General features: G+C 62.1%; 44 protein-coding genes (1 of these 44 only partly in view). 30 read left to right on the top strand and 14 right to left on the bottom strand.

Annotated elements, in window-relative coordinates; genetic code table 11:
- Nucleotides 1-63: 63 nt before the first annotated feature.
- On the bottom strand, nucleotides 64-840 hold the full coding sequence (locus M0D64_RS24535) for an enoyl-CoA hydratase (RefSeq protein WP_266259578.1): 777 nt from the start codon (nucleotides 838-840) through the stop codon (nucleotides 64-66).
- Nucleotides 841-973: 133 nt separating this feature from the next.
- Between M0D64_RS24535 and paaN the strand changes: the two genes are divergently transcribed.
- The 5 genes from paaN (at nucleotide 974) to paaK (ending at nucleotide 6,767) form a co-directional block, all read left to right on the top strand.
- The gene (gene paaN / locus M0D64_RS24530; RefSeq protein ID WP_266259577.1) at nucleotides 974-2,674 is read left to right on the top strand and encodes a phenylacetic acid degradation protein PaaN; all 1,701 of its coding nucleotides are present in this window, start codon (nucleotides 974-976) and stop codon (nucleotides 2,672-2,674) included.
- A 126-nt stretch (nucleotides 2,675-2,800) separates the two neighbouring features.
- Nucleotides 2,801-4,003, top strand: coding sequence for a 3-oxoadipyl-CoA thiolase (gene pcaF / locus M0D64_RS24525; protein WP_266259576.1), 1,203 nt, complete (start codon nucleotides 2,801-2,803; stop codon nucleotides 4,001-4,003).
- 58 nt (nucleotides 4,004-4,061) lie between these two features.
- Nucleotides 4,062-4,853, top strand: coding sequence for a 2-(1,2-epoxy-1,2-dihydrophenyl)acetyl-CoA isomerase PaaG (gene paaG, locus M0D64_RS24520; RefSeq protein WP_266259575.1), 792 nt, complete (start codon nucleotides 4,062-4,064; stop codon nucleotides 4,851-4,853).
- A 1-nt stretch (nucleotide 4,854) separates the two neighbouring features.
- Nucleotides 4,855-5,316 carry a hydroxyphenylacetyl-CoA thioesterase PaaI gene (gene paaI / locus M0D64_RS24515; RefSeq protein WP_054036751.1) on the top strand — a complete coding sequence of 154 codons (462 nt, stop codon included), beginning with the start codon at nucleotides 4,855-4,857 and terminating at the stop codon, nucleotides 5,314-5,316.
- Between the two features lie 146 nt (nucleotides 5,317-5,462).
- Complete coding sequence (paaK, locus tag M0D64_RS24510) at nucleotides 5,463-6,767, top strand: phenylacetate--CoA ligase PaaK (RefSeq protein ID WP_154566625.1); 1,305 nt, start codon at nucleotides 5,463-5,465, stop codon at nucleotides 6,765-6,767.
- Nucleotides 6,768-7,053: 286 nt separating this feature from the next.
- Here paaK and M0D64_RS24505 read toward each other — a convergent pair whose 3' ends face one another.
- Nucleotides 7,054-8,178 carry a murein transglycosylase A gene (locus M0D64_RS24505; protein WP_154566626.1) on the bottom strand — a complete coding sequence of 375 codons (1,125 nt, stop codon included), beginning with the start codon at nucleotides 8,176-8,178 and terminating at the stop codon, nucleotides 7,054-7,056.
- 28 nt (nucleotides 8,179-8,206) lie between these two features.
- Between M0D64_RS24505 and M0D64_RS24500 the strand changes: the two genes are divergently transcribed.
- Nucleotides 8,207-8,368, top strand: a complete 162-nt coding sequence (locus M0D64_RS24500) for a hypothetical protein (RefSeq protein ID WP_171926345.1) — start codon at nucleotides 8,207-8,209, stop codon at nucleotides 8,366-8,368.
- 46 nt (nucleotides 8,369-8,414) lie between these two features.
- Here the strand turns inward: M0D64_RS24500 and apaG are convergent, their stop codons facing one another.
- Complete coding sequence (apaG, locus tag M0D64_RS24495; RefSeq protein ID WP_266259574.1) at nucleotides 8,415-8,789, bottom strand: Co2+/Mg2+ efflux protein ApaG; 375 nt, start codon at nucleotides 8,787-8,789, stop codon at nucleotides 8,415-8,417.
- A gap of 277 nt (nucleotides 8,790-9,066) precedes the next feature.
- Between apaG and rpe the strand changes: the two genes are divergently transcribed.
- The 8 genes from rpe (at nucleotide 9,067) to M0D64_RS24455 (ending at nucleotide 16,421) form a co-directional block, all read left to right on the top strand.
- The gene (gene rpe, locus M0D64_RS24490) at nucleotides 9,067-9,750 is read left to right on the top strand and encodes a ribulose-phosphate 3-epimerase (RefSeq protein WP_266259573.1); all 684 of its coding nucleotides are present in this window, start codon (nucleotides 9,067-9,069) and stop codon (nucleotides 9,748-9,750) included.
- A 37-nt stretch (nucleotides 9,751-9,787) separates the two neighbouring features.
- Entirely contained in the window at nucleotides 9,788-10,504 is a 717-nt protein-coding gene (locus M0D64_RS24485; protein ID WP_266259572.1) for a phosphoglycolate phosphatase, read from the top strand.
- Nucleotides 10,505-10,874: 370 nt separating this feature from the next.
- The gene (trpE, locus tag M0D64_RS24480; protein WP_154566628.1) at nucleotides 10,875-12,368 is read left to right on the top strand and encodes an anthranilate synthase component I; all 1,494 of its coding nucleotides are present in this window, start codon (nucleotides 10,875-10,877) and stop codon (nucleotides 12,366-12,368) included.
- A gap of 13 nt (nucleotides 12,369-12,381) precedes the next feature.
- Nucleotides 12,382-12,969: an aminodeoxychorismate/anthranilate synthase component II gene (locus M0D64_RS24475; protein WP_266259571.1), complete on the top strand. Its 588-nt coding sequence runs from the start codon at nucleotides 12,382-12,384 to the stop codon at nucleotides 12,967-12,969.
- 17 nt (nucleotides 12,970-12,986) lie between these two features.
- Nucleotides 12,987-14,018 (top strand): anthranilate phosphoribosyltransferase, encoded by a 1,032-nt coding sequence (gene trpD / locus M0D64_RS24470; RefSeq protein ID WP_054036695.1) that lies wholly within the window; start codon nucleotides 12,987-12,989, stop codon nucleotides 14,016-14,018.
- 18 nt (nucleotides 14,019-14,036) lie between these two features.
- On the top strand, nucleotides 14,037-14,822 hold the full coding sequence (gene trpC / locus M0D64_RS24465) for an indole-3-glycerol phosphate synthase TrpC (RefSeq protein ID WP_097390495.1): 786 nt from the start codon (nucleotides 14,037-14,039) through the stop codon (nucleotides 14,820-14,822).
- A 39-nt stretch (nucleotides 14,823-14,861) separates the two neighbouring features.
- Entirely contained in the window at nucleotides 14,862-15,488 is a 627-nt protein-coding gene (locus M0D64_RS24460) for a CYTH domain-containing protein (RefSeq protein WP_266259570.1), read from the top strand.
- Between the two features lie 90 nt (nucleotides 15,489-15,578).
- A complete protein-coding gene (locus tag M0D64_RS24455; RefSeq protein WP_266259569.1) occupies nucleotides 15,579-16,421 on the top strand; it encodes a uracil-DNA glycosylase in 843 nt (280 codons plus the stop codon).
- Nucleotides 16,422-16,558: 137 nt separating this feature from the next.
- On the opposite strand, the gene M0D64_RS24450 is transcribed toward M0D64_RS24455, so the two are convergent.
- The 4 genes from M0D64_RS24450 to M0D64_RS24435 form a co-directional block, all read right to left on the bottom strand.
- Entirely contained in the window at nucleotides 16,559-17,155 is a 597-nt protein-coding gene (locus tag M0D64_RS24450; RefSeq protein WP_154566633.1) for an FMN-dependent NADH-azoreductase, read from the bottom strand.
- A 154-nt stretch (nucleotides 17,156-17,309) separates the two neighbouring features.
- Entirely contained in the window at nucleotides 17,310-19,100 is a 1,791-nt protein-coding gene (locus M0D64_RS24445) for a M61 family metallopeptidase (RefSeq protein WP_266259568.1), read from the bottom strand.
- Between the two features lie 94 nt (nucleotides 19,101-19,194).
- Nucleotides 19,195-19,920, bottom strand: coding sequence for a DsbC family protein (locus tag M0D64_RS24440; protein ID WP_154566635.1), 726 nt, complete (start codon nucleotides 19,918-19,920; stop codon nucleotides 19,195-19,197).
- Nucleotides 19,921-20,044: 124 nt separating this feature from the next.
- Nucleotides 20,045-21,217, bottom strand: a complete 1,173-nt coding sequence (locus tag M0D64_RS24435) for a UbiH/UbiF family hydroxylase (RefSeq protein ID WP_266259567.1) — start codon at nucleotides 21,215-21,217, stop codon at nucleotides 20,045-20,047.
- A gap of 262 nt (nucleotides 21,218-21,479) precedes the next feature.
- Here M0D64_RS24435 and ychF point away from each other — a divergent pair, with 262 nt between their 5' ends.
- A complete protein-coding gene (gene ychF, locus M0D64_RS24430) occupies nucleotides 21,480-22,574 on the top strand; it encodes a redox-regulated ATPase YchF (RefSeq protein WP_154566637.1) in 1,095 nt (364 codons plus the stop codon).
- 86 nt (nucleotides 22,575-22,660) lie between these two features.
- On the opposite strand, the gene M0D64_RS24425 is transcribed toward ychF, so the two are convergent.
- Nucleotides 22,661-23,641 (bottom strand): glycerophosphodiester phosphodiesterase family protein, encoded by a 981-nt coding sequence (locus M0D64_RS24425; protein WP_266259566.1) that lies wholly within the window; start codon nucleotides 23,639-23,641, stop codon nucleotides 22,661-22,663.
- 248 nt (nucleotides 23,642-23,889) lie between these two features.
- On the opposite strand from M0D64_RS24425, the gene ugpB reads away from it, so the two are divergent.
- From ugpB to ettA, 5 genes are all read left to right on the top strand, one after another.
- Nucleotides 23,890-25,215 (top strand): sn-glycerol-3-phosphate ABC transporter substrate-binding protein UgpB, encoded by a 1,326-nt coding sequence (ugpB, locus tag M0D64_RS24420; RefSeq protein ID WP_266259565.1) that lies wholly within the window; start codon nucleotides 23,890-23,892, stop codon nucleotides 25,213-25,215.
- A 74-nt stretch (nucleotides 25,216-25,289) separates the two neighbouring features.
- On the top strand, nucleotides 25,290-26,174 hold the full coding sequence (gene ugpA / locus M0D64_RS24415; RefSeq protein ID WP_054036671.1) for a sn-glycerol-3-phosphate ABC transporter permease UgpA: 885 nt from the start codon (nucleotides 25,290-25,292) through the stop codon (nucleotides 26,172-26,174).
- Nucleotides 26,171-27,016 carry a sn-glycerol-3-phosphate ABC transporter permease UgpE gene (gene ugpE / locus M0D64_RS24410; RefSeq protein ID WP_266259564.1) on the top strand — a complete coding sequence of 282 codons (846 nt, stop codon included), beginning with the start codon at nucleotides 26,171-26,173 and terminating at the stop codon, nucleotides 27,014-27,016. The genes ugpA and ugpE overlap by 4 nt, the downstream gene beginning before the upstream one ends.
- A 94-nt stretch (nucleotides 27,017-27,110) precedes the next feature.
- Nucleotides 27,111-28,199, top strand: coding sequence for a sn-glycerol-3-phosphate import ATP-binding protein UgpC (locus M0D64_RS24405; RefSeq protein ID WP_266259562.1), 1,089 nt, complete (start codon nucleotides 27,111-27,113; stop codon nucleotides 28,197-28,199).
- A gap of 217 nt (nucleotides 28,200-28,416) precedes the next feature.
- Complete coding sequence (gene ettA / locus M0D64_RS24400) at nucleotides 28,417-30,081, top strand: energy-dependent translational throttle protein EttA (protein ID WP_154561052.1); 1,665 nt, start codon at nucleotides 28,417-28,419, stop codon at nucleotides 30,079-30,081.
- Here ettA and M0D64_RS24395 read toward each other — a convergent pair.
- Nucleotides 30,060-30,221: a hypothetical protein gene (locus M0D64_RS24395; RefSeq protein WP_154561050.1), complete on the bottom strand. Its 162-nt coding sequence runs from the start codon at nucleotides 30,219-30,221 to the stop codon at nucleotides 30,060-30,062. The two genes, ettA and M0D64_RS24395, sit on opposite strands and share 22 nt — an antisense overlap.
- A gap of 193 nt (nucleotides 30,222-30,414) precedes the next feature.
- On the opposite strand from M0D64_RS24395, the gene M0D64_RS24390 reads away from it, so the two are divergent.
- A complete protein-coding gene (locus tag M0D64_RS24390) occupies nucleotides 30,415-31,551 on the top strand; it encodes a DUF748 domain-containing protein (RefSeq protein ID WP_266259561.1) in 1,137 nt (378 codons plus the stop codon).
- Nucleotides 31,552-31,645: 94 nt separating this feature from the next.
- On the opposite strand, the gene M0D64_RS24385 is transcribed toward M0D64_RS24390, so the two are convergent.
- The 3 genes from M0D64_RS24385 to M0D64_RS24375 are packed head-to-tail and all read right to left on the bottom strand — an operon-like array spanning nucleotide 31,646 to nucleotide 34,391.
- The gene (locus M0D64_RS24385; RefSeq protein ID WP_266259560.1) at nucleotides 31,646-32,269 is read right to left on the bottom strand and encodes an HAD family hydrolase; all 624 of its coding nucleotides are present in this window, start codon (nucleotides 32,267-32,269) and stop codon (nucleotides 31,646-31,648) included.
- Nucleotides 32,270-32,302: 33 nt separating this feature from the next.
- Nucleotides 32,303-34,117, bottom strand: coding sequence for an aminopeptidase P family protein (locus M0D64_RS24380; RefSeq protein ID WP_154561044.1), 1,815 nt, complete (start codon nucleotides 34,115-34,117; stop codon nucleotides 32,303-32,305).
- A 19-nt stretch (nucleotides 34,118-34,136) separates the two neighbouring features.
- Nucleotides 34,137-34,391, bottom strand: coding sequence for a hypothetical protein (locus M0D64_RS24375; RefSeq protein WP_154561042.1), 255 nt, complete (start codon nucleotides 34,389-34,391; stop codon nucleotides 34,137-34,139).
- 203 nt (nucleotides 34,392-34,594) lie between these two features.
- On the opposite strand from M0D64_RS24375, the gene M0D64_RS24370 reads away from it, so the two are divergent.
- The 7 genes from M0D64_RS24370 to M0D64_RS24340 all read left to right on the top strand — a co-directional run bounded on the left by M0D64_RS24370 (nucleotide 34,595) and on the right by M0D64_RS24340 (nucleotide 40,784).
- Complete coding sequence (locus M0D64_RS24370; RefSeq protein WP_266259559.1) at nucleotides 34,595-35,305, top strand: response regulator transcription factor; 711 nt, start codon at nucleotides 34,595-34,597, stop codon at nucleotides 35,303-35,305.
- A 62-nt stretch (nucleotides 35,306-35,367) separates the two neighbouring features.
- Nucleotides 35,368-36,654, top strand: a complete 1,287-nt coding sequence (hemA, locus tag M0D64_RS24365) for a glutamyl-tRNA reductase (RefSeq protein ID WP_266259558.1) — start codon at nucleotides 35,368-35,370, stop codon at nucleotides 36,652-36,654.
- A gap of 122 nt (nucleotides 36,655-36,776) precedes the next feature.
- Nucleotides 36,777-37,859 (top strand): peptide chain release factor 1, encoded by a 1,083-nt coding sequence (prfA, locus tag M0D64_RS24360; RefSeq protein ID WP_093643504.1) that lies wholly within the window; start codon nucleotides 36,777-36,779, stop codon nucleotides 37,857-37,859.
- A 6-nt stretch (nucleotides 37,860-37,865) separates the two neighbouring features.
- Nucleotides 37,866-38,708: a peptide chain release factor N(5)-glutamine methyltransferase gene (prmC, locus tag M0D64_RS24355; protein ID WP_266259557.1), complete on the top strand. Its 843-nt coding sequence runs from the start codon at nucleotides 37,866-37,868 to the stop codon at nucleotides 38,706-38,708.
- 114 nt (nucleotides 38,709-38,822) lie between these two features.
- Complete coding sequence (gene grxD / locus M0D64_RS24350; RefSeq protein ID WP_012434475.1) at nucleotides 38,823-39,134, top strand: Grx4 family monothiol glutaredoxin; 312 nt, start codon at nucleotides 38,823-38,825, stop codon at nucleotides 39,132-39,134.
- Nucleotides 39,135-39,183: 49 nt separating this feature from the next.
- Nucleotides 39,184-39,783, top strand: a complete 600-nt coding sequence (locus M0D64_RS24345) for a UbiX family flavin prenyltransferase (RefSeq protein WP_266259556.1) — start codon at nucleotides 39,184-39,186, stop codon at nucleotides 39,781-39,783.
- A gap of 215 nt (nucleotides 39,784-39,998) precedes the next feature.
- The gene (locus M0D64_RS24340) at nucleotides 39,999-40,784 is read left to right on the top strand and encodes a class III extradiol ring-cleavage dioxygenase (RefSeq protein ID WP_154561032.1); all 786 of its coding nucleotides are present in this window, start codon (nucleotides 39,999-40,001) and stop codon (nucleotides 40,782-40,784) included.
- Between the two features lie 139 nt (nucleotides 40,785-40,923).
- Here M0D64_RS24340 and M0D64_RS24335 read toward each other — a convergent pair whose 3' ends face one another.
- Nucleotides 40,924-42,519: an APC family permease gene (locus tag M0D64_RS24335; protein ID WP_168435728.1), complete on the bottom strand. Its 1,596-nt coding sequence runs from the start codon at nucleotides 42,517-42,519 to the stop codon at nucleotides 40,924-40,926.
- 481 nt (nucleotides 42,520-43,000) lie between these two features.
- On the opposite strand from M0D64_RS24335, the gene M0D64_RS24330 reads away from it, so the two are divergent.
- Nucleotides 43,001-43,204: a cold-shock protein gene (locus M0D64_RS24330; RefSeq protein WP_007180251.1), complete on the top strand. Its 204-nt coding sequence runs from the start codon at nucleotides 43,001-43,003 to the stop codon at nucleotides 43,202-43,204.
- Between the two features lie 111 nt (nucleotides 43,205-43,315).
- On the opposite strand, the gene M0D64_RS24325 is transcribed toward M0D64_RS24330, so the two are convergent.
- Complete coding sequence (locus M0D64_RS24325) at nucleotides 43,316-44,566, bottom strand: Hsp70 family protein (protein WP_171926371.1); 1,251 nt, start codon at nucleotides 44,564-44,566, stop codon at nucleotides 43,316-43,318.
- A 190-nt stretch (nucleotides 44,567-44,756) separates the two neighbouring features.
- Between M0D64_RS24325 and M0D64_RS24320 the strand changes: the two genes are divergently transcribed.
- Nucleotides 44,757-45,233: the 5' end (the start) of an MFS transporter gene (locus tag M0D64_RS24320; RefSeq protein WP_266259555.1), read on the top strand. Its footprint extends 999 nt past the window's final position; the window shows 477 of its 1,476 coding nt (coding positions 1-477); it begins with the start codon at nucleotides 44,757-44,759; the stop codon falls past the right edge of the window.

Below are 45,233 nucleotides of genomic sequence, written 5' to 3'. Positions count from 1 at the left end.
CACGAAAGAGCGAGATTCTAGCGAGCCGGACGGCCCCTTGCAAGCGTTATTTTGACAAGCGTATTACCGATGCTTGAAAACCGGTTTGCGCTTCTCAACGAACGCGGCCATCCCCTCCTTCTGATCTTCCGTAGCGAAGAGCGAATGGAAGAGGCGGCGCTCGAAATGCACGCCCTCTGCAAGCGTCGTTTCGTATGCGCGGTTGACCGATTCCTTGATCATCATCACCGCCGGCAACGGGAATTCGGCGATGGTCGCGGCCGCAGCCACCGCCTCGTCAAGCAGCGAAGCCGCGGGAATCACCCGCGAGACCAATCCGGCACGCTCGGCCTCAGCAGCGTCCATGAAGCGGGCGGTCAGGCAGAGATCCATTGCCTTCGCCTTGGAGACCGCACGCGGGAGCCGTTGCGTGCCGCCAGCACCCGGCATGATGCCCAGCTTGATTTCCGGCTGGCCGAACTTCGCAGTGTCGGCGGCGAGAATGATGTCGCACATCATCGCCAGCTCGCAACCGCCGCCAAGCGCAAAGCCCGCCACTGCAGCAATAATCGGCTTGCGGATGGAGCGCACCGTTTCCCAGTTGCGGGTGATGTAGTCGCCTTTGTAGACGTCCATATAGCTATAGGTTGCCATCATGCCGATGTCGGCTCCAGCGGCGAACGCTTTTTCGCTGCCCGTCACCACGATCGCACCAATCGCGTCGTCGGCATCGAACTCTCGCAGCGCTGCGCCCAGTTCGTCCATCAACGCGTCGTTCAGTGCGTTCAACGCCTTCGGGCGATTCAATGTGACCAAACCGACCCGTCCACGCGTCTCAACAAGAATGTTTTCGTAAGCCATGCCGCCTCCTAATAGTTAATGGCGCGCAAAAAACGCTTCGCGCGGCTGTCTCAGTAATGCTACCATTCACCAACCAACCGGTCGGTCAATTATTCGACAGGCTTTTCCCAACGTACAGCCAAGCCCCACTGCCATGACACATCCGCTATTCACCAAGCACGAAGACACGCTGCAAAAGGCACTCACCGCGGTCGAAACGCGCGGCTACTGGAGTCCGTTCGTCGAGATGCCCAGTCCGAAAGTGTACGGGGAAACAGCTAGCGCAGACGGCGAAGCCGCATTCAAAGCGCTTCTGAACAAGACGTTCGAACTGGACCAGCCGTCGACCGGAGAAACCGTCGGCGCTGAAGTCTCGCCGTTCGGCTTCCCGCTCGGCGTGCGCTATCCAAAGGCCGATCCTGACACGTTGATCTCCGCAGCCGCCGCCGCACAGCGCGATTGGCGCGCGGCCGGCCCGCAGGCGTGGATCGGCGTGTGCCTCGAAATCCTCGCGCGCGTGAATCGCGCCAGCTTCGAAATCGGCTACAGCGTGATGCACACGACCGGCCAGGCTTTCATGATGGCCTTTCAGGCCGGCGGCCCGCATGCGCAAGACCGTGCGCTCGAAGCGGTCGTGTACGCGTGGGACCAATTGCGCCGTATTCCCGCAGACGCCCACTGGGAAAAACCGCAAGGCAAAAATCCGCCGCTTGCGATGCACAAGCGCTACACAGTCGTGCCGCGCGGCACCGGCCTCGTGCTCGGCTGCTGCACCTTCCCGACATGGAACGGCTATCCGGGCCTCTTCGCTGATCTGGCCACCGGCAACACTGTCATCGTCAAGCCGCACCCGGGCGCGATTCTGCCGCTCGCGCTGACCGTGCGCATCGCGCGCGATGTATTGCGCGAAGCCGGATTCGACCCGAACGTTGTTACGCTGCTAGCCACCGAACCGAACGATGGCGCGCTGGTTCAGGACCTGGCTCTGCGCCCTGAAATCAAATTGATCGATTTCACGGGCAGCACTCAAAACGGCACCTGGCTCGAGCGCAATGCGCATCAGGCTCAGGTCTACACCGAAAAAGCCGGCGTCAATCAGATCGTGATCGACTCGGTTGACGACATCAAAGCCGCCGCTCGCAATATCGCCTTCTCGCTCGCGCTGTACTCGGGACAAATGTGCACCGCGCCGCAGAACATCTACGTGCCGCGCAACGGCATCCGCACGGCTGAAGGCACACTCGGCTTCGACGAAGTCGCTCAGGCTATCGCCGGCGCCGTGCAGAAACTGGTCGCCGACCCGGCTCGCGCCGTTGAGCTGCTCGGTGCGATCCAGAACGAAGGTGTCACCCAGCGCATCGAGGAAGCCAGCAAGCTCGGCCGAGTTCTAGTAGAGAGCCAATCGCTGGAACATCCGGCTTTTGCCGGCGCCCGTGTGCGCACACCGCTCGTGCTCCAACTGGACGCCGCCACCGACCACGCGCAGTTCACCAAAGAATGGTTCGGCCCGATCTCATTCGTGATCGCGACGGAGTCGACCGCGCAGTCGCTCGACCTTGCCGGCGCAATCGCTGCTGAGCATGGCGCACTGACGCTGTCGGTCTACAGTACGGACGAAGCCGTGCTCGACGAAGCGCACGAAGCATCGATCCGCGGCGGCGTAGCACTCTCGATCAATTTGACGGGCGGCGTATTCGTCAATCAGTCGGCGGCCTTCTCCGACTTCCACGGCACGGGCGCAAACCCGGCGGCAAATGCCGCGCTGGCCGACGCAGCCTTCGTCGCAAACCGCTTCCGCGTCGTACAAAGTCGCGTTCATGTTGAACCGAAAGCGGCGCCAGCGGTAGCTGGCTGAATGGCATAAGACAAAAGCACGGCTTTCGTCCTATGCCGTTTGGCCGAATGGACCGAGCCGTGCACCCTAACTAACATGAGACATCGGGTTGGCAAGTCCCGCCGATCCGTTCCAGCAGGAACCCACATGAACGATGCCTTCATTTGCGACGCGATTCGCACCCCAATCGGCCGCTACGGCGGCGCCCTGAAGGATGTCCGCGCCGACGACCTCGGCGCGGTACCGATCAGGGCGTTGATCGAACGCAATGCCAGTGTCGACTGGCAAGCCCTCGACGACGTGATCTATGGCTGTGCCAATCAGGCTGGTGACGACAACCGCAACGTGGCTCGCATGGCTGCTTTGTTGGCCGGCTTGCCCACGGCTGCGTCAGGCACAACCATCAACCGTCTGTGCGGCTCGGGTATGGACGCGGTCGGCACTGCGGCGCGCGCCATCAAGGCCGGCGAAGCGCGGCTGATGATTGCAGGCGGCGTCGAAAGCATGACGAGCGCGCCATTCGTGATGGGTAAGGCCACCAGTGCATTTTCACGGCAGGCCGATATTTACGACACGACTATCGGCTGGCGTTTCATCAATCCGCTGATGAAGCGTCAATACGGCGTCGATTCGATGCCGGAGACCGCGGAAAACGTGGCCGTCGAGTTCGGCATAAGCCGTGCGGATCAGGACGCCTTCGCTCTGGCGAGTCAGCAAAAAGCGGCTCGCGCGCAGCGCGACGGCACGCTCGCCCAGGAAATCGTCGGCGTTGAAATTGCGCAGAAGAAAGGCGACCCCGTACGCGTGACGCTCGACGAGCATCCGCGTGAAACGTCGCTCGAAAGTCTGGGCAAGCTCAAGGGCGTGGTCCGTCCCGACGGCAGCGTGACCGCAGGCAATGCATCGGGTGTGAACGACGGTGCGTGTGCGCTGTTGCTCGCAAATCAGGAAGCTGCCGATCAATACGGATTGCGTCGCCGCGCGCGCGTGGTGGGCATGGCAACGGCGGGCGTGGAGCCGCGCATTATGGGCATCGGCCCGGCGCCGGCCACACAAAAGCTGTTGAAGCAGTTGAACATGACACTCGAGCAATTCGACGTGATCGAGCTGAACGAAGCCTTCGCGTCGCAGGGACTGGCGGTCTTGCGCACGCTCGGCCTGCGCGACGACGACCCGCGTGTCAATCCGAACGGCGGAGCGATTGCGCTCGGCCACCCGCTCGGCGCTTCCGGCGCGCGTTTGATCACTACCGCGCTTTATCAGTTGGAACGAATCAACGGCCGCTTTGCGCTTTGCACGATGTGTATCGGTGTAGGCCAAGGCATTGCATTGGTAATCGAGCGGCTCTAACACTAACGCCGCTTCGCCCATTGCGCCGCCGATCAAAGAGACTTTGAGGAGACACCCAATGTCATATGAAGCGATTCGCCTCGACATCGATACATCGAGCCGCGTAGCGACCATCACACTGAACCGCCCGGACAAGCTCAACAGCTTTACCCGCGCGATGCACCAGGAATTGAGCGACGCACTCGGCCAGGTCGAAGCGTCCGGCGCACGCGCGCTCGTGCTGACCGGCGCTGGCCGCGGCTTCTGCGCGGGGCAGGATCTCGCGGATCTCGACTTCACCCCAGGCGCAATGACCGATCTGGGCGAACTGATCAATGCGCATTTCAATCCGCTGATTCGCCGCCTGCAAGCACTGCCGTTACCCGTGATTGCCGCGGTCAACGGCACGGCCGCCGGTGCCGGCGCCAATCTCGCACTGGCTTGCGATCTCGTGCTTGCCGCTCGTTCGGCCAACTTCATTCAGGCGTTCGTGAAGATCGGTCTCGTGCCGGACTCGGGCGGCACGTGGTTCCTGCCGCAACGCGTCGGCATGGCCCGCGCCTTGGGTCTCGCCATCACTGGCGACAAACTGAGCGCGGAGAAAGCCGAAAGCTGGGGGCTGATCTGGCAAGCAGTTGACGACACCGAGCTAGCCGCCACGGCAAGCAAGCTCGCGGCCCAACTGGCGCAGCAGCCCACGCGCGCTATCGCTGCGATCAAGCAGGCAATGCGCGCTAGCGCGACGCAAACGCTGGATCAGCAGCTCGATCTCGAACGCGATCTGCAATGCGAACTCGGTGCTTCGCACGATTACGCGGAAGGCGTGCAGGCGTTCGTGGAAAAACGCCCGCCGCGCTTCGAAGGTCGCTGATATGTCCGCGCAACCGAACCACCCCGCCCAAATGACACCCGACGAACTCGCTCGCGCAACCGCCGCCGCCATGTACGAAAACGACGCGTGCAGCCGGGCGCTCGGCCTCGAAATCGTAGAAGTGCGCCCAGGATACGCGCGCCTGCGCATGGCCGTGCGCGACGACTTCCTCAACGGCCATCAGATTTGCCACGGTGGCCTGATTTTCACGCTCGCTGATTCGACATTCGCTTTCGCCTGCAACACGTACAACATCAACACCGTCGCAGCGGGCTGCTCGATCGAGTTCCTGCGGCCGGTAAAAGGCGGCGACGTGTTGACTGCCGAAGCGGTCGAGCAAACCCTGAGCGGCCGCACTGGCATTTACGATATTCGCGTCACGAATCGCGCAGAGGAGACCGTGGCGATGTTTCGCGGCAAATCGGCACAGATCAAAGGCAACCTGATTCCTACCGGCGATTGAACAGCAGATTGAACGGCAGAGCCGCGACATGTTCGCGACCGACTGCCAGCACCCATATAGATAGTAGATAGCAGCGAGTCCCCGGTTTTTGCGCGCAAGCGCACCGCACCCCAGACCCAAGCATTGAGGCAGCAAGGAGACATTCGATGACCACCGCCCTTCCGCTCGATCCCATCGAGACAGCTAGCCGCGACGAACTCGCCGCGCTCCAACTCGAACGGCTCAAATGGTCGCTGAACCACGCTTATGAGAATTCGCCTGTGTATCGGCAAAAATTCGATGAAGCCGGCGTTCACCCGAGCGAAGTGAAGACTCTCGCGGACCTGGCGCGCTTCCCGTTCACCACCAAGAAGGATCTGCGCGACAGCTACCCGTTCGGCATGTTCGCGGTGCCGCAGGAACAGATTTCGCGGATCCACGCATCGTCCGGGACAACGGGCAAGCCGACGGTCGTTGGCTACACGGCGCGCGATATCGATACGTGGGCGAATCTCGTCGCACGTTCGATCCGTGCCGCGGGCGCGAAGCGCGGCGACAAGGTTCACGTGAGTTACGGCTACGGTCTGTTCACAGGCGGCCTGGGCGCGCACTACGGCGCCGAGCGCGCCGGGCTGACGGTGATCCCGTTCGGCGGCGGTCAGACTGAAAAGCAGGTGCAACTGATTCAGGACTTCCGGCCCGACATCATCATGGTGACGCCGAGCTATATGTTGTCGATCGCCGACGAACTCGAACGGCAAGGCGTCGATCCGGCGAATTGCTCGCTGCGCCTCGGCATCTTCGGTGCGGAACCGTGGACCAATGACATGCGCCAGGCGATCGAAAAGCGCATGGGCATCGACGCTGTGGATATCTACGGTCTGTCTGAAGTGATGGGACCTGGTGTCGCCTCGGAATGCGTCGAGACCAAAGATGGCCCGACCATCTGGGAAGACCATTTCTACCCCGAAATCATCGATCCCGAAACCGGCGAAGTGCTGCCGGACGGCGAGCTCGGCGAACTGGTATTCACCTCGTTGACCAAGGAAGCGCTGCCGATCGTCCGATACCGAACGCGCGATCTGACCCGCCTCCTGCCGGGCAGCGCACGCACCATGCGTCGGATGGAAAAGATCACGGGCCGCTCGGACGACATGATGATCGTGCGCGGCGTCAACGTGTTCCCGACGCAGATCGAAGAATTGCTACTCAAGCAACACGCCCTCGCGCCGCACTATCAAATCGTGCTGACGAAGGAAGGCCCGCTCGATGTATTGACGTTGAACGTCGAGCCCTGCCCGGAATCAGCGCCGGATACTGCTGCACTGACCACGGCGAAGCAGGCGTTGACCTATGACATCAAGGCGTTGATCGGTGTGAGCGCAGTTGTAAACGTGCTGGCTGTAAATGGGATCGAGCGTTCGGTGGGCAAAGCACGGAGGGTGGTGGACAAGCGGAAGTCGGGGCTTTAAGCAATGCGCCGAAACGCCGAAGGTTGATGCTTGACGGCGGGGCTGATCGGCGTCAGCGCCGTTATCAAATGTGCTGGTCGTGAACCGGGATTAACCGTGCCGTGAGCAAAGCACAGCACGTGGCTAACGAGCGAACGCTGGGATAGCCAACGCCAACGGCAGAGTCCGTATCTGGAAGCTTTGTCGCGAACAGATACCGCAACATGCCAAGCGAATTAGCCAAGCGGCGGTTTTCAGCTATTCAACTAAGAACCTGGAAACCCGCCGCAGCCCCGCCGCCAAACCTTCACGAATTCGGCAGCAACAACCACATCCGGCCGCCCTGCTTCATCTTGCCGGCCAGATCGCCGGCATCGTCGCCGAGGCCCCAGAAGTAATCCGCGCGCACGCCGCCTTTGATCGCGGAACCCGTGTCCTGAGCAAAGACGAGGCGATTCATCGGCGAGTTTGTCAACGGACGCGTGGTCTGCAAGAACACCGGCGTCCCGAGCGGAATCGAAGTGGGATCCACCGCGATCGACCGCTCCGGCGTCAACGGCACACCCAACGCACCGATCGGCCCATCCGCACCGCCGCTCGGCGCACTCTCGCCGGACGGCATCTCGCGGAAGAACACGAAACGCGGATTGGTATCGAGCAGCGCGTCAACCCGCGTCGGATTCGCGCGCGCCCATGCCTTGATGCCTTGCATGGTCGCCTGCGCCGGCGTCAGTTCACCGCGATCGAGCAGCCACCGCCCAATCGACTTGTACGGTTGATTGTTCGTGCCGCCAAATCCGACCCGCATCACGCTGCCGTCTTCCATCACGACGCGCCCGGAGCCTTGCACCTGCAGGAAGAACGCTTCGATCGGATCGTCGACCCACACGAGTTCATTGCCGTTGAGCACACCCGCACGCTCGAGTTGCGCGCGCGCCGGCAGCGGTGCACCCGCGCGATAACTTGATGGCCAGCGGTACAGCGCCGTCTGATACACACCATGCCGCGTGCGCGAACCGCGCAGCAACGGCTCGTAGTAGCCGGTGACGAGACCATCGAGCGTGCCGTCGTTATTGGCTAACTGGAACGGCGTGAAATACGCCTCGAAAAATGCTCTCGCACTGGTAACGTCCAGATCGTCGATCTGCGAGGCCGCCGCGCATGCGCGGGCCCAATTCGGTTGCCGCGCAAGCCTCAGACAGTTTTGCCGCAACGCGGCCGTTGCGCCGATCAGCGAATCGTCCTGCCACCCCGGCACCTGCTGCCAGGCCACGGCTGTCAGCCGCGTCGCGGCGATCTGCCCGGGTATGATCGCGGCACCCGTGGGCGGCGAAACCGAAGGCCGGACTGCGCCGCCGCCACCGCAGGAAGCCAGCATTACCGCCACCGAAAGCGCGCCGAGCCATGCTCCGGCCGTGCGGACAAAACGCATACAATGTTCGTTCTTGATGGAAACCGCCATGTCTGATCTGTTCGACGAATACCCGATGCTCATCTTCGCGCTGGAATCGCTCCTCGCGCTCTTCCTGCTCGTCTTTATCGTTGTCTGGACGTCGTCCGGCAAGAAGAAGGCCGCCCGCGCCGCCACCGATGAACAGCAAAAGCAGCAAAAATCCCTGTAAAGCTGCGCCGTAAAGCTTTTTAAAGACCGCGAGCCGCGCCCTCGGTTCAATGCAAAGTACGCGGCATCCGCAGAATGAACTCGGGTACGGGTGCGTCGAAGCGCTCGCCGTCCTCCGCCACGCAGAAATAGTCGCCACGCATAGTGCCGACGGGCGTGGCGATCACGGCCCAACTCGTATATTCGAAGTGCTCGCCCGGTTTGAGCAGCGGCTGATGCCCGACCACGCCCAGGCCTTTCACTTCCTGCACATTGTTTTCGCTGTCGGTGATCACCCAGTGACGCGCAATCAACTGCGCGGGCACCTGACCGCTGTTACGGATGGTCAGCGTGTATGCAAACGCATACTGGCGGCGCTCCGGGTCCGACTCTTCGGGCAGAAACTGCGCCTGCGCCGAGACGCTGAATTCGTACTGGCTCATCCTGATTCCGGTCTGGTGAAACGGAGTGTGAAAAATCGCGGGAAGCCCCGAACGCCAATGGTTTGCGGGCACATTGGCGAAGCGGCGCCTATGGTTTGGCATTCTGCTTGATGCGGGGCATGCCCGCAACCGGACAAATCCCTCTGGCCAAGGGCCGTTAAGGCGTTTTGTCACTTTTGCCGTGCGTTTTCGGTGTCGGCCTCAACTCGCCCGCAAGCCGGTTCCGAAGCGTACAAACCGGTAAAATGGCGTTTTCCCGCTTGCATCCGCCCCCGCCATGACGCAATTCCGCATCGCCCCCAGCATTCTGTCCGCCGATTTCGCCCGCCTCGGCGAAGAAGTCCGCAACGTTGTCGTCGCTGGCGCCGACTGGATTCACTTCGACGTAATGGACAACCATTACGTGCCGAACCTGACAATCGGCCCGCTCGTCTGCGAAGCAATCCGCCCGCACGTGGACGTGCCGATTGACGTACACCTGATGGTGCGCCCGGTCGACCGCATCGTGCCGGACTTCGCCAAGGCCGGCGCGAATCTGATCAGCTTTCACCCGGAAGGCTCGGACCATATCGACCGCACGCTGTCGCTGATTCGCGACCACGGTTGCAAGGCCGGCCTCGTGTTCAACCCGGCCACATCGCTGAACCATCTGGACTACGTGATGGACAAGGTCGATCTGGTGTTGATCATGTCGGTGAATCCGGGCTTCGGCGGTCAATCGTTCATTCCTGAGGCGCTCATCAAGCTGCGCGAAGCGCGCAAGCGGATCGATGCCTACAAGGAAAAGACCGGCCGCGAGATTCATCTCGAAGTGGACGGCGGCGTGAAGGTCGACAACATCGCCGAAATCGCGGCGGCTGGCGCGGACACGTTCGTGGCAGGCTCGGCGATCTTCGGTGCGCCGGATCACAAGGCGGTGATCGACAAGATGCGCGCCGCGCTCGCCAACATCGAGCACTGATCGCGCACCGATCGAGTACTGATATCCCGCACTAAAGATGACAACTCCGTTCCCTGCCCCGACCTTCACCGGCCCGCGCCTGCAAGCCGCGATCATCGACCTCGACGGCACGATGATCGATACCGCAGACGATTTCACCGCCGGCCTGAACGGCATGCTTGCGCAATTCGATGCGGCGGAAACCTCGCGCGAGGAAGTGGTCGGCTACATCGGCAAGGGCTCGGAGAATCTGATTCGCCGTGTGCTGGCCGAGCGCTTCGAAACGGACCACGCACAGGACCGTTTCGACGAAGCGCTCGCGATCTATCAGGAGGAGTACGCAAAGATCAACGGCGTGCACACACGGCTGTACCCCGAGGTCGAAGCCGGCCTCAGCGCCATGCGCGACGCCGGCCTCAAACTCGCGTGCGTCACCAACAAGCCGCACCGGTTCGCCGTCGAATTGCTGGAGCAATACCGGCTCAGCCAGTATTTCAGCGTCGTGCTCGGCGGCGACAGCCTGCCGAAAAAGAAGCCTGATCCGCTGCCGATGATCACCGCCGCAGCGCAACTAGGCGTCACACCGGAAACCACGGTCGCCATCGGCGATTCGGAAAACGATGCGCTGGCAGGCCGCGCGGCAGGCATGGCGACGCTGACGCTGCCGTACGGCTACAACCACGGCCGGTCTGTACAAGAAATAAAATCCGATGGTATAGTTGCCTCGCTGCTCGATGCCGCCAAGGCTATCGCAGCGCACCATTCCACGACCTGAAAAGTCCCTCATCCTCATGTTTCTGAATAAAAAACGGAGTCTGATTAGCATCGACCGGGGAGCCTGGCCCTGGCGTCGCTGGTCGCGCTAACCTCGCCTGAGGTACGCTGAAGCTCGTCTTCGGCAACCGTTTTTTACTTCGCTGCGCTCACGCGTTTTTTCCATCACCTTGTTTCGCTGCATCGGTTGATTTGGCGTTCGTGTACCCGCAAAGTACATCTGTGCGCTGAAATCCCTTGCATGCGTCGATGGGAAACTCGCGCCGGTCGGTATCATCGTGTCGAAACGTCGAACGAACGCCTGACCGGCTGCGTAACGCCCCGCTTTGTCCGACGCATAGTGCCGTCTGACGTACGTACAGGATCGGAACATGACCGAACTCGAATTCCAGTCCCTCGCCAACGAGGGTTTCAACCGCATTCCGCTAATCGCCGAAGCGCTCGCAGACCTAGAAACGCCGCTCTCGCTGTACCTGAAGCTTGCGCAAAGCGAACGCAACGGCGCCAACTCATTCCTGCTGGAATCGGTAGTGGGCGGCGAACGCTTCGGCCGCTATTCGTTCATCGGACTGCCGGCGCGCACGCTGCTGCGCACCCGCAACGGCGTATCGGAAGTGGTGCGGGACGGCAAAGTCGTCGAAACGCACGAGGGCGATCCACTCGAGTTCATCCAGCAATTCCAGGGCCGCTTCAAAGTGGCGCAGCGCCCCGGTCTGCCGCGTTTCGCGGGCGGTCTGGCGGGCTACTTCGGCTATGACGCAGTGCGTTACATCGAGAAAAAGCTCGCGCACACCGCACCGAAAGACGATCTGAACCTGCCTGATATTCAGTTGCTGCTCACCGAAGAAGTCGCCGTGATCGACAACCTCGCGGGCAAGCTCTACCTGGTGGTTTACTCCGATCCGACGCAACCCGAGGCGTACACAAAAGCCAAGCAGCGTCTGCGTGAATTGCGTCAGCGTTTGCGCACGACCGTGCAGCCGCCGGTCACGTCGGCCAGCGTGCGCACCGAGACCTACCGCGAGTTCGCCAAAGACGATTATCTCGCCGCCGTGCGCCAGGCGAAGGAATACATCGCCGCTGGCGAGTTGATGCAAGTGCAGGTCGGCCAGCGTCTGATCAAGCCGTACCGCGACAATCCGCTGTCGCTGTATCGCGCGCTGCGCTCGCTGAATCCGTCGCCGTACATGTACTACTACAACTTCGGCGACTTCTACGTGGTCGGCGCATCGCCGGAAATTCTGGTACGCCAGGAAAAGCGCGGCGAAGATCGCATCGTGACGATCCGGCCGCTCGCCGGCACCCGTCCGCGCGGCAACACGCCGGAACGCGATGCCGAGCTCGCCACCGAACTGCTGAACGATCCGAAGGAAATCGCCGAACACGTGATGCTGATCGACCTCGCGCGTAACGACGTGGGCCGTATTTCGCAGATCGGTTCGGTGGTCGTCACCGATCAGATGGTGATCGAAAAGTACTCGCACGTGCAGCACATCGTGAGTTCGGTCGAAGGCAAGCTAAAGCCCGGCACCACTAATTTCGACGTGCTGCGCGCCACCTTCCCGGCCGGCACGTTGTCCGGCGCGCCGAAGGTTCGCGCGATGGAATTGATCGACGAACTGGAACCGGTCAAGCGTGGCCTCTACGGCGGCGCTGTCGGTTATCTGTCGTTCACCGGCGAAATGGATCTGGCGATCACGATCCGCACCGGCGTGATCGCAAACGGCAATCTGTACGTGCAGGCGGCAGCGGGTGTAGTCGCGGATTCGGTGCCGGAATCCGAATGGCAAGAGACCGAGAACAAGGCGCGCGCTGTCTTGCGCGCCGCCGAGCAGGTTCAAGACGGCCTCGATAGCGACTTCTGACCGGAGACACACCATGCTGCTTATGATCGACAACTACGACTCGTTCACCTACAACCTGGTGCAGTACTTCGGCGAACTCGGCGAAGACGTGCGCACCTATCGGAACGACGAAATCACGCTGGACGAAATTGCCAAGCTCAACCCGGAGCGCATTTGCCTGTCGCCCGGCCCGAGCAACCCGCAACACGCCGGCATCACGCTCGACGTGCTGCGCAAATTCGCCGGCAAAACGCCGATTCTGGGCGTATGCCTCGGCCATCAGGCGATCGGCGAAGCATTCGGCGGCCGCGTGGTGCGCGCGCAAACCATCATGCACGGCAAGGTAAGCACGATCGAAACCGACTGCAAAGGCGTATTCGCCGATCTGCCGAAGCACTTCGTCGTGACCCGCTACCACTCGCTCGCAATCGAACGCGAATCGCTGCCGGATTGCCTCGAAGTGTCGGCATGGACCGAAGACGGCGAAATCATGGGCGTGCGTCACAAGGAACTGGCCGTCGAAGGCGTGCAGTTCCATCCGGAATCGATCCTGTCCGAACACGGCCACGCCTTGCTCGAAAACTTCGTGAAGCAGTCGAAGACAGCCCACCGCACCGCTTGATAAAGAGAGACGAAATCATGTCGATTACGCCCCAGGAAGCGCTGCAACGCACGATCGAGCATCGCGAAATTTTTCACGACGAAATGCTGCACCTGATGCGGCTCATCATGCGCGGCGAACTGTCGCCCGTGATGTCGGCGGCGATCATCACCGGCTTACGCGTCAAAAAAGAGACCATCGGCGAAATCACCGCCGCCGCCACGGTGATGCGTGAATTTGCCCGGCACGTAGAGGTGCAGGACAACTCGAACTTCGTCGATATCGTCGGCACCGGCGGCGACGGATCGCACACCTTCAATATTTCCACGGCGACGATGTTCGTCTCAGCCGCGGCGGGCGCCAAAGTCGCGAAGCACGGTGGCCGCGGCGTGTCGAGCAAGTCGGGCAGCGCGGACGTGCTCGAAGCGCTCGGCGTGAACATCGATCTGCAACCGGAACAGGTGGCGGCGTCGATTGCGGAAACCGGCATGGGCTTCATGTTCGCGCCGAACCATCATCCGGCCATGAAGAACATCGCGCCGGTGCGCCGCGAACTCGGCGTGCGGACCATCTTCAATATTCTTGGGCCACTGACCAATCCGGCCGGCGCGCCTAATCAACTGATGGGCGTGTTCCACGGGGACCTCGTCGGTATTCAGGTGCGCGTGATGCAGCGCCTCGGCGCGAAGCACGTGCTGGTGGTGTACGGAATGGACGGCATGGACGAGGTCTCGCTCGGCGCGGCGACGCAAGTCGGCGAGCTGCGCGACGGCCAGATCCACGAGTACGAAATCCACCCGGAAGACTTCGGCATGCAGATGGTGTCGAACCGCACGCTGAAAGTGGCCGACGCGGCCGAATCCAAACTGATGCTGCTGGAAGCGCTCGACAACAAGCCGGGCGTCGCGCGTGAAATCGTCACGCTGAACGCGGGCACGGCGCTCTATTCGGCGAACGTGGCGGCCTCGATTGCGGACGGCATCCAGTTGGCGCGCGAAGCGATCGCGAGCGGCAAGGCGCGCGCGAAGGTCGACGACCTGGTCCGCTTCACCCAGCAATTCAAGCAGTAATTACGTAGCGAGACACTCATGAGCGACATCCTCGACCGCATCATCGCGGTCAAACGCGAAGAAGTCCGCGCGGCTGAACAGAGCGCGCCGCTCGAAGAGCTGCGCCTCGAAGCATCGTCGCGCGACATCCGCGATTTCGTCGGCGCATTGCGCGCGAAACACGCGGCCGGTCTGGCCGCGGTGATCTCCGAAGTGAAGAAGGCAAGCCCGTCGAAAGGCGTGCTGCGCGAAAACTTCGTCCCCGCCGAGATCGCGCGTTCGTATGAAAAGCACGGTGCGGCGTGCTTGTCCGTCCTCACCGACGTCCAGTTCTTCCAGGGTAGCGTTGCGTATCTCGAAGAGGCGCGCGCCGCCTGCAGTTTGCCGGTGCTGCGCAAAGACTTCATCGTCGATCCGTACCAGATCGTCGAAGCCCGCGCGATGGGTGCCGACGCGATCCTGCTGATCGCTGCCGCGCTGGAAACCTCGCAGATGCAGGACCTCGAAGCGCTCGCGCATTCGCTGGGCCTCGCGGTGCTGGTCGAAGTGCATGACCACAATGAACTGATGGAATCGCTGAAGTTGAAGACGCCGCTGATCGGCATCAACAACCGCAATCTGCGCACCTTCGAAACATCGATCGAGACGACCATCGGCATGCTCGAATCGATTCCGGACGACCGTATCGTCGTCACGGAGTCGGGCATTCTGTCGCGCCAGGATGTCGAACGTCTGCGGGCGATGGACGTGCATACGTTCCTCGTCGGCGAGGCGTTCATGCGCGCGGAAGAGCCGGGTGTGGAACTTGCGCGGATGTTTTTCTAAGCACAGGTTCAACACGCAGGCTACGTAGCGGAGCAGGTCATGGGCATGGAACGTGAAATCAAGCTGGCACTACCGGCGAGCCAGGTGAAAGCGGCGACGCAGTGGTTCGTCGCACGCACCGGCGACGAGGGTCGCCCGATCGAGCTGGCGAATATCTACTTCGATACGCCCAGGCTTGCGCTGGCTACGTCGAAAAGCGCGCTGCGGCTGCGGCATACGCCAGACGGCTGGCTGCAAACGTTCAAGACCGTGGGTAACGCGAAGGACGGGCTGCATAGCCGGCACGAGTGGGAAATGCCGGTGGCGGGCGAGAAACTCGAAATCGACGCCTTGCTGCACGCATGCGACGAACCCGCTGCCGCTGAGGCCTTGCGTCAGGCGGCGCCGGAGTTGATCGAACTGTTCCGCACGAATTTCACGCGCACGTTGTGGAATGTCTCGCTGGACGGTTCGCAAGTCGAAGCCGCGATCGACCAGGGCGACGTGCTCGCCGAAGTGAACGGTGAAACCCGCCGCGCGCCGATCTCCGAAGTCGAACTCGAACTGAAATCCGGCGACGAAGCCGCACTCAACACGCTCGCGAGCGAACTCGGCAAACAGGTCGCCGGCCTTGCACCGGACAACATTAGCAAGGCACAACGCGGGTATCAGTTGCTGGCGGCTTAAGCCCTCGGCGTATGTGATCAAGAGGTACACAGCGCCCGAGCAGCACCTACACCTTGAGCCAGCCCGCATTTGCTGCGACACTTCCCCGCCATGACCTCAGCTTCCCGCACCCGCTCCAATTCGTCGCAAGCCTCGTTGTTCGGCGACGCCTCTGCCACGCCGGCCGGCGCAACCGCGCAGCCGGAGCCGACACCCACAGCCGCCGGCTCGCCGCCGCCGACGCTCGAAGCCCAATTCGCCGCCCTGCCCCCGGCTTGGCGCACACACCTCAATCCGTTCATCGAAAGCGACGCCTACGCGCCCTTGTGCCGTTTCGTCGACGGTGAGCGCGCGGCAGGCAAAACCGTCTATCCCGCCGACGTCTTCCGCGCCCTGCGCCTCACCAGCCCGGACGAAGTCAAAGTCGTGATCCTCGGGCAGGACCCGTATCACGGCGAAGACCGCGGCACGCCGCAAGCACACGGACTGGCGTTTTCAGTCGCGCCGAACGTGCGCACGCCGCCGTCGCTACGCAACATCTTCAAGGAAATCGCCGCGAGCCTCGGCCACGAACCGCCGCGTCATGGCTGCCTCGACACATGGGCCAAACAGGGCGTGCTGCTGTTGAACACAGTGCTGACCGTCGAGCGCGATTCGGCTGCGAGTCACGCAAAACGCGGCTGGGAGAAATGCACCGATACGCTGATCCACGAACTGGCCATGCGCCATGACGGTCTCGTGTTCATGCTGTGGGGCGCGCATGCGCAAGCCAAGCGCGCGCTGCTCGGCGGCAAGTCGCATTACGTGCTGGAGGCGCCGCATCCGTCGCCGCTATCTGCGCATCGCGGCTTTCTCGGCTGCGGGCATTTTGCGTCGGCCAACGAATATCTCGTGAAGCACGGCCGTGAACCGATCGACTGGCGCTTGCCCGACGAAGCGCAGATGCTGGCCTAACGCCCGTCGCGCGAAGCGCACCGACACCGGCTACCAAAGATCACCGCTGCACAAACAAAAACGCCACGGCATTCACACCCCGTGGCGTTTTTCATTCCACCGCACCGCGATCACGCAGCGCGGGACAAACCTCAAACTTACGCAGCAGCGATCGCTTCACGCGCACCAGCCAACGCTGCGCTCGCAGCGTCCGGGCCCATGTTCAGGCCTTCGGCGTAGATGAAGTTCACATCGGTCATGCCGAGGAAGCCGAGGAAGCTCTTCAGGTACGGCGTTTGGCTGTCGTTCGGCGTGCCGACATACTTGCCGCCGCGTGCCGAAACCACGTGAACCTTCTTACCCTTCACGAGACCTTCCGGACCGTTCGCCGTGTACTGGAACGTGATGCCGGCACGTGCGATGAAGTCGAAGTACGTCTTCAGTTGCGACGAGATGCCGAAGTTGTACATCGGTGCGCCGATCACGATGATGTCGGCGGCTTGCAGTTCGGCGATCAGCGCTTCGCTGCGTGCAGCGATCGCGACTTGTTCCGGCGTGCGCTGGTCAGCCGGCGTGAAGAACGCGCCGAGGACGGCGTCGTCCAGGTGCGGCAGCGGTTCAGCTTGCAGGTTACGGACGACGACTTGCGCGCCCGAATTCGATTGTTGCAGCTTTGCGGTCAGTTCGTTGACGAGAAGCGTCGAGTTCGCGCCTTGCGAGCGAGCTGCCGAGTTAATTTGCAGGATCGTGGTCATGGTTGACTCCAGTAGGGGCGCGCAGTTTTGCGCGAGTGGAGCCATTGTGATTTTTAACCGACCCGGGAAAAAGCCATCCGGCAGCGAAGGATTGTTGCACTGGTAGAACAATCCCACGCCCTGAACTTTCGATTAGCAACAGCATGGATTACGATCAGCTTGCCAGCCAACGCTCCAGCGCCTTGCGCGCGGCAGGCCGTTTATCGCTGACGGTCAGCTTGTAGCGCGCCACGTCAGGCCCGTCCAGCTTGACTTGCGCCGTGCGCAGCTCGTCGCGGCGGAAAGCGTGGACTTCGACCTTCGCACCCGGCAGATAGCGCGACAGTAGCGAATCAAGATTCGAGCCGGTTACGCGCAGACCGTCGAGCGCGATCAGCACGTCGCCTGCCGAGAGGCCGGCTTTTTGTGCCGCGCTGCCGTCGTGAACGGCCGCCAGCGTGCAATCCGCGCCGCCGCGCACGCGCGCGCCGAGCGACGGCTTGCCATTCTTCTCGAGCTCGGGTGCGAGCGTGACGCCAAAAGGCGCGAGCAGCGTATCGAGGGGCAGATCGCGCGTGCCGTGTACGGCTTCAGCGAACAACTCGGCCAGTTGCACACCGGTCGCTTCGGCAAAAATCGCCTCGATCTCGCTTTCTTCGACACCGACGGGCTTGCCGCGGTAGAAGTCGCGCCCGAAGCGCTGCCACAGCAGGCGCATCACGTCGTCGAGCGATTTGCGGTTGTTAGTCTGCGCACGAATCGTCAGATCGAACGCAAGCGCGACGAGCGAGCCCTTGGTGTAATAGCTGACGATCGCATTCGGCGCGTTTTCATCCTGCCGATAGTATTTGACCCAGGCGTCGAACGAGCTTTCGGCCACCGTCTGCTTCAGACGGCCGCTGCCGCGCTGCACGCCACCGACTACCTTGCCGAGCAGGCCGAAATAGTCGTCTTGCGAGATCAGGCCGCTGCGCACGAGGATCAGATCGTCGTAGTAAGAAGTGAACCCTTCGAACAGCCACAGCAGCGACGTGTAGTTTTCGACGCTCAGGTCGTACGGTGCGAACACGGCCGGCTTGATGCGCTTCACGTTCCAGGTGTGGAAGTATTCGTGACTGCACAGACCGAGGTAGGTTCGGTAGCCCTCGGTGGGCGCGTCGCGGCCTTCCACCGGCAGATCGCTGCGGTTGCAGATCAACGCTGTCGAGGCGCGATGCTCCAGTCCGCCATAGCCATCGGTGACGGCCTGCGTCATGAACACGTAGCGATCCATGGGCGCTTTCTTCGACTTCGGCTCGAACAGCGCGATCTGCGTTTCGCAGATACGCTTCAGATCGGCGGACAGACGGGCCATATCGAGCCCGATCACGCGACCTGCGATCACGATGTCGTGCGGCACGCCGTGCGCCTTGAAGGTTGCAAGCGCGAATTCGCCCAACGTCACCGGATGATCGATCAACTCGTCGTAGTTCTGCGCGCGATACTCGCCGAAGCCATAGCGCTTCGTGCCGCGCGCTTCCGGCAACGCCGTGGCGACGCGCCAGTCGCGATACGCCGCGCCTTCCGGCTTCTGGATATTGACCACGCACTGCGCCTCCTCGTGACCGAGCGGCGACAGAAATACACTGGTGCCGTTGAAGAAGCCCGTCGTGTCATCAAGATGCGCAGCGCGCACCGACAGATCCCATGCATACACCTCGTAGCGCAGCGTCAGCGCGCCTTTGACCGGCGCCGCCTGCCACGTGTGCTTGTCGGTCTTTTCGACACGCACCTTGCGGCCGGCGTCATTGGTAGCCCGCAACGTGACGATGTTGCGCGCGAATTCGCGCACCATGTAGCTGCCCGGAATCCACACCGGCAGCATGAAACGCTGGCCGGCCGGATCGGGATCGGCGACGGTCACGGTGACTTCGAACAGGTGGGCGGCGGGTTGCTTCGGAACGATGGTGTAGCGGATCGGCTTCATCGGCGGCGATTAGGTGATTTCAGGCGGGGATGTGCGGACTTGATGTGAAAGGAGGCGCACTGCGCGCCTCCTTTCTTCGACTGGTGCTGCGTGCTCAGCGCACAGCGGACATTTCCTTGTCCAGCCGGTCGGCCGGCACGGCCCCGGGCAGGCGGCGGCCGTCGGCGAGGAACACCGTGGGCGTGCCGTCGACGTTCATCGCGCGGCCGAGCGCCAGGTTCTTGTCGATCGCGGCGGTGTCGCAGGTGCCGGCTGCCGTGGGCGCCTGACGATCCTGCATCCACGATTCCCACGCCTTCGCACGGTCGGTCGAGCACCAGATCGACTTCGACTTGGCGGTCGAATCCGGCGACAGCACCGGGTACAGGAAGGTGTAGACCGTGACGTTATCGATCGACTTGAGCGTGGTTTCGAGCTGCTTGCAGTACGGGCAGTTCGGATCGGAGAACACGGCGATCTTGCGCGCGCCGTTGCCCTTCACGACCTTCACCGCGTTCGCGAACGGCAGGCTCGCGAAGTCGATGCGGTTGGTCTCCGCCAGACGCGCTTCGGTCAGATTCTTGCGGGTCTTCGCGTCGACAATGTCGCCGAGCATGAGGTAATCGCCATTCGCATCGCTATAGATGATCTGCGTGCCGAGATTCACTTCGTAGAGACCGGCAACCGGCGACTTCGTCACGCTCTTGATCGTCACGTCGGTCAGACGCGTTTGCAGGGTGGCTTTGAGCTTGTCGGTGGCTTGGTCGGCCTGCGCGGAGCAGCCGATTGCCACGGCAGCGATCGCGAGCGCGACGGCCGCGATGCGGAAGGATTTTTTCATGCTTAATTCCTGGAGTTCGATCGCGCGTGAGGCGCGTTTTTTGGGACGTTTCTGGTCTGACCAGAATGGCGTCCATCCGTTCATGATACCCGTCTCGCCGGCTGGGTATGCCGGGTAGACCGCTTTACCCTAGCGCGGCCGACACCAGCCAGCGCTTGATGAACGGCTGCGCGCCGACAAATGCCATGCCGGTATTGCGCAATACCTTGGCAAACGGACCGGGCGCCGAGAAGAGCTTTTGCAGGCCGTCGGTGGCGATCATCAGCGCGCGGATGTCTTCGCGGCGGGCACGCTCGTAGCGGCGCAGCAGCACCATGTCGCCGAGATCACGGAACGCTTCCTTGCCGGCGACCGTCTCGGCAAGCGCCGCGACATCGCGCAAACCGAGGTTCATGCCCTGGCCCGCCAACGGGTGAATCAGATGCGCGGCATCGCCAACCAGCGCGACGTGCGGCGCCACGAGCTTATCGACGGTTTGCAGCGCGAGCGGGAAGCCTTGCGCGGGCGTCACGCATTCCAAAGCGCCGAACTGCTCGCCCGTCACGCGCTCGACTTCAGCCGCGAGTTGCGCCGGATCGAGCGCGAGCAGTTGCTCGGCATGCTCGGTGCGCGCCGACCAGACCAGCGACACGTGGCCGTCCGGCATCGGCAGCAGCGCGATGATTTCGCCGTCCCTGAACCATTGGTAAGCGGTTTCGCTGTGCGGCTTTTCGGCCTTGAAATTCGCGACCACGCCGGTTTGCTTGTAGTCGCGCCGGTCCATTTTCGAGCCAATCTGCGCGCGCACCCACGAATGCGCCCCGTCGGCGCCGACCACCAGATCGGCCTCGAGCACGTTGCCGTTGACGAGACCGACGCTCGCGCCATCCACGGTAAAGTCGAGCGCCTGCGCACGCGTGTCGATCCAGGTGAGATTCGGCTGGAAACGCAGCGCGGCATCCAGTGCGCGCTCGATCACCGACGACTCGACGATCCACGCCAGTTGCGGCACGGACGCCTGAAACGCGGAAAAGTGGAGTTCAGCATGCGCATCGCCATAGACGCGCATGTCGTAGACGGGTCCGAGCCTGGACAGATCGAGCGCCTGCCAGACCCGCAACCGCTCCAGCAGAGCCTGTGAACTCGACGACAGCGCGTAGACCCGCGAGTCGAAGGTGGCGCCGGCGGCCAGCGCCGCACAGGGTTGCGCGAGCAGCGCCACGCGCAGTCCGCCTTGCGTCAGCGCCAGCGCCGCGGTCTTGCCGACGAGCCCGCCACCGATCACGGCGGCATCAAAGGTCTGGTGGTGTGCGTTCATCCGCGCATTATAGCCGCGGGGGTTGCGGGGGACGGATCGAGCGCCCCGCTTTACCGCAGGCAGATCAAGGACCCCACCCGAACGGGTTACAATTGCGTTTTTCGTGACAAAACTCGCCCAGAATCGTCGAGGCAACGCCCCGGTCTGGTGTCTTGTCCCGCTCCGCTGCACTCGCTTCGCCCCGCCAAACGCGAAGGCTTTCCGAATCCTGCACACAGCGTCGAGCGCATCACGCAACTTACTGATTCACTGAAGGATTTCCATGAGCCTCAAATGCGGCATCGTCGGCTTGCCTAACGTCGGCAAGTCCACCCTGTTCAATGCGCTGACCAAGGCGGGTATTGCCGCCGAAAACTACCCGTTCTGCACGATCGAGCCGAACGTCGGCATTGTCGAAGTGCCGGACGCACGTTTGAAGGCCCTCGCCGAAATCGTCAAACCGGAGCGCATCCTGCCGGCCGTGGTGGAATTCGTCGACATCGCCGGTCTCGTGGCCGGTGCGAGCAAGGGTGAAGGTCTGGGCAACCAGTTCCTCGCGAACATCCGCGAAACCGATGCGATCACGCACGTGGTGCGCTGCTTCGAAGACGACAACGTGATCCACGTCGCGAACAAGGTCGATCCGCTGTCGGATATCGAAGTGATCAACACCGAGTTGGCGCTGGCCGACCTCGCGACCGTCGAAAAAGCGCTGTCGCGCTATTCGAAGGCCGCCAAGTCGGGTAACGACAAAGAAGCCATCAAGAACGCCGCCGTGCTGGAAAAGGTGCGCGCGCAACTCGACCAGGCCAAGCCGGTCCGCGCGCTCGACCTGTCGGATGAAGAAAAGGCCACGCTCAAGCCGTTCTGCCTGATCACCGCCAAGCCGACCATGTACGTCGCCAACGTGAAGGAAGGCGGTTTCGAGAACAACCCGCATCTGGACGCGGTGTCGAAGTTCGCGGCAGCGGAAAACGCGCCGGTCGTTGCGGTGTGCGCCGCGATCGAAGCGGAAATCGCCGACCTCGAAGAAGCGGATATGGAAGTGTTCCTCGCCGATATGGGCATGCACGAGCCGGGCCTGAACCGCGTGATCCGCGCGGGTTTCAAGTTGCTGGGCCTGCAAACCTACTTCACGGCCGGCGTGAAGGAAGTGCGCGCATGGACGATCCATGTCGGCGACACGGCACCGCAGGCAGCAGGCGCGATTCACACCGACTTCGAGCGCGGCTTCATTCGCGCGCAGACGATCGGCTTCACCGATTTCATCACCTACAAAGGTGAACAAGGCGCGAAGGAAGCCGGCAAGATGCGTGCGGAAGGTAAGGAATACGTCGTCCATGACGGCGACGTGATGAACTTCCTGTTCAACGTTTGAGGCTTCGCCTCGGCGTCAGGCGGTGGCCAGCGAAAGGCTGAACTCCGCCGTAATGGAAGAAGAAGGCCCGCGAAATGCGGGCTTTTTTATTGCCTGCTCTGCGCCCCCTGCCGGGCCTCACATCGCAGCGGCATAGCCATACTTGCCTTGACTGCCGCCATCTGCAGCGGCGAATCGACCAGCACCGCGTCGATCCCCAGACAGGCCGCCGCCCGATAATCGTCCGGGTCGTTCACCGCGATCGCGACGATCCGCACATCGGGCTTCTGCCGGAAGCACGCGACCGTCGCGGGCGTCCACAAGCTTGCCTGCACATCCGAGCGTCCCTCGCCAAGCGTGAATTTTTCCACCACCGTCATCTGCCGGTGCAATTCGAACGCCGTGGCGGTGTGTTCAGCCGGCGCGTCCACACAGCCCTGGTTGAGCAGCACGCGCACGAGCCGCGCCCGTGTCGTGTCCCGCGACTCGAACAGCTTGGCATGTGGATACACGGCGAAACTCTGCTGATAGTCCGCTTCCGTCGAATAGATCGATACGCGCGGCCACGCGTTTTCTTCGTCCAGCACACGTGCCACCGCCAGCGCCTGCGGCGCGGCGGGCAGCGCTTTCATATCGAGGATGATCGGCATGGCGGGCGGAATTGCTTGCAACGCTTGCCGCAGCGTCGGAATACCAATCGGGTGATCACGGTAGCGATACGCGTCGCCACGGCGGAAATTCCAGCCGGCGTTCATACGCGCGAGTTCTGCCGCCGTGAATGCGGACACCGGCCCTTTCGTGTCGGTCAATACCGACAGATCGGCCGGGCGGTACAACACCGGCACGCCGTCCTTGCTCAACTGAACCGTGAGCCACATTGCGTCGGCATGATGGGCGATCGACAGGCGAATCGCTTCAAGCGTGTTTTCGGGCGCGTCGCCAGTGCCGCCGCGATGCGCGATGATCTTCGGCAACGAGGTCACCGTCGACGCCCCGTCATTCGTCGTGGCGGGCGTCAGTGCACATCCCGCGAGCAGGATGAGACTCGCTATCGAGCCGAAAACCGCCAATCGTACTGAACTCTGCATCTGGAATCCTGATTAATAAGCACGCTGATCATCCGTGCATTGTTTCCGTTTCGTGACAGCCGATGTTAAATTGCGGCAGTCGGCGCCTGTCAAAAGGCGGGCCTCCGCCAGGCACCTGACGCCGGACTGTCATCGAACACAAATAGAATCGCGCGATTCCCATCTGCGCCCGTTCCGTCAGCAATCAATTGCATGGGACCGGAGTAAGCGCTAAAGCGCTAACTCCGGTCGACAAAGGAGATCAATCGATGCGTTGCAAGCCGTTATTCCGTTCACTTTCCGTTGCCGCCGTGCTGAGCCTCGGCATTAGCCAGGCAGCCCATGCCGCCACTGAAATCCAGTTCTGGCACGCCATGGAAGCCGCCCTCGGTGAGCGTCTGAACGACATCGCCAACGCGTTCAACGCGTCGCAAAGCGACTACAAGATCGTACCGGTGTTCAAGGGCAGCTACGACCAAACCCTCGCCGCCGGCATCGCGGCTTATCGCAGCGGCAACGCGCCGGCCATTCTGCAGGTCTACGAAGTCGGCACCGCGACAATGATGCAGGCGAAGAAAGCCGTGATCCCGGTCTCGGAAGTATTCAAGCAAGCCGGCGTACCGCTCGACGAAAAGGCCTTCGTGCCGACCATCGCCAGCTATTACAGCGACTCCAAGACCGGCGAACTGATCTCGATGCCATTCAACAGCTCGACGCCGGTGTTGTACTACAACAAGGACGCGTTCAAGAAAGCCGGGCTCGATCCGAATCAGCCGCCGAAAACCTGGGCCGAATTGCAGGTGGACGCACAGAAGCTGAAGGCGTCGGGCATGGCGTGCGGTTATTCGTCGGGTTGGCAGAGCTGGATTCAGCTCGAAAACTATAGCGCCTGGCATGGCGCCCCGTTCGCGTCGAAGAACAATGGGTTCGACGGCGCCGACGCGCAGCTCGAATTCAACAAGCCGCTGCAGGTCGCGCACATCCAGTTCCTGCAGAACATGCAGAAGGAAGGCACCTTCACGTACGTCGGCCGCAAGGACGAACCGGTGTCGAAGTTCTATAGCGGTGACTGCGGGATCATCACGAACTCGTCGGGCTCGCTTGCCACGATCAAGAAGTACGCGAAGTTTAGTTTTGGCACCGGCATGATGCCGTACGACGCCAGCGTGAAGGGCGCGCCGCAGAACGCGATCATCGGCGGGGCGAGCCTGTGGGTGCTGTCGGGTAAAGATCCGGCGGTGTACAAGGGCGTGGCGAAATTCATGTCTTATCTGTCGTCGGCGCCGGTTGCCGCGAAGTGGCACCAGGACACCGGCTATCTGCCGGTCACAACCGCCGCGTATCAGCTGACCCAGCAGCAAGGCTTCTACGAGAAGAATCCGGGCAGCGATACCGCGATCAAGCAGATGCTTAACAAGCCGCCCCTGCCGTACACGAAGGGCTTGCGTCTGGGCAACATGCCGCAGATCCGCACCGTGATCGACGAAGAACTCGAACAGGTGTGGGCGGACAAGAAGACGCCGCAACAAGCACTCGATTCGTCGGTGTCGCGTGGCGACGAGTTGCTGCGCCGCTTCGAGAAAGCCGGTAACTAACTAAGCACGAACCGGCAAGGTTTCGGTGCGCTCGCACCGAAACCTGTTGTTGCAGCAGAACCTAGGAAACTTCGATGGAAAAGCGCTCCAGCTTCGGCACCAGCGTGCTGCCCTACCTGCTCGTCGCGCCGCAACTCCTGATCACGCTGCTGTTCTTTCTGTGGCCGGCAGGCGAAGCGCTGTGGCAATCCACGCAGAGTCAGGACGCGTTCGGCACGTCGAGCGAGTTTGTCGGGCTTGCCAATTTCAAGCAGTTGTTCGCCGATCCGCTTTACCTGTCGTCGTTCAATACGACGCTGATTTTCTGTGCGCTCGTCACCGTGTTCGGATTGGTGATTTCGCTTCTGCTGGCGGTCTGCGCGGATCGCGTGACACGCGGCGCCAAGGCTTATCAGACCCTGCTGATCTGGCCGTATGCGGTCGCGCCCGCGATCGCCGCCGTGTTGTGGTCGTTCCTGTTCAATCCGAGCATCGGCCTCGTCACCTATGCGCTCGCCAAGTACGGCATCGTTTGGAATCACGCATTGAATGCGGGCCAGGCGATGTTTCTGGTGGTGCTGGCTTCGGTGTGGAAGCAGGTCAGTTATAACTTTTTGTTCTTCTACGCCGGCTTGCAGGCGATTCCGCGCTCACTGATCGAAGCGGCGGCCATCGACGGCGCCGGTCCGGTGCGGCGCTTCTTCGGCATCGCCCTGCCGCTGCTTTCGCCGACCAGCTTCTTCCTGCTGGTGATCAATATCACCTACGCGTTCTTCGACACCTTCCCGGTGATCGACGCCGCCACCGGCGGCGGCCCGGCGCAATCCACCCGCACGCTGATCTACAAGATTTTCGCCGAAGGCTTTCAGGGGTTGGACATCGGCAGCTCGGGTGCGCAGTCCGTCATCCTGATGGTGATCGTCGTCGCGTTGACGGTCGTGCAATTCCGCTTCATCGAACGCAGGGTTCAATACTCATGATCGAGAACCGCCGCGGTTTCGACCTCTTCTGCCATGCGGTGCTGATTCTCGGCGTCGTGCTGGTGGTGTTTCCGGTGTACGTCGCCTTTTGCGCGGCGACGATGAGCGAGCACGAGGTGTTCAGCGTGCCGCTGTCGCTGGTGCCGAGTACGCATCTGTTCGAGAACATCGCGACGGTCTGGTCGCAAGGCAGCGGCAATGCGGCGGCGCCGTTCGGCCGCATGCTGTTCAACAGCCTCGTCATGGCGCTGGTGATTTCGATCGGCAAGATCGCCATCTCGATGATCTCCGCGTATGCGATCGTGTTTTTCCGCTTTCCGTTTCGCAATCTTTCGTTCTGGCTGATCTTCGTCACGCTGATGCTGCCGGTCGAAGTGCGCATCTTTCCGACTGTGCAGGTTGTGTCGTCGATGCATATGAGCAATACGTATAGCGGGTTGACGTTGCCGCTGATCGCATCGGCCACTGCCACGTTCCTGTTCAGGCAATTCTTCATGACGCTGCCCGATGAACTGATGGAAGCGGCGCGTATCGACGGTGCGGGCGCGATGCGTTTCTTCTGGGACGTGGTGTTGCCGCTGTCGAAAACGAATATGGCGGCGCTCTTTGTCATCACGTTCATTTACGGCTGGAATCAGTATCTGTGGCCGATCCTGATTACGAGCCAGCAATCGCTGACCACGGCCGTGGTCGGCATCAAAAGCATGATCGCCTCCGGCGATACCGCAACCGAATGGCATCTCGTGATGACCGCGACGCTGCTCGCGATGCTGCCGCCGCTCGCCGTCGTGCTGACGATGCAGCGCTGGTTCGTGCGCGGACTAGTGGACTCGGAGAAGTAACTCGCGCAGCTTGGGCGAGCTTCGGCGTTGGACAAATAAAGAACGCCGCGCAAAGCGTGGCACGCGCGGCAAGCAACGAAAAGGCTAAAACAGCATGGCTGCACTGACTCTGCAAGGCGTTAAAAAGACCTACGACGGCAAACAGTTCGTGTTGCACGGCATCGATGTGGACGTCTCGGACGGCGAGTTCGTCGTGATGGTCGGTCCGTCGGGTTGCGGCAAATCGACCTTGCTGCGGATGGTGGCCGGGCTCGAAGGCATCTCCGACGGCACCGTCTCGATCTCCGGCAAAGTGGTCAATCGGCTGGAGCCGAAAGATCGCAACATTGCGATGGTGTTCCAGAACTACGCACTGTATCCGCACATGAGCGTCGCCGAGAACATGGGCTACGCGCTGAAGATCGCAGGCGTCGACCGCGCGCAGATTGCGAAGCGCGTGGACGCTGCGGCGCAGATTCTCGAGCTTGGACCGCTGCTCGCACGCAAGCCGCGCGAGTTGTCCGGTGGGCAACGACAACGCGTCGCCATGGGCCGCGCGATCGTGCGCGAGCCGGCGGTGTTTCTGTTCGATGAGCCGCTGTCCAATCTCGATGCACGCCTGCGCGTGCAAATGCGCCTCGAAATCCAGCGCCTGCATGCACGGCTTGCCACGACCAGCCTGTACGTCACCCACGATCAGATCGAAGCGATGACGCTGGCGCAACGCGTAATCGTGATGAACAAGGGTCACGCGGAGCAGATCGGCGCGCCGACCGAGGTCTACGAGCGGCCGGCGACGGTGTTCGTCGCGAGCTTCATCGGCTCACCGGGGATGAATCTGCTGGAAGGCCGCGTGTCGGATGACGGCTTGACGTTTGAAGTGGCTGGCAACGGTCCGAAACTGCCGCTTACAGGCGTGGCGTCGATCGGCCGGGAAGTTGCGAAGGGCCGCGAGTGGACGCTCGGCATTCGCCCCGAGCACATGACGCCGGGTCAAGCGGACGCATCCAACGCCACCTTGACCGTCGATTCCTGCGAACTGCTCGGCGCGGACAACCTCGCGCACGGTCGCTGGGGCAAGCACGACGTGACCGTGCGGCTGCCGCACACGCACCGCCCCCCGGCTGGCGAAGCGCTGCAAGTCTCGCTGCCCGCGCAGCATCTGCATTTCTTCGATCCGGGGAGTGGACGGCGCGCGAACTGACGTCGCGAGGGGTGCCCTCTGCCGCCCCACCCCCGCCCCGAAGTACAATGCCATCTGCACAACCCGCCCGCGCGCGGGGCGTCGCGAAGTTCGACGCCGAGTTCGACGCCGCGCCGGCTGGCGCCGGGCGCACCGCCCGGCTACAACACCCATTACCCATCCACCCACGACCGCCCGCCCCCACGCGGCCGGCGTCGTCAACGTCTATTGCAAGCAAATGGCCCAATACGTCTTCACCATGAACCGGGTCGGCAAAATCGTGCCGCCCAAGCGTCAAATCCTGAAAGACATCTCGCTGTCGTTCTTCCCCGGCGCGAAGATCGGTTTGCTCGGCCTGAACGGCTCGGGCAAATCGACGCTGATCCGCATCATGGCCGGTGTGGACAAGGACATCGAGGGCGAAGCCACGCCGATGCCGAACCTGAACATCGGCTATCTGCCGCAGGAACCGAAGCTCGATCCGACCAAGACGGTGCGTGAAGCGGTCGAAGAAGGTCTCGGCGACGTCTTCGGCGCGCAAAAGAAGCTCGACGAAATCTACGCAGCTTACGCGGAACCGGACGCCGATTTCGACGCACTCGCCGCCGAGCAGGCGAAGTACGAAGCGATTCTGGCCACCACCGACGGCAGCGCCGAACAACAGATCGAAATCGCCGCCGACGCGCTGCGTCTGCCTGCATGGGACGCGAAGATCGAACATCTGTCGGGCGGCGAAAAGCGTCGCGTCGCGCTGTGCAAGCTGCTGCTCGAAAAGCCGGACATGCTGCTGCTCGACGAGCCGACCAACCACCTGGACGCGGAATCGGTCGACTGGCTCGAACAGTTCCTCACACGCTTCCCGGGCACCGTCGTCGCCGTCACCCATGATCGCTACTTCCTCGATAACGCAGCCGAGTGGATTCTCGAACTCGACCGCGGTCACGGCATTCCCTGGAAGGGCAACTACAGCAGTTGGCTCGACCAGAAGGAAGAGCGCCTGAAGCAGGAAGAGTCGTCGGAATCGGCGCGTCAGAAGGCGATCAAGAAGGAACTGGAGTGGGTGCGCCAGAATCCGAAGGGCCGTCAGGCAAAGTCGAAGGCGCGTATCGCCCGCTTCGAGGAACTGAACAGCCAGGACTACCAGAAGCGCAACGAGACCTCGGAAATCTTCATCCCGGTCGGCGACCGCCTGGGTAATGAGGTGATCGAGTTCAAGAACGTCAGAAAATCGTACGGCGACCGTCTGCTGCTCGACGACGTCAGCTTCAAGATTCCGGCGGGCGCGATCGTCGGCATCATCGGGCCGAACGGCGCCGGTAAGTCGACGCTGTTCCGCATGCTGACCGGCCGCGAACAACCGGATTCGGGCGAGATCGTGCAAGGCCCGACGGTCAAGCTCGCGTACGTGGATCAAAGCCGCGACGCACTCGACGGCTCGAAGACCGTGTTCGAAGAAATCTCCGGTGGTGCGGACGTGCTGACGGTCGGCAAGTACGAAACGCCTTCGCGCGCGTACATCGGCCGCTTCAACTTCAAGGGCGGCGATCAGCAAAAGACCGTTGGCAATCTGTCGGGCGGTGAGCGCGGCCGGCTGCATCTGGCGAAAACGCTGATCGCGGGCGGCAACGTGCTGCTGCTGGACGAACCGTCGAACGACCTGGACGTCGAAACGCTGCGCGCGCTTGAAGACGCGTTGCTCGAATTCGCCGGCTCCGTCATGGTGATCTCGCACGATCGCTGGTTCCTCGACCGGATCGCGACGCACATCCTGGCGTTCGAAGGCGATTCGCAAATCACGTTCTTCGACGGCAACTACCAGGAATACGAAGCTGACAAGCGTGCCCGCCTCGGTGAAGAAGCTGCACGTCCGAAGCGTCTGCGTTACAAGCCGATCGCGCGATAAATCGCTAGGCTGGCGGCCCGCTCGTTGGTTGATGAGCGGGCTGTTTTGCGGGTCTTTTTATTGCTGAAGTTTTGTAGACCGCTTTGCTGACCGCCCGGTCGGCGCGTTTTGCCGGCCATTTGCCCGGTCATTTTGCTCATCGTTGTACGCCGCAATTACCGTGCGTTTGCCGGATAGGTGGTAGGGCACACGCCTTGCGTGCCACGGCGGTGATACACGTCGTCCCGGCGGGATGCAGGAACTCCGCCCTATCAAATAACTGTGCGTCCAACGGGCGCACAAACCGGCCGATCACACCCACACCGCGCCCAGCGCGGCGACGAGGAGGCAAGCATGGCGATGTCGAAGGCCAAGCGCTGGGCGATTGCCGCAGGTGGCCTGCTGCTGGTGCTGATCGTCGTCGCGGTCGGTGCGCTGCAGTTCGCGCAGCGCGAAGTCAAAGAACGCATCATTGTGGCGCTCGGACCATTAGGCAGCGCCGAAAGCATCCGGGTCGGCCTCACTTCCGTCCATCTCACCAACGTTCTGCTCAAGGCGCCGCCCGGCTGGCCCGCCGGCGATCCGCTACGTGCCGACGAAATCACCATCACGCCCGACATCCGCGATCTGCTCGCGCGGCGCATGCATATTCGCAGCGTGATGGTGCGCGGCTTCGACATTGCCGTGCTGCGAACCAAGGACGGTGCGATCCGCCTGATGCCGAATCTGCGGCAATCGATCAACGGCCCGATCAACGGCTCGAACGACGAGGAAGCCGGCGGCGCGGCAACCCCCGGCTCCCGCGAAAAACTGGTCGATCACGTTAGCTTCGAGCAAGGCAACTTTCATTTCTACGACATGACGGTCGGCCCACCGGCATTCAAAGTGACGGTCAGCAACGCCAACGCAACTGTCGATCACCTGCATCTGCCCGCGCTCACCGAACCGACCAATGTCAACGTCACCGGCTCGATCAAGGGCCCAACGCATACTGGCACCGTTTCGTTCGGCGGGTGGATCAAGATTGCCAGCAAGGATTCGCAGACCACCAGCACATTACGCGGCGTCGATGTTGTCATGCTGGATCCGTACCTGTTGAAAAAAACCGGCGCGAAGGCGCAAGTGACGGGCGGCACGGTCGACCTGACAGTCGACTCGACGGTGCGCAACTTTCAACTGCATGCACCCGGCACGGTGACGATCCACCATCTGCAACTCGCCGACAGCGACAACCCGCTCGACACCTTCATGTCGATTCCGACCCAAGCCGCCATCGCCGCACTCAAGATGCACAACGGCGACATCACGCTACATTTCGTACTGGATGGGAATTTGCGCGACCCGAAGTTTTCGGTGCAGGAAAGTCTGATGACGCGCCTTGGCGCCGGTTTTGCGAAAGCGATGGGCGTGAGCGTCGAAGGCTTGGCGAAGGGCGCCGGGGAGACAGTGAAAGGATTGGGTAACGCGTTGAAAAATCTGCTCGGTCAGTAGGCAGACTTGGGCCGACGCAGGCGGTGCCATTAAAGCGAAGACGCGCCATGCGTCGCCGCTTTAACCGGCATCCCCGGAACGCGGCATCTCGCGCTTAGACCGGCAAGCCCAATTCGCGCAGTCCTGCTTCCGTTTTTGCGGCGCTCGTGTGATGCACACCCTGCCAGCCGAGTGTCGTCGCGGCCTCGGCGTTTTTCAGATTGTCGTCAATGAAGACGAGTTCGCCCGGCTGGATGCCCGGCAGTTGCGCCTCGATCCGCTGACGCATTTCCGCGAAGATCGCCGGATCGGGCTTCACCAGCTTCACCCGGCCCGACACGACGATGTCGCGGAAGCGCCGCAGCACGGGGAAATGCTCCCACGCATACGGAAACGTCTCCGCCGACCAGTTCGTCAGCCCGAAGAGCGGCACATCGACCGCTTCGAGCTTTTCCATGATCGCCACGCCCGCTTCCAGCACACCGGGCACCATCTCGTGCCAGCGTTCGTAGAACGCGCGGATCAGTGACGCGTGATCGGGAAACTTCGCGATCAGCTCGTTTGTCCCCTCGACGATCGGCTGACCACCGTCCTGACGGATCACCCAATCCATCGAACAAACGTGCGTCAGAAACCAGCGGCGCTGCGTTTCGTCAGGGATCAACTGGCGATACAGGTACTCGGGGCTCCAGTCGATCAGCACGCCGCCGAAATCGAACACGACTGCCTTGATGGCCATGCACGCTCCGTCAGTAAGGTCGTGGCGATGAGATCAGATAGCTTGCGTACGCAACTCGAGCCACGCCTTGGCCTCGCCCGACACATGCGGCAACAGGCGCGTGCGCACCATCTCGTGATAGGCGTTGAGCCATGCACGCTCGTCGTCACGCAACAGCGACAGGTCGAGGCAGCGTGTATCGATCGGGCACAGCGTCAGCGTCTCGAACTTGAGGAAATCGCCGAACTCGGTTTTCTCCGCCTTCACGTTCAGCACCAGGTTTTCGATCCGCACGCCCCACTGGCCCGGCCGGTAGATACCCGGCTCGACCGAGGTGATCATGCCTTCTTCCATCGCGGTGCACGGTTCGGCCGGCGCGTAGTGCGAAATCACCTGGGGGCCTTCGTGCACGTTCAGGAAATAGCCCACGCCGTGACCGGTGCCATGACCGTAATCGGCGCCGGCTTCCCAGATCGGCGCGCGGGCGATCGCGTCGAGCATCGGCGAACGGACGCCGCGCGGGAATTTCGCGCGCGACAGCGCCATGGTGCCTTTCAGCACGATCGTGAAATCGCGCCGCTGTGCCTCGCTGATGGTGCCGACCGGCACAACGCGGGTGATGTCGGTCGTACCGCTCAGATACTGCGCGCCAGAATCGATCAGCAACAGGCCGTTGCCCTCGATCACCGAATGCGACTCATTGGTCGCGCGGTAGTGCGGCATCGCACCGTTCGCGTTGAAGCCGGCGATCGTCGCAAAGCTCAGCGACACGAAGCCCGGACGGCGTGCGCGGGCTGCCGTCAGGCGCTCGTCGATCGTCAGTTCGGTGATCGTTTCGCGACCCAGCGCGCCTTCGAACCACGCGAAGAATTCGGCGAGCGCCGCGCCGTCCTGTTCCATCGTCTCGCGCACATGCTCCGCTTCTGCCTGGGTCTTGCGCGACTTGAAGAACGTGGACGGATTGACCGCCTCGACGACGTTCACCGTGGCCGGCACCGACTGCAGCGAGCCATAGGTAATGCGGCGCGGGTCGATCAGCAGCGTGCTGCCGGCCGGCAGCGCGACCAGCGCTTCTGCCGCCTTCGCGTAGGGCTCGACGCTGATGCCGTCGCGTGCGAGCGCATCGGCCAGCGCTTGCGGCACCTTGCCGTCGGCGACGAAGAGCGACGCGCTTTCCGGACCAATCAGCGCGTGCGCCACGAACACCGGGTTATAGCTGACGTCGGCGCCGCGCAGATTCAAAAGCCATGCGAGGTCGTCGAGCGTGGAAATGAAGTGCCACTGCGCGCCCTTTTCCGCCATCGCACGGCGAATCTGCGCGAGCTTTTCCGAACGGGCGACGCTCGCGTGCGGCGCGGCATGCTCGAACACGGCTGCGACGGGCAGCGACGGGCGCTGCGGCCAGATCGCGTCGAACAGATCGACGTCCGTGCGCAGCTTCACGCCGTGCGCGGAAAGCGCCTGGCTCAAAGCGCGCGCCGCCGACACACCCAGCACGGCACCGTCCACGCCGACCGTATCGCCGGTCGCGACGTTCTGCGCAAGCCATTCAAAATGCGGCGCCGTCTGCTGGCCGCCGGTCATCTTCATCAACTGAACGCCGGTGCCGGCCAGTTGTGCGTTGGCTTGTTCCCAATAGCGGCTGTCGGTCCACACGCCAGCGAAATCGGCGGTCACGACGAGCGTGCCGGCCGAGCCGGTGAAGCCCGACAACCACTGCCGGCCTTGCCAGCGCCCAGGTAGGTATTCGGAAAGATGTGGATCTGAGGACGGCACCAGATAGGCGGCTACACCTTCGCGTGCCATCGCATTGCGCAATGTCGCGAGCCGTTCGGGGATGGAGGAAGTTTCGGGGAGTCGGGCATTCATCGGAGTCACCTGCAAGTATTCATCGACGGGAAAGCAAGCCGACCGTCACGGCAACGGCGATCAGCGCGACGGCGGTACATACCGGCCATTCGAGCGTATCGCCATCATGAAAGAGACCAACCACGTTGCCGGCCATGCGCGCAACACCCGCGCCCAGCACGCCGGTCAGGAGCGCCACCCACCATAAGGCGCGGCTCGAGCGGCGCAGCGGATGCAGCCACCAACCCGCCAGGCCAATCACCGCGCCCAGCACCAGGATTCCGGGCCACCCCATTAGCGCCAGGTCTCGCGCAGTTTCAGATTCGTCTCATGGGCGCAAGGAGCCAACACAGATAGCATTTTTGTCTCATTAACTATAGAGGTTCAGCACGGCGCTTTCCGCATAGCGGTTGAGTTTAGGGGTCGGGGTGATGTTAGGCAAGCTGTAAGCCTTACGGAGAAACCTAGTCCGGGTAATTGCCAAGCTGAAAGCGTGCCATGCGAATCGCCCTTATCGAGCCGGATTTACGGCACGCCACCCTGGTCGGCCGGCTGATCTTTGCCGGCGGCCATGCGTGCCAGCACTTCACAGCGAGCACGCCGTTTCTTCATCGCGCCGCCGACGAATTCTTCGATCTTCTCATCACTGAAAACTGGGCCGGCGACCATTGCGCCGAAGACCTGATTCCGCGCGCCCGCTCGATCCTGCCGAACTTGCCGGTGATCGTGCTGCTGTCGGAGCCACGCGAGAGCCAGATTGTCGCCGTGCTGCACGCCGGTGCCGACGACTGTCTGAACAAACCGGTCCGCGGCCCTGAAATGCTGGCCCGAGTGGACGCGCTGCTACGGCGCGCGGGCCTGCGGCGACCGTCCAACCGGCGGCGCGACACGATCGGTGGCTATGCGTTCGACGCGGCGCAGTTCGCCGTCAGCTTCCGTAATCAGACGGTCGCCCTGACGCCGAAGGAGTTCCGCTTTGCGCTGCTGCTGTTTTCCAATCTGTCACGGCCGGTGTCGCGCGCGCATATTCTCGAAACGGTCTGGACTCGCCGCCGCGACGTACAGTCGCGCACCGTCGACACCCATGCATCGCGCGTGCGGACCAAGTTGCAGTTGCGACCCGAGCACGGGTACTGCCTGACACCGCTCTACGGCTATGGCTACCAGCTCGACGCCATCCCGCCGGACGCCATTGTGGAGGCCGGGTGACGCATCCACAATGTAAGAATTGTGGAAACGCTATAATATTGAGCTAAACCATAGCTCCCCATATGCAGCTTCTAACGATCGGAATCAATCACCACACTGCGCCTGTCGCCTTGCGCGAACGCGTGGCGTTTCCGCTCGAACAGATCAAGCCTGCACTGGACACCTTCAAGAGCGTCTGGCTTGGCCGCACCGCCCGCACGGCGCCGGAAGCTGCGATTCTGTCCACCTGTAACCGCACCGAACTCTACTGCGCGACCGACGACCAGGCCGTGCGTGAAGCCGCGATCCAGTGGTTCTCGAAGTACCACAACCTCCCCGTCGACGAACTCGCGCCGCATGTCTACGCGCTGCCGCAGTCGGAAGCCGTGCGTCACGCGTTCCGCGTTGCCTCGGGACTCGATTCGATGGTGCTGGGCGAGACCCAAATCGTCGGACAAATGAAGGACGCGGTACGCACGGCGTCCGAGGCCGGCGCGCTCGGCACCTATCTGAACCAGTTGTTCCAGCGCACCTTCGCCGTTGCGAAAGAAGTGCGCAGCACGACGGAAATCGGCGCGCAGTCGGTTTCCATGGCGGCAGCCGCCGTGCGGCTCGCACAGCGGATTTTCGACAAGATTTCAAACCAGCGCGTGCTGTTCATCGGCGCGGGCGAAATGATCGAGTTGTGCGCGACGCACTTCGCGGCGCAGCAGCCACGCGAACTCGTCGTCGCCAATCGCACGGCCGAGCGCGGCACCCGCCTCGCTGAACGCTTCAACGGCCGGGCCATTCCGCTCTCGGAACTGCCCACCCGCATGCACGAGTTCGACATCATCGTGTCGTGCACCGCGTCCACCTTGCCGATCATCGGTCTGGGCGCCGTCGAGCGGGCCGTGAAAGCGCGCCGTCACCGGCCGATTTTCATGGTCGATCTGGCCGTGCCGCGCGATATCGAACCCGAAGTCGGTAAGCTCGAAGACGTATTCCTGTACACCGTCGACGATCTCGGCGCGATCGTGCGCGAAGGCAATGCGTCGCGGCAAGCCGCGGTCGCGCAGGCCGAGGCGATCATCGAAACACGTGTGCAGAACTTCATGCAATGGCTCGACGCACGCAGCATCGTGCCGGTGATCCGCCACATGCATACACAGGCCGACGTGCTGCGTCGCGCCGAAGTCGAGCGCGCGCAGAAAATGCTCGCACGCGGCGAGGACCCGGCAGCGGTGCTCGAAGCGTTGTCGCAATCGCTCACCAACAAACTGATCCACGGCCCCACGCACGCGCTCAATCGCGCGAGCAGCGAGAACCGTGACACGCTCATCGAATTGATGAGCGGTTTCTACAAACACTCCGGTTCTACGGAGCGTTAGCGGCGTAGCCACCGCCGCACCGTCCGCGCCACACTGAGTGGCCCGCGACATGCTTCTGACCAGGGCATCTGCCCACTCCCCTAGTCGTCGTCTTTGCCGGAGTCCGCTCCGATACCCGTCCGATGAAAACGAGCATGCAACGCAAGCTCGACCAGCTCACTACCCGGCTGGCCGAACTGAACGACCTGTTGAGCCGCGAGGACATCACCTCGAATCTCGACCAATACCGCAAGCTCACGCGTGAACACGCCGAGCTCGGGCCGGTTGTTGAGCATTACGCGCTGTGGCGCCTGGCGATGAACGACGCGGCGACCGCGCAGGAACTGCTGGCGGACGCGTCGATGCGCGACTTTGCGGAAGAAGAAATTCGCGCCGCACGTGAGCGGATGGAAAAGCTCGGCGCCGAATTGCAAAAAATGCTGCTGCCGAAAGACCCGAACGACGACCGCAACATCTTCCTCGAAATCCGCGCCGGCACAGGTGGCGACGAATCGGCGCTATTCGCGGGCGATTTGCTGCGCATGTACCTGCGCTTTGCCGAGCGCAATCGCTGGCAAGTGGAGATGATGTCGGCGAGCGAATCGGACCTCGGCGGCTACAAGGAAGTAATCGTACGAATCGCCGGCGAAGCGGCCTATTCCAAGCTCAAGTTCGAGTCGGGCGGCCATCGCGTGCAACGCGTGCCGGCCACCGAAACGCAGGGCCGCATTCACACTTCGGCGTGCACGGTCGCGGTGATGCCGGAAGCGGACGAAATCGGCGAAGTCGAAATCAATCCGGCCGATCTGCGCATCGACACGTTCCGCGCGTCCGGCGCGGGCGGGCAGCACATCAACAAGACAGACTCGGCCGTGCGGGTGACGCACTTGCCGACCGGCATCGTCGTCGAATGTCAGGACGACCGGTCGCAGCACAAAAACAAGGATCGTGCGCTGAAGGTGTTGGCCGCGCGCATCAAGGACAAGCAGTCGCACGAGCAGCAGCAGAAGGAAGCCGCGACGCGTAAGAGTCTGATCGGCTCGGGCGATCGCTCGGAGCGGATTCGTACCTACAACTTCCCGCAAGGGCGTCTGACGGATCACCGGATCAATCTGACGCTGTATCGCCTCGACGCAATCATGGACGGCGATCTCGACGAATTGATCGCGGCCTTGGTCAGCGAGCATCAGGCCGAGTTGCTGGCATCGCTGGGCGACGCGGACTAAGCGCGAATGGACCTGGTCACACCTGCCGCGCTGTTGCGCGCCTCGCCACTGCCGTCACTCGAAGCGCGGATTCTGCTCACGCACGTGCTCGGCTGGCGGCATACGCAATTGATTACGCGCAGCGATGAGGAGCTCGACGGCCCGGTAATCGAACGATACCGGGCTCTGGAGGCACGGCGTGTCGCGGGTGAGCCGGTAGCCCAACTGGTCGGCGCGCGTGAATTTTTCGGGCTTGATTTCGACGTGACGCCGGACGTGCTGATTCCACGTCCCGAAACTGAATTGCTAGTCGAAACTGCGTTGGCTGCGATGGAAAACATCTCGCGCCCGCGCGTGCTCGATCTGGGTACCGGCACCGGCGCCATTGCCGTGGCCATTGCGTCGATGCGGCCCGACGCGCAGGTCTGGGCGCTGGACCGTTCCGCCGAAGCACTGGCGGTGGCCACGCGCAACGCCACGCGCCTGCTGGATGCCAAACGCCCCGGTGGGGCCATGGACCTGCAGCAAAGCGACTGGTACAGCTCGCTCGACGCAGCATTGCGCTTTAACGTGATCGTCAGCAATCCGCCGTATATCGCGAGCGGCGATCCGCATTTGTCGGAAGGCGATCTGCGCTTCGAACCGCGCGGCGCGCTCACCGACGAAGCCGACGGCCTCAGCGCGATCCGCAAGATCGTCGCGGGCGCGCCCACACGTTTGGCCGCCAACGGCGTATTGTGGATCGAACACGGGTACGATCAGGCGGAAGCCGTGCGCGGTCTACTGACGGTGCAGGGTTTTACGCAAGTCCGCTCGGAGCAGGATCTCGCCGGCATCGAGCGAATCAGCGGCGGACGATGGCCCGGCTGACCTCGATAAATGGCCCTAATCGCTGAGGTGGCAAAGCGGCCCTCGGCCGGTCTTACCGAAATCCGCTATCATTTCAGCCTATTCCCTACACATAACGGAACCGCAAGGTCAGTCATGGATACGCAACAACGCATCAAGCAAATCGTCGACGAAAACAACGTCGTGCTCTTCATGAAGGGCACCGCCCAGTTCCCGATGTGCGGCTTTTCCGGCCGCGCCATCCAGATCCTGAAGGCGTGCGGCGTCGGCGAAATCAAGACCGTCAACGTGCTCGAAGACGACGAAGTCCGCCAGGGCATCAAGCAGTTCTCGAACTGGCCGACCATTCCGCAGCTCTACGTGAAGGGCGAATTCGTCGGCGGCTCGGACATCATGATGGAAATGTACGAATCGGGCGAACTGCAGCAACTGTTCGCCGCGGCTTAAGCGGCCGCTGTCCGAACCGTTGTTGTCCTCCGATAAGGCGCCGCGAGCCATGGAAACACGTGCTGCGGCGCCACGCCGGCTGATCGTTGCGATTACCGGCGCGACCGGCGCCATCTACGGCATCCGGTTGCTTGAGACTTTGCGCAGGCTGGGCGGCGTCGAGAGCCATGTGCTGATTTCGAGCGCTGGGTGGCTCAATATCCAGCACGAACTCCAGTTGAGCAAAGAAGACGTGCATCCGCTCGCGGATGTCGTCCATTCGGTGCGCGACGTCGGCGCGAGCATCGCGTCCGGCTCGTTTGCGACCGAGGGCATGGTGGTCGCGCCCTGCTCGATGAAGACGCTGGCAAGCGTCGCACACGGTTTTTCCGACAACCTGATCACCCGGGCCGCCGATGTCACGCTCAAAGAGCGCCGCCGGCTCGTGCTTCTCGTGCGCGAAACGCCGTTAAACCTCGCGCATCTGCGCAATATGACGGCCGTCACCGAAATGGGCGGCGTGATCTTTCCGCCCTTGCCTGCTTTCTATAACCAGCCCACGACGATCGACGAAATGGTCGATCACACGGTGGCGCGCGTGCTGGATCTATTCGCATTGGGGCCGGCCATGTCGCCGGCGTGGCAAGGTTTGCGCGGCACGCAGGAATAATTCGCAGGACGACATACTGCCGCCGCGCGTGACGCGAAGGCAGGCGCCATGCATTGCCACGGCCTAGCGAGCGGCGCACCACAATCGCTCCATCGCGATTAACAACACCGGCGACACAATCAATTCCGTTTTTACCCGTTTATCAAACATCGGTAGAGACCTATATTGATACCAACCCTACTTCCGCGCCGCGTTCCCGCGGCGGCGTTGCTGCCATGAATCGCTTACCGTCGCTCTACCTCTCCCACGGCGCACCTACGCTGCCGATCGACCCTTCCCTGCCGTCCGCCGAATTCGGCGCACTGTCGGCGCAATTGCCGCGCCCTGAGAGCGTGCTGATGCTGTCGGCCCATTGGGGCACGGCGCAACCGGTGGTGAGCACGTCCACGGCGCCTGAGACCATCCACGATTTCTACGGCTTCCCGCGCCAGTTGTATGAGATTCAGTACCCGGCTCCCGGCGCGCCCGATATGGCGCGCCGTGCCGCGGTGCTGCTCGGCGAACACGGCATCCTTGCCGACGCCCAGCCGCACGGGCTCGACCATGGCGCCTGGGTGCCGATGCTGTTGATGTTCCCGGAAGCCGACATACCGGTCGCGCAACTGTCGATCCAGCCGCACATGGACGCCGCCCATCACTTCCGGGTGGGTCGCGCGCTGCGCTCGCTGAAAGATGACGGCGTGATGGTGATCGGCTCGGGGCAGATCACGCACAACCTGCGCGCTGCGGATTTTTCCGCGCGCCCGGGAGATGCCGATCCGCGTGTGGCCGAATTCACCGACTGGTTCGAGGCCAGGCTCGCCGCGCACGACATCGACGCGTTGCTCGACTACCGCCGCCAGGCGCCGCACGCGGTGCTGATGCATCCGACCGACGAGCACCTGCTGCCCGTGTTCGCGGCACTGGGTGCGGCGGACGACGATTATTCGCTGGCGATTCAGTCGCTCGGAACCTATCAGCGCTCGCTCGCCATGACGAATTACGTGTTCGGCACCGCCTGACTCGACGCCTGTGCAACGCCGAACCAAGGTCGAAGCGCACCCAACAAAAAAGCCCGCCTGAGCAACTCAGGCGGGCTTTTTTCGTACTCGGCCGAATCATGACGATCCGGCGATCCGGCGAAGGGCTCAGCGCAGCACCTTAGTGTGCGCCTATGCCTTCAAGCACTTCGTCGTGCGTCTGCCGTTCTTCGAGGTATTCCGAACGGTAGCCGCTATTCACGCCCCAGTAGTAGAACACCAGCGAGAACACGGCCACCACCAGCATGTCCCAGCCGTACGGCAGGAGGCCGTGGCCGCCAAACTCCTTGCTGCCGATCAGCGACAGAATCGCCATGATCGGCAGGTAGGCCACGAGCCACCATGCAGCCTTCAGGTCACGCCCCCAACCGCCAAAACCCGACTTCGCCTGGAAATAGAAGTAGACCGGCAGCGCGACGACCATCAACAGAATGATTTCGCCGGTCAGCGGCCACTTCGCCCAATACAGGATCAGCGACGCGCACACGAAAGCGAACGGCGCAATGAATTTCATGCCCGGAATGTGCAGCGGGCGCTCCAGATCCGTCGCCGCGCGGCGCAGCGCCATCAGGCTGATCGGGCCAGTCAGGTACGAGATCACGGTCGCGACCGAGATCACCGCCGCCAACGAGCTCCAGCCACGGAAGAAGAACAGGAAAATGAACGACACCAGCAGGTTGAACCACATCGCCTGACGCGGCACGCCGTAGAACGGGTGCACGTTGCCGAACATCTTTGGCATCGTGTTGTTGCGCTCCATCGCGTAGATCATGCGGGTGGTGGTCGCCATGTAAGTCGTGCCGGTACCGCTCGGGCTGACGAACGCGTCGACGTACAGCAGGATAGCCAGCCAGTTCAGGTTCAGCGCGATGGCCAGTTCGGCAAACGGCGAAGCGAAGTTGAAGTGGCTCCAGCCCTTCATCACATCGCCCGGGTTCACCGCGCCGATGTACGCGATCTGCAGCAGCACGTAGATCACCAGCGCCAGCAGGATCGAGCCGATCACCGCGAACGGCACGCTTCTGGCCGGATTGCGCGCTTCACCGGCGAGGTTGATCGGGCTCTGGAAGCCGTTGAAGGCGAACACGATGCCGCTCGTCGACACTGCTGTCAGCACAGCCGACCAGCCGTACGGCGCAAAGGTACTCACTTCGCCGAAGTTTTCTTTGTGGAACCCCGACAGCATCAGACCAGCGATCGTCGCACCCGGAATCAGGAACTTGAAGACCGTGATCGCCGAATTGGCGCGCGCGAACAGCTTCACGCCCCAGTAATTCAGCAGGAAGTAAATGATCACGAGGGCCGCGGACAGCAATAGCCCATTGGTCGTTAATGACCCATCCACGAATAGCGCATGCGCCCATGGATACGGCCAGGTGCTCATATATTGAATGGATGCTTCTGCCTCGATTGGAATCACCGAGACAATGGCGATCCAGTTGGCCCATGCACTGATGAACCCAACCAGCGCGCCGTGCGAATAGCGCGCGTAACGCACCATGCCGCCGGACTCCGGGAACATCGCGCCGAGTTCTGCGTAGGTCAAGGCAATCGCGAGAATCACCACCGCGCCGATGACCCATGCACAAATGGCAGCCGGCCCGGCAATTTTTGCAGCCTTCCACGCGCCGAACAGCCAGCCCGATCCGATGATGGAACCCAAGCCGGTCAGCAACAGCGCGACCGGTCCGATGTTCCGTTGTATAGAACTTTTCACATCTTCTCCTATGTCGGCCGGAACCGGTGCTTAAGCACTTACTCCGGTCCCATGCAGATTGCATCTGAACCATGCCGACACCGCGTGACATCGCTTGTGGCGTTGGGTACGGGGTGACGCGCATGCGTGCGCGACGGCCCAAAATCAGGTGCAACCGACGCGCGGCGCGTAGTTTAACGGTTGCACCCCAACGTTGCAGCGAAACCAAGGGTTCTCCCTAGCAAAATTCTCGGACGAATAGCAAGCTTTGTAAGCAATTTTTACGCCAATCCATCAAAATCTTGTAAAGTTGGGACAAGAGTGTTGACCTTCGCCCGAAATCGCCGTATAACGTTCGGGCAGGATTTCAAGCGGCGAGTGAATTGGTCTTTCGTAGTTCGCCCATCAACGGTACTCCGGTTGGTCCCATTACCCCCTTCCTTGATTTTCATGCGCACCCATTGGGCTTCGGCCTTATTTACCATCTTTAGGAACAAGTAATATGGAAACCGGTACCGTCAAGTGGTTCAATGACGCAAAGGGCTTTGGCTTCATCACGCCGGACGGCGGCGGCGAAGATCTGTTCGCGCATTTCTCGGAAATCCGCACGGAAGGCTTCAAGACGCTGCAAGAAAACCAAAAGGTTACGTTTGAAGTGAAGACGGGCCCGAAGGGCAAGCAAGCTGCTAACATCAAGCCGGTGTAAGCAAGCACGCTTCCTTCTGGACGCAAAAAACCCCGCCTCGGCGGGGTTTTTTTATATTCGTCGTAACAGTATGCGGCGATTATCTCCGCAGTATGCGTTTGATCAATTTGGTTATCCGAACAAACGCCGCGCGTGAATACCGAGGCCTGTCGCGACGCTGGCGAGACGGTCGCCGAATACCGCTTTGGCATCCGGAAATGCCGCGGCCAATGCGCCCGATAGAAACGCCAATCCGGTCGAGCCACCCGTGAAGTAAATCGCGTTGACGTCGCGCGGGGCCACTCCGGCCGCCTGCACCGTATCGCGCGCCGCCTGCACGATGCGCTGCGTCTCGTCCTGACCGGCCTTGATAAGCTGTGCTTCGTCGAATGCCAGGCGGAGGTCGTCTTCCACCTCGTCGAGATCGATCACGGTCTCGCCACCCGCCGCCACGCCGATCTTCGCTTCTTCCGCGTGAGCAGCCAATGCATGGCCCAAGCGGCGTTCCACAACGCGCATCAGGCGGTCGTGATGTTTGGTCTGGAGGAACAGATGCCGCATGAGCGCGAGTTCGCTGACGCGCTTCGGGGCGTAGACCGTGTTGATCAGGTGCCAGGTGGCCAGATCGAAATAAATGCGGCTCGGAATCTCACGGCCTTCGGGGTCGAGCGTCTGATAGCCGAGTTCGCGCAGGATCGTCACCAGTTCGACACGGCGGTCGAAATCCGTGCCCGCAACGTGCACACCGTGATGGGCCAGCACGTCGTCTTTGCGTTCGACGCGCTTCACCCGCTCCGGCCCCACCCGCACCAGCGAAAAGTCCGACGTACCGCCGCCGATGTCGGCCACCAGCACGAGCCCCTCTTCCGTCAGATGCGATTCGTAGTCGAACGCAGCCGCGATCGGCTCATACTGAAAGTGAATCTCCCGCAAACCGACTGACCGCGCCGCCGCTTCGAGCTGCTGCTGCGCCATCTGGTCCGCGCGCGGATCGTCGTCGACGAAGAACACGGGACGGCCCAGCACGGCGCGGCTGATCGGGCCGCCAGTGCTCTTCTCGGCCGAGCGCTTCAGATGGTCGACGAAAATCGCGATGATGTCCGTGTACTTGATCGCCGAACCGTCGCCGAGATCGGTCGAATTCTCGGCGAGCGGCGAGCCGAGAATACTTTTCATCGAACGCATCAGACGGCCGTCGAAACCGTCGATGTACGCCGCCAACGCCGCGCGCCCGAATTCGCGGGTGTCTTCGTCGGTGTTGAAAAAGACGGAGGTCGGCAGCGTCGTATAGGCGCCCTCGACCGGCGCAAGCCTAAGCGCAGCGCCGTCAGGGACGGCCACGGCCGAATTGGAAGTACCGAAGTCAATCGCGCAATAGTTCATGGCAGGAATCGCCGCTCACGGCTGGCGCGGACAGAAAGGGGAGCGGCTTTGTATCACGAAAGCCCAATCAGCATCAACTGACGCTTTCCGGGATGCCCGCAATACTGACCAAGGTCCGCTCGACGGAACAAAAATTGCTGAATTCGACAGGATACGCCGCCAATTTTCGATAATCAGGAGACTTGCAGCAATGAGCGCGCCGCCTACCGCCGCTGTCCACGAGAAAAACGCCGCCGTCATTGAAACCGACCTGCCCTCGCGGCTCGACCGCTTGCCGTGGGGACGCTTTCACTCGCAGATCGTCGTCGCGCTGGGCGTGACGTGGTTGCTCGACGGTCTCGAAGTGACGCTCGCAGGCGCTGTCGCAAGTGCGTTGAAGTCTAGCCCATCGTTGCGCTTTACCAACGCCGACGTGGGCCTCGCCGGCAGCGCCTACATTGCCGGCGCCGTGCTCGGCGCGCTCGGCTTCGGCTGGCTGACCGACCGGCTCGGCCGTCGCAAGCTGTTTTTCATCACGCTCGCGCTGTATCTGGCCGCTACGGCGGCGACCGCTTTTTCGTGGAATCTCGCCAGTTTTCTGCTGTTTCGCTTTCTCACCGGCGCAGGCATCGGTGGCGAATATACGGCGATCAATTCGACGATCCAGGAATTCACGCCCGCGCGGGTG

Origin of the sequence: Paraburkholderia sp. WS6 (assembly GCF_030464835.1) — a bacterium.
In the GTDB taxonomy this organism is placed as follows: Bacteria; Pseudomonadota; Gammaproteobacteria; order Burkholderiales; family Burkholderiaceae; genus Paraburkholderia; species Paraburkholderia madseniana.
Note: the sequence above shows the minus strand (reverse complement) of the source record. Positions and strands in the feature narration are given on the sequence as shown.

Bases quoted from the DNA above. Each gene is read 5' to 3' on its own strand.
- M0D64_RS24535 (WP_266259578.1), bottom strand. From the start codon at position 840: ATGGCTTACGAAAACATTCTTGTTGAGACGCGTGGACGGGTCGGTTTG.
- paaN (WP_266259577.1), top strand. From the start codon at position 974: ATGACACATCCGCTATTCACCAAGCACGAAGACACGCTGCAAAAGGCA.
- pcaF (WP_266259576.1), top strand. From the start codon at position 2,801: ATGAACGATGCCTTCATTTGCGACGCGATTCGCACCCCAATCGGCCGC.
- paaG (WP_266259575.1), top strand. From the start codon at position 4,062: ATGTCATATGAAGCGATTCGCCTCGACATCGATACATCGAGCCGCGTA.
- paaI (WP_054036751.1), top strand. From the start codon at position 4,855: ATGTCCGCGCAACCGAACCACCCCGCCCAAATGACACCCGACGAACTC.
- paaK (WP_154566625.1), top strand. From the start codon at position 5,463: ATGACCACCGCCCTTCCGCTCGATCCCATCGAGACAGCTAGCCGCGAC.
- M0D64_RS24505 (WP_154566626.1), bottom strand. From the start codon at position 8,178: ATGCGTTTTGTCCGCACGGCCGGAGCATGGCTCGGCGCGCTTTCGGTG.
- M0D64_RS24500 (WP_171926345.1), top strand. From the start codon at position 8,207: ATGTCTGATCTGTTCGACGAATACCCGATGCTCATCTTCGCGCTGGAA.
- apaG (WP_266259574.1), bottom strand. From the start codon at position 8,789: ATGAGCCAGTACGAATTCAGCGTCTCGGCGCAGGCGCAGTTTCTGCCC.
- rpe (WP_266259573.1), top strand. From the start codon at position 9,067: ATGACGCAATTCCGCATCGCCCCCAGCATTCTGTCCGCCGATTTCGCC.
- M0D64_RS24485 (WP_266259572.1), top strand. From the start codon at position 9,788: ATGACAACTCCGTTCCCTGCCCCGACCTTCACCGGCCCGCGCCTGCAA.
- trpE (WP_154566628.1), top strand. From the start codon at position 10,875: ATGACCGAACTCGAATTCCAGTCCCTCGCCAACGAGGGTTTCAACCGC.
- M0D64_RS24475 (WP_266259571.1), top strand. From the start codon at position 12,382: ATGCTGCTTATGATCGACAACTACGACTCGTTCACCTACAACCTGGTG.
- trpD (WP_054036695.1), top strand. From the start codon at position 12,987: ATGTCGATTACGCCCCAGGAAGCGCTGCAACGCACGATCGAGCATCGC.
- trpC (WP_097390495.1), top strand. From the start codon at position 14,037: ATGAGCGACATCCTCGACCGCATCATCGCGGTCAAACGCGAAGAAGTC.
- M0D64_RS24460 (WP_266259570.1), top strand. From the start codon at position 14,862: ATGGGCATGGAACGTGAAATCAAGCTGGCACTACCGGCGAGCCAGGTG.
- M0D64_RS24455 (WP_266259569.1), top strand. From the start codon at position 15,579: ATGACCTCAGCTTCCCGCACCCGCTCCAATTCGTCGCAAGCCTCGTTG.
- M0D64_RS24450 (WP_154566633.1), bottom strand. From the start codon at position 17,155: ATGACCACGATCCTGCAAATTAACTCGGCAGCTCGCTCGCAAGGCGCG.
- M0D64_RS24445 (WP_266259568.1), bottom strand. From the start codon at position 19,100: ATGAAGCCGATCCGCTACACCATCGTTCCGAAGCAACCCGCCGCCCAC.
- M0D64_RS24440 (WP_154566635.1), bottom strand. From the start codon at position 19,920: ATGAAAAAATCCTTCCGCATCGCGGCCGTCGCGCTCGCGATCGCTGCC.
- M0D64_RS24435 (WP_266259567.1), bottom strand. From the start codon at position 21,217: ATGAACGCACACCACCAGACCTTTGATGCCGCCGTGATCGGTGGCGGG.
- ychF (WP_154566637.1), top strand. From the start codon at position 21,480: ATGAGCCTCAAATGCGGCATCGTCGGCTTGCCTAACGTCGGCAAGTCC.
- M0D64_RS24425 (WP_266259566.1), bottom strand. From the start codon at position 23,641: ATGCAGAGTTCAGTACGATTGGCGGTTTTCGGCTCGATAGCGAGTCTC.
- ugpB (WP_266259565.1), top strand. From the start codon at position 23,890: ATGCGTTGCAAGCCGTTATTCCGTTCACTTTCCGTTGCCGCCGTGCTG.
- ugpA (WP_054036671.1), top strand. From the start codon at position 25,290: ATGGAAAAGCGCTCCAGCTTCGGCACCAGCGTGCTGCCCTACCTGCTC.
- ugpE (WP_266259564.1), top strand. From the start codon at position 26,171: ATGATCGAGAACCGCCGCGGTTTCGACCTCTTCTGCCATGCGGTGCTG.
- M0D64_RS24405 (WP_266259562.1), top strand. From the start codon at position 27,111: ATGGCTGCACTGACTCTGCAAGGCGTTAAAAAGACCTACGACGGCAAA.
- ettA (WP_154561052.1), top strand. From the start codon at position 28,417: ATGGCCCAATACGTCTTCACCATGAACCGGGTCGGCAAAATCGTGCCG.
- M0D64_RS24395 (WP_154561050.1), bottom strand. From the start codon at position 30,221: ATGAGCAAAATGACCGGGCAAATGGCCGGCAAAACGCGCCGACCGGGC.
- M0D64_RS24390 (WP_266259561.1), top strand. From the start codon at position 30,415: ATGGCGATGTCGAAGGCCAAGCGCTGGGCGATTGCCGCAGGTGGCCTG.
- M0D64_RS24385 (WP_266259560.1), bottom strand. From the start codon at position 32,269: ATGGCCATCAAGGCAGTCGTGTTCGATTTCGGCGGCGTGCTGATCGAC.
- M0D64_RS24380 (WP_154561044.1), bottom strand. From the start codon at position 34,117: ATGAATGCCCGACTCCCCGAAACTTCCTCCATCCCCGAACGGCTCGCG.
- M0D64_RS24375 (WP_154561042.1), bottom strand. From the start codon at position 34,391: ATGGGGTGGCCCGGAATCCTGGTGCTGGGCGCGGTGATTGGCCTGGCG.
- M0D64_RS24370 (WP_266259559.1), top strand. From the start codon at position 34,595: ATGCGAATCGCCCTTATCGAGCCGGATTTACGGCACGCCACCCTGGTC.
- hemA (WP_266259558.1), top strand. From the start codon at position 35,368: ATGCAGCTTCTAACGATCGGAATCAATCACCACACTGCGCCTGTCGCC.
- prfA (WP_093643504.1), top strand. From the start codon at position 36,777: ATGAAAACGAGCATGCAACGCAAGCTCGACCAGCTCACTACCCGGCTG.
- prmC (WP_266259557.1), top strand. From the start codon at position 37,866: ATGGACCTGGTCACACCTGCCGCGCTGTTGCGCGCCTCGCCACTGCCG.
- grxD (WP_012434475.1), top strand. From the start codon at position 38,823: ATGGATACGCAACAACGCATCAAGCAAATCGTCGACGAAAACAACGTC.
- M0D64_RS24345 (WP_266259556.1), top strand. From the start codon at position 39,184: ATGGAAACACGTGCTGCGGCGCCACGCCGGCTGATCGTTGCGATTACC.
- M0D64_RS24340 (WP_154561032.1), top strand. From the start codon at position 39,999: ATGAATCGCTTACCGTCGCTCTACCTCTCCCACGGCGCACCTACGCTG.
- M0D64_RS24330 (WP_007180251.1), top strand. From the start codon at position 43,001: ATGGAAACCGGTACCGTCAAGTGGTTCAATGACGCAAAGGGCTTTGGC.
- M0D64_RS24325 (WP_171926371.1), bottom strand. From the start codon at position 44,566: ATGAACTATTGCGCGATTGACTTCGGTACTTCCAATTCGGCCGTGGCC.